Here is a 51,348-nt window from a genome sequence, read left to right on the forward strand (position 1 = left end):
GCAGATCCCGGTCCGTCCGACCGATTGCCGAAGTTTATGCTCCTTCAGGGTTCTGGCGAACCGGCTGGACGTGTAATTGCTTCCGCGATCCGAGTGGAAGACCGCATCGCCGGTGAGCTCGTGGTTGCGGGCGGCCATTTCGATGGCCTTCTCGATGAGCGGGGTCTTGTAGTTGTCGTCCATCGCCCAGCCCACCACGGCTTTCGTGTGGCAGTCGATGACGGTCGCCAGGTAGACCCATCCTTCCCACGTCGGAATGTAGGTGATATCGCCGACCAGCTTCCGGCCGGGGGCGTCCGCGGTGAAGTCGCGTTGGAGAAGGTCGGGAATGTGATGTTCCTGGCCGTCGTGCTCGGTGAGGCTGAACCTCCAGGGCTTGGGCTGGCAGGGCTCCAGGCCCAGCTCACGCATGAGGGACCGGACGAGCTCCGGCCCACACCGCACGCCCCAGGCGGTGAGGTCGGCGTGGACCCGCCGGTACCCGTAGGTCCCATCGGAATCGTCAAAGGACCTGGAGACGAGCAATTTGAGTTCCTCGCGGCGTCCGGCGGTCGCAGATACCGGCCGGTTCCTCCATTCATAGAACCCGGAGCGGGATACTTCCAGGAGCGCGCACATCCCGACGACGGAGAGCGCGGATTCAATGTTCGTGGTGTAGGCCGCGTGCTGTGCGTCGATGAACTCGAACTTGTCACTCACCGATGATCTTTGGCAAAGTACGCCGCGGCTTTTTTCAGGAACTCGTTCTCCAGCCGGAGTTCCCGGGCTTCGCGTTCCAGCTCACGGAGCCGGGCTCGCTCACTCACCGTCAGGGCCGGCTCCTCGCCGGCATGCTCACGCCGATAAACATTCACCCAGTTCCCAAGAGTCGCCTCGTGGATGCCGAGTTCCTTCGCCACCTGCGCGATCGGACGCGATGTCTCGATCACCAGCTTCACGGCCTCTTCCCGAAACTCGGGTGAGTAACTCTTCCTAGATCTCGCCAACACATTCCCTTTCAGACGACCCCAATCTTAGTGGGGTCACTGTCCGGAAGACTCGGGGCACCCCAGATCCTCTTGCGCGCACGCATCCACCGCAGGGGGCTCGGAACTGGTTGATGTCGATGGGTGCTTGATCAGCTGTGTGGTCAGGGGGGTTTGTGGTTTGGTGTGCGTTCGCGCAGGGCGTCGGTGATCAGCATGATGCTCAGGCTGGTCAGGGCGATCGCGATTGAGGGTGCGATGGCGAGTCGGGGAGAGGCGATGAGGTGCGGGGTCGCTTCGTTGATCATGCCGCCCCAGTCGATGTGCGGTGGGGGGAGGCCGATGCCGAGGAAGCTCAGCGAGGTGGCGGCGATGAGCGCTCTGGCGAAGTCGGCGGTGGCCACCGTGCAGGCCGGTCCGAGAGCGTGCGGTGCGATGTCATGCCGCAGCAGTTGCAGTGTCGAGGCGCCCATCGTCCGGCTGGCCAGCACGTAGCCGGTTATGGCGGTCTGGCGGACGACGGTGCGTACGACTGATGCGCAGCTCACCCATCCCAGTGGTACCAACGCGATGAACAGGGTCGTGTGTCCGGATGGGAGCTCCCCGGAGAGGACGAGCGCGAGGGTGAGACCCGGCAGCGCCAGTGCGATGATCGAGATCTGGCGCAGTACCCGGTCCGGCCAGCCGCCGGCCAAGCCCGCGATGGCGCCGGTGACGGTGCCGATCGCGGTGGTGACGGTTGTGACGGCGAGTGCGAACAGCAGGGACGTACGTCCTGCGGCAGCCGTGCGAGTGAGCAGGTCGCGGCCGAGCTGGTCGGTTCCGAGCCAATGGAGTGGACTCGGCGGCAGCATCGCGTTCATCGGGTCGGGTCGGTAGGGGTCATGGGGGGAGACCAGGGGCAGGGTGAAGCAGCCGAGCGCGACGACGGCGAGCGTGACCGCTCCGGCGGTCAACGCCGTCGGCGGGCGGGTCATCGGGTCTTGTCCCGTAGGCGCGGATCCATCAGGGTGACGCACGCATCGGCCAGGGCCAGGACGAGCACGGTCGCCGCTGCGGCGAAAAGCACATATCCCTGAACTATCGGGATGTCGCGCTGCCGGACCGCGGTGACCGCGAGCTGGCCCACGCCTGGCCAGTTGAACAGCGTCTCGACGACGACCGCGCCACCTGCCACCTCGGTGAGCGCCACTCCGGCGGCGCTGATCGCTGCGGGTGCCGCGGCGGGCAGAGCGTGAAAGAGGGTCGCCCGCCGGACGGTCAGGCCCTTGGCGAGAGCGAGCGCCATGAAAGGGCTGCCGTGCACGGCCGCGAGATCTGAACGCAGCAGGCGCATGAGCGGCGCCGCGGTGGCGATGCCGAGCGTGAGGCCGGGCAGGACCAGCCCTTCGGCCGTGGTGTCACCGCCGGTGGGAAAGATGCGCACCTCGACGGCCAATACGCTGATCAGCAGGATGCCGAGGACGTAGGGCGGGACGGCCGCGACGGCCAAGGTCAGGGCCCGGGTGATTCGGCCGAGGGCAGCGTGTGGTCGTGTCTGCGCGCGCACGGCCATCACCACCGCTAAGACGAGCGCGATGAGGAATCCCACGCCCGCCAGACGCAGCGTGGCCGGTGCTCGCGACAGAATCTGTGGTGCTACCGGAGTTCCGTCGGCATAGGACCGTCCGAAATCGCCCCGCAGCACGCCGCCGAGCCAATGGAGATACTGGACGGCCAGGGGCCGGTCGAGCCCGAGTTCGGCGCGCAGCGCGGTGACGCTTGCCTGAGTGGGCTGAATACCGCCCCGGCGGAGGAGTTCTTCCGCCGGGTCACCTGGCGCCAGTGACGTGAGAGCGAACGTCAGTACCGACACCGCGAGCAGCGCAAAAGCCGCCCCGGCCGCCCGCGAGCACGCGAAGGTCACCTTCTCAGCGCGCCGGTGCGATCTTGGCCAGGTCCACCAGGTAGCAGGCGTCCTGGGTGAGGCCGGTGACCGCGTTGCTCGTCACCACCGGGTTGTCCTGGTAGGCCACGGGAATCATCGGACGGTCGGTGGCCAGCATTCGTTGCACTCTCCAATACAGATCGCGGCGTTCGGCGGTGTCGGCGGTGGCGGCGGCCTGGTCGATGAGGCGGTCGAAGTCCTCGTTGTTGTAGCCGAGTTTGCGCTGGCGGTTCCAGTCGGCGTCCGAGCGCAGGAAACGGCGGAACAGGTAGTCGGGATCGCCGTTCGGGACGCTGTAGGCGCTGAGGAACATGTCGTAGTCCCCGGCCTCCATCGTCGTCTTGGTCGCCTCGATCACGTTCACCCGGGCCGGAAGGCCGACCTGGTCTAGGGCGGACCGCAGCACCTCGGCGACGTCGGTGTAGGGGAACTGCCCGGCTTCGGCCGAGGAGATCAAAATGGTGACCGGACGGCTGGGGCGGCCCGCCTGCGAGACGAGCCGACGGGCGCGTTCTGGGTCGTATGCGGTGCGTGCTGCCGGGTCGGCCAGGTCACCGAAGACCGGTGACAGAAACGACGAGCCGGGGCCGGCCGTGCCCGCCAGAAGGTTCTTCGCGATGGTCGTGCGGTCGATAGTGAGATCGACCGCTTCGCGGAGCCGGGGGTCGGCGAAGGGCGGTCGTGAGGAGTTGAAGGTCAGGTAGTGGGTGAGCACGGACGGTGTGCGCGTGACCCGGAAGCGTCTGCCGGCGGCGACGGCGCTGACCTGCCCGGTGAGCAGAGCCCCCTTGTCGATCAGTCCGTCCACCTCACCGGCCCGCAACGCCGCCACCCGCGCATTGGCGTCGGGGATCGTCTTGACCACCACCTTCTTCATGGCGGGCTTCCCGCCCCAGTAGTAGGGGTTCGCGGCGAGCTCGACACGTTGTCCTTTGGACGAGGAGACGAGCGTGTACGGGCCGGTGCCCACCGGCTTGCCCGCGAAGCCGCCATCGGCGTCGAACGCCGACGGCGCCTGGATCATGCTGTAGAAGTTGGCGAGCCTGGCCGGCAGGTCGGCCACCGGATCAGCAAGCTCGAACACCACCGCACCTGCGTCGGCGCGCACCTCCCTCAACCTTCCGTAGGCGGACTCCATACCGGCATCGAGGCTGAAGAACGGTGACTGCTTCGGTGCGAGCCGCTGGAATCGTTCGATGTTGGCGACCACCGCCTCGGCCGTCAAAGGGGTGCCGTCGCTGAACCGCACACCGCCACGCAGCTCGAAAGTCCACCTCCGTCCATCGGCCGACAGCCTCCAGCCGGTGGCGAGGGCAGGTGATGGTTTCAGTTCGGCGTCCAGTGTGACCAGTGGTTCCCACACCCGCAGCGCCTGATGGGTGAAGTAAGGGTCGTCAGGGCCGGCGAACAGGTCACGCGGCGCGGCCAGGGTCAACTGCCCGCTCTGGGCCAGCGCGGGAGTACTGGACCCGTCGGCACATGCCGGCATCAGGCCGATCAGACCTGCGACCAGCAGGATTCCGCACCGAGTCCACGATGAGGCTCCGGTTCGGCCAAGACCGGTGCGGCGATCGGCTGACGGCCGGATGCAGCGGAATTCCAGGACAGAGGACAGGGTCTGGTGCACGAGCCTCATCACCCAGCCCCCAGGCAGCGGACGGTCCCGGCGAGCCGGATAGCGGATGACGACACAGACTTTCCCTCCCAAACTGATGCACCTCGGGCACCCGCATCATGCTCGCGAGGGAAAATGATTGTCAATTTCATCTGATGGTGCCCGGGATGAGTTTGATGGCAGGCCCGCGAGGGTGCTTGACGGACGCGTGTGCCGGACGGATCGATACCGCTCCCCGCTCAATTCTGGGTGCGAGGGCGTGGTCGCACGGGCGACGTTGGGTGTCCAGGAAGGCCACGGCCGGGCGGAGGCCGTCGAGCCCGTCCGCATACGACGCGTGATGCGGGCCGGCCAGCCGAAATGATCGGCGAGTGATCGCCATCGGTCTCACCAGCCTCCCGCGTGGGCCTGACCGCGACGTCCGATCCTCGCTGTCCTAGCCCCTTCAGCACATGCTCGCTGACGAGGCTAGGACGCAGCAGGGGCACCACGCGGGGGTCGGGCCTCGCCCCGCTGCCAGGGCAGTGGTCTCGTTATTTGTCGATGCGGTGATCGCTTTCGTCTGTGCTACCAGCTGGATTTGGTGATGCCGGGCAGTTCTCCCCGGTGGGCGAGTTCACGGAACCGTACGCGTGATAGTCCGAACTTGCGTAGGTGGCCACGGGGCCGGCCATCGATGGAGTCGCGGTTGCGCAGGCGGGTCGGACTCGCGTCGCGCGGCTGGCGTCGAAGTTCGGTGGCCGCTGCCGAGCGGATTTCCGCGGATGCGCGGGGGTCCTCGATGATCCTCTTCAGTTCCGCCCGGCGTGTGAACGTCGCTCAGAACTCGCCGGGGGACCGGTTCCGGCGGCGCGTCCTCGGCCGTCGCCGGGGCGGTGCCGGTCAGCCCGGCCCCAGCGACCAGGGCCGCCACGCCCGCGATGCCCAGCAGCCGGCGCAACACCGACCTATGGCTTCCTCTCACAGTTCTCCTTCGTCCTGCCTTGTCAACGCCGCCATCAGGGACGGAAAGCGCCAGAGGGTCCGCAGCCCCCGATCACAGGAGATGTCCGGACAAAGCTACAGGAATCGATTATCATTATCATTATCATGATGTCCAGTTCGGGGCCGCGTGCGGTCGGCGCAAGAGTCGACCCGGCGAACTTGAAGGCGATAACCATTTTCGACATGTTCTGGGAACCTATAAGCACCAGCCAAGTAGCCCCCAGTGCGCAGACGTTCCGCCGCTCTAGCCGCCGCCACCGCCGCAGTCATCGTTCTGGTCGGTGTGTCGCCGGCCTCGGCGGGCACCCGCATCGTGCTCGAGAAGGGACATGTCGACGTCGTCGACGTCGAGTACGAGGACGGCGCCTTCGAACTGCACGTCCACGACGAAGAAGCCGATGCCGAACACGACCCGGCCGATGTCGTGTTCCGGGCACTGCCCGATCGTCTTGCTGGCCGGGCTCACCAACACCCCGGCACACGCCGCGGTGACGCTCACCAGCGGCCACGTCGACGTCCTCGACATCAACCACGCCGCCGGCAACCTCAACCTCAAGGTGCAGGACGAGACCACCCGGGCAACCCCGTGGCGCGCAATCCCGCGGACGTCATCTTCCAGGTCCCGCAGCCGCAAAGATCACCGTGCCCAGCGGTGCCCAATGGAGCTTCCTCTGCCCGGCCGGATCCACCGCCTGGGTGCTCCCGCAAAGCCAGGTCGCCGGATTGCTATGGGCCGGCTGGAACGCCACCGACGTCGGCACCGGAGTGTTCTCGGGCAGCCTCAGCCTGCAGCTCGTCAGCGTCACCGGCGGCCAGTTCAGCGTCTACCAGACCGCGCTCGGCGCGCCCACCGTCCTGTTCCATAGCCGGGCGAGCGGACCCGACACCCAGAACCTCGCACCGGGTGCCCACACCCACCGCAACTGGGCGTTCAACACCGCCACCACCTACAAGATCACCTTCAGAGTGTCCGGCACCCTGGCCGGCACCAGCACCGTCAAGAGCGCCCAGGACACCGTCACCTTCCAAGTCCTCAAATGAGGTTCATCACGTTGCGTCAGCACCGAACCTTCCGTTGCCTCGTACGGCGGCCACCCAGCATCACCGGCCGCCGTACGGGGCGGCGCGCGTTGGCGCCGCTCGTCAAAGGCTGGCTCCCCATACCCTGGGCCTGGACACCTCCGGTCGGGCGCTCATCAGAACGTCGCGAGCCTCCGATTCCTGGTGAGCCCTACCTCCGGTGCCCGGCGCGTCGCAAAGCCGAAAGGAACCTGGAATGGAGGGTGGCAGCACCGGGGCCACGTTAGTGCGCTCGCGCACGCCCTCGCGCCGTGCGTTGTCCCGTTGCGGGATCGTCAATCGGTCCGGGTGCGGAGGCTCCGCGCCAGGGTGGGGATCATCACCGCCGCAGGGACGAGGTGTAGCCCGAGGAGGGCGGTGGTGGTGGCGGTGTTTGCCCCGGAGAGGAGGGGCGGGACCAACGAGATCGCGGTCAGCGACACTGCCGTCCACACGAATCGCTCGGCGGGGCGAGCGCTCCAACGAAGAAGAGCGGCGGCAATGACGATGCCCACGACCGAGAAGAAGCCGGTCACCACGGCGAACCCGGACAACGGGATCGTCTCGCCACCATCGGGGACCTCGAAGCCGACGCCAACGGCCTGGGCAAGCGCAGCGGCGAGGGTGGTGGCCACCGTCGCTGCGAGCGTGGCAATGAAGCCGGTGACGGCGAGCCCGCGGAGTCGGTAGGTGTGGCTGGTCTGGCCCGATGCCGTGCCTGCGACGCCCCCGGTGTCATTCATGCTGTTCATGTCGTTCCTCCATCATTGGGCAACTGGCGTACGGGTGTGTTGACCGGCATGTGACGGTCCTGGCCCTGGGCGTGACGATGCGCACCCTCGCCGTGCGACGGCCGGGGTTCCGCAGGGCGCGGACGCCGTTGCCGCGGAGCCAGAACCCGGCGTCGCGTCCGAGGACCGGCCCGGCTCGCCGTCGCGCAGCTCCAGCTGCACCCGCCCGCGGGTGACGACGCCGAACGCGTCGCACCACTCCGCCGCGACAACCGTGACCCTCACGCCGCCGCGCAGCGCGAGCGTCCTCACCTCGACTGGTCCGTGCCCTCCGTAGGCAGGCGCTCCGGCAGCCCGAGCCGCGGGAACTGGTCGTCGTGGAAGATGACGATCTCGGCGATCGCCCCGCCGGTGACGCGCAGGACGTCGATCGTGAGCGGCAGATACGCACCCTCCTGCTCCCGCCAGAGGTAGAAGGCGACGGCGGGCTGCCGGTTCACCGAGGTGAGGACGGCGCGCAGGCGTCCCATGTCCTCGAAGCCGTCCTCGACCCAGTCCCGCACCACCGCGTCGCGGCCGACGAACAGGCCCGGCGTGGGCGGCATCGAGCAGCGGACGTCGTCGCGCAGCAGTGCGGCGAGCCCCTCGATGTCCGTGGCCACGCTGGCGTCGGTGAAGCGGCGCACCAGCTCGCGCGTCCCGGCGTCCTCCTCGCCGCCGGTCCAGTCCTGCCGCTCGGCGGGCAGGTGCTCCCGCATGCCGGCGCGGGCCCGCTGCAGCGCGCTGTTCACGGAGTTGACGGAGTCCCCGAGGAGCTCCGCGACGTCCTTCGCCGGCCAGCCGAGCACGTCCCGCAGGATCAGCACGGCCCGCGGGCGCGGCGCGAGGTGCTGGACTGCGACCAGGTACGCCAGCTCGATCGTCTCCCGCGCGACGGCGACGGTCTCCGGCTCGTCCGCGTCGCCCGCGGGCAGCTCGTCGAGCAGCCGGTCCGGGTAGGGCTGCAGCCACAGCACCTCGCCGCCGGTCGCAGGCTCGGGGCGGCACTTGGCGAGCAGGTCCAGGCAGGCGTTGGTGGCGATCCGGTACAGCCAGGCCCGGAACGTCGACCGCCCCTCGAAGGTCTCCCGCCGCCGCCAGGCACGGAGGAATGTCTCCTGCACGGTGTCCTCGGCGTCCTCGAACGACCCGAGCATCCGGTAGCAGTGCACGTGCAGCTCCCGCCGGTGCCGCTCCGCCAGCCCCGAGAACGCCGGCTCGTCGACCTCGCCCAGCCCGCCCTCGCCCAGCCCGCTCACGCCCAGCTCCTCCAGCCGCGTGTCCGCACTCATCACGTCATCCTTCCGCCTCGTCGTGTCCCGTCGTAGGTGTGACGGGTGCGGGCGCGACAACTCATCACAAGGGTCGGTCGGCATGGCTGATCCGGTGGCGGAGCACGACGCGCGGTACGGCGAGGAGGGCGCGGGTCCGCCGGAGTGGGTGCGGGGGGTCGCCCGGTTCACGACGACGCGGCGGGCATGGACGCACGAGCACGGCACGAGGTCCACTGAAAAGGATGGGCTTGATCTTGAAGCCGAGACCCGGCCTTCGACGCTGGACTCCCGCAGTCGTGGTCGCGCACAGCCTGAACCAGATCGGGTCTTACGAGATCACCGTCGCGGCCAAGCGCGGCCCCGCAGTGCTGGCCCACGAGATCGTCCGACGGTCGTTGCCGCGCTATAGCGACATGCTCCGCCGCCCCGCGGTGGCCCATCGAGGCGCTGCTCGCCGCGCCCGTACCGGCGGCCGGGCCGACGGTCGGCGAGGGGGAGCCGGTCACGGAGGAGTGGACCGCGACCAGGGGCGAGGGCTTCAGGGTCATTCCGCCCTGGGAGAGCGATCACCTCACGGGTTGTACGGGCCCGAATGGAATGAGGCGGGGGAGGCCGCCGAGGAGCACCTGACCTGCCTCGTACAGGAATTGGACCGCCATTGGGGTGCCCACCGGCGGCTGTCCATGCGGGTGGTGCTTTTCGGGACCAGGCGGGCGATCCCATGCCGCCGCTGTTCCAGGCGCTGTGCGATGCGGACTGCTACGGCGATCTGGCGGTGTGGGGGTCGGTCGGTGGCCGCCGGCCCGGACGCCGGACGCCTGTGAGTCGCAGTCTCCGTCGACCAGAGCGACGGCGACGCCCCGATGACCATAACGGCCGCCGTCAGCGACCGGCCGATCACGGAACTGGAGGAACAGCCGTGAGTGACGCGCTCGCCTCCCCACAGGCTCGTTACGGTGACGCGTCGATAGGGACGACGTCGATCAGCTTCTTGTTGACGAACTCCTGAATGCCGAGCCAGGACAGCTCCCGGCCGTAACCGGACTTCTTTACGCCGCCGAAAGGCAGTTCGGGCGCGGTCCAGGTGGGATGGTTGATGAAGATCATGCCGCTCTCGATGCGCTCGGCGATCGCCTTGCCGTGCTCGATGTCGGACGTGAACACCGACCCGCCGAGACCGTAGTCGGTGTCGTTGGCGATGGTGATGGCCTCCTCCTCGTCCTGGATGCGGAAGAACATCGCCACCGGGCCGAAGAGTTCTTGCCCGTACACCGGATTCTCCCTGGTCACGCCGGTGAGGATCGTCGGCTGGATGAATGCTCCAGTGGTCGGCACGGGGTCGCCCGCCGGGATCGCCTGGGCGCCGTGCTCGATCGCTTCCGCTATCTGGGCCTTGAGGGTGTCCGCGGCGTGCTGGGAAGACATCGGCGGGAGTGTGGTCTTCTCATCCATCGGGTCTCCGGCGGTCAGCCCGCTGAGGGCGGCCCTGAACTCTTCCAGGAACTTGTCGGCGATCTGCTCGTGGACGAGGAGCCGCTTGGAGGCCACGCAGCATTGCCCGCAGTTGTTCATCCGGCCCCACACCGCCCAGTGAACGGTCCTGCCGAGGTCGGCGTCGGGCAACACGATCAGTGGATCACTGCCGCCCAGCTCCAGGGTGGTCTTCTTGATCGCCTTGCCGGCGCGGGCCGCGACGACGCTTCCCGCCGCCTCGCTGCCGGTCAGTGCCACGCCCTTCACGCGTGCATCGTCGATCACTCTCCCGACCTGCTCCTTGGTGACGTAAAGGTTCGTGTAGACGCCGTCCGGGGCACCGGCCTCGCGGTAAAGGCGCTCGAAGGCCAGTGCTGACTGCGGCACGCTCGACGCGTGTTTGACCATGACGACGTTGCCCGCCATGACGTTGGGAGCCGCGAACCGGGCCAACTGGTAGTAAGGGAAGTTCCACGGCTGTACCCCGAACAGAACGCCCAGCGGGCTGTTGACGACGACCGCTTCGCCCTCTCGCGTGTCGAGGGGGACCGGCTCCAGGAAGCGCTCCGCGTTGTCCGCGTAGTAGTCGAAGATGTCGGCCGTCAGGTCGACCTCCTCGAGGCTTTCACCGATCAGCTTGCCCATCTCCATGGTCAGCAGGCGGGCGAACTCGTCCGGCCGCTCACGCAGGATCTGAGCCGCGCGCCTAGTGACGGCCGCACGCTCATCGAAGGTCTGTCGCCCCCACGTTTCGTACGTCGCCTGGGCACGCGACAGGGCGTCCTCTAGTTCTGCGTCGCTGATCTCAGGGAACGACGCGAGAACCTGGCCGTTATATGGATTCACTGACTGGTAAGACATCTGTCTCCCCCTTCGCGAGCCGAGCTCCTGCCCGCCGGCGTCGTGCGCCCCGGCCTCGGACGACCCAGAGATCCGCGCCGTCGCGGGTCGGCCAGGTCGAGGAGCCATTCGGTGGCCGGTGCTCGCGTGGACGGTTAAGGGGCGACGCCTGACAGGCATGGGTTCCGCCGCATCGACACCGAAGCCGGTGAGGCGGCGAAATCACGATGTCGCATGGACTGAGCGGCGCGAGGTGCCGTCGGGCCATGCCTGCTTCCGCTTATCCCACTATGCCACCCTCGGATCTGCCCGTCGTCACAGGTGGGGCGGGGTGCGTCGAGGGGAACGATCGCGCGGTGCCGATCCGGCGGCCATCGCGGTCCCGCCGCCCATGGCACCGGCCGTCATCTATCGGATGCCGGCAGAGGACCTCTCGTCATGGCGTGAACGACCGGGCGACGGCCGCCAACTCGTCCAGCGTCCGGCAGGTCTCCTCGAGTGGAAGCGTGGGCAGATCGAACAGCACCTGATCTGCGCCGACGTCCGCCAGCCGCGCGACGATCTCATGATCGCCGGGCACGGCGTAGACCGACACGGGGATACGCGCTCGCCCGGCCTCCACCGCGCGCCGCTCCAGCTCCGTGATTCTGCGTGCGATCTCATCGACCCCCAGGCCGTAGGTCGGCATCCAGCCGTCACCGTACTCCAGGACGCGATCAAGGGTCCTTGGCCCGTTGCCGCCCATGATGATCGGCGGATGCGGTCGTTGCACAGGCTTGGGCCAGCAGAAGATCGGATCGAAGTCCACGAAACTACCGTGGAATTCGGCCTGGTCCTTGGCCCAGATCTCTTTCATCGCGAGGACCCGTTCACGCAGCAGCGCCGTGCGGGTCTTCGGATCGGTGCCGTGGTCGCGCATCTCCTCGCGATTCCAACCGGCACCCACACCGACGACGATCCGTCCGCCGGAGACATGGTCCAGGCTGGCGATCTCCTTGGCCGTGGTGATGGGATCACGTTCGACCAGGAGGAGGACCCCGGTGCCGACCAGGAGCCGCTCGGTGACCACGGCCGCCGCCGTGAGGGTCACGAACGGATCGAACGTCCGGTAATACTTTCTCGGAAGTTCATCGACCTCGGGCCACTGCGATTCCCGCTTCACCGGGATGTGGGTGTGTTCGGCGACGAACACCGACTCGAAGCCGCGCTCCTCGAGCGCACATCCCAGGCGCGCCGGTGCGATGCCCTCGTCGGTGACGAACGTCGCCACGCCGAATCTCATTGGCCCCCCGATCCCCCAATTGATTCCTTCCAGGGCGCCCCCACCAGCAAACCGACCGGCCGAACGACATTGCCTGAGGGCAAGCCCTCGGCGAGCCTTTGCGCTCTCCAGGGACAGCGCCGAGATCAGCGGCTCCTCAGCCCATGGCCGCCTAGGCCCGGTGACCTCCGCGCGACGGCGGTCTCGCGTTCACCCAGGGAACAGGCGCGCCGCCACGACTAAGGGCACCGTGGGTTGCGCGCGTGCGCGGGGAAGTAGGTCGACTCGAAGTCGGCCATCTGCCAGCCTGCCGTGATCCCCCCGGCCTCGTAGGCACTCTGCAGGAAGGTCAGAAGGGTGCGGCGCGGGTCGGCGCTCGTGCGCACGTCCTCCCAGGCGAGGATCGCCCGGTGGGTGCCGTCGCAGAAGGGGATCCACCTGGCCTGCTGCGGGCACAGCGGCTGCAGCGTGAGATCAGGCGGTTCGGGCTGGGTGCAGGAGTAAAACGAGGCCTCGGGCTTCCTGTCGTCACCGGGCGACAAGCCGAAGCCGATCATCTCGTGCGTGAACGACTCGACGGTGACCGGGTCAGTTCTTGATCGCTGCGGCGCATGCCGACCGGAATAACGGGTGATCGCCAGGTCCATGCTGTGCCAGAACAGGCGCGCTGGGCTCGTCTTGCCGGAGAACCAGGCTTCGAACTCCTCGAACACCGCGTCCGTCCACGACAGCACCCGCCAGAACCTGCCGACCAGGGCCTCGTCGTACGAGGAGTGCCCGGTGTCCTCGGCGAAGGGGGTCGTCACGGGAACCTCCAGCGGCTTGCCCCCGATCGTGAGATGAACACCCGACCTGTCGAGCAGGCCCAACAGTGCCTCGTGGAAGTCCTTGACCGACAGCCCGTCGTGCAGCGCGAGGCTCTCCGTGCTACCGGCATCGGTACGGACCACGAGCCGGTGGTCGAGGAAGTCGAAGTCGATGGCGAAGCCCAACCCGCCGTAGCGCATCCGGCGCGTGGTCAAGCCCCGGATGGTGAGGAAGAGCGGGACATTCGACCAGTGGTCGTGCGGCGCCGTCGCGGCCAACCTGATCTGGCCCATGATCTGACAGTAGAGGTGCAGCGTGACCTTGGTCGGCCACCAGGCGGCCAATGGCAGCGGGGGAAGGACCTCCGCGACACCGGCCTGATCTCCGTGCACCTCCGGTCGTTACCCCGCTGACCAGCGGGTAAACAGCGGTACCTCCTGGTGAGCGACTCTCGTCGTCCCGACGACCGGGAATCATCCCCTGCCGTAACTCGCGTACGCGGTTGTGCGCCTCGGTGACGCCGTCGTGACGGTGACGACCTCGTGGCGTTCGCACGGTCATCCTCGGGGCATGCCGACGAGGAAGGGAGGGGTGATGCATTCGAACGCGTATTCAGCAGCCACGAGTTGCACGGGTGGTATGCGACAAACAGGGTGCACATCGCGGCAACACTGTTCATCGGCGACCGAAGCGCTAACTGCTCACTATGGCGAAGTCGTTGTGGCCGTTGGGTGGCCTAATGGCGATTTTGGAAAAGGAATCGGCGCCTGGTTGGGAGCCGACCCCTTTCGACCGCCGCAGGGATCGCCAGCAGTCACCGAGCCGCGTGCGAAGAACGCATAGTTGTTGGTACTTTGGAATATGGGCCGTGGGACCGTCTTGGACGCCTTGGCCTGGCTAGGATTACCTGCCTTGTAGGCTTCGACGACCTGGGTGGAGACCGGGCCGCGGTCGTTCACCGTGATGCCGTGCTGCTTGGCCCAGGTACGGATGTCTGCGGACCGCTCCCGGGAGTGAGCGGTCCGGCCAGTCGCCTTTCTTGGACGGCCGGCCTGGCGAGCGGCGGGTTTGCGGGCCTTCTCAACATACGGCGCGAGGCTTCTGCGCAACTCGTTCGCATTGTCTGCGCTGAGATCGATCTCGTAGGTGACGCCGTCGTGCGCAAATGACACCGTCTCATCGGCAAGGAGGACGGCTGCAACAAGATCGTTATCGTTATCCAACCCTGCTGAAGCCAGCCTGACCGGCCCTGATGAAGGGGTCTCGAGACCCGCCCACGGAACCGCCCGCCCGGGCCGGGGTGGCTTGTTGGTGGTCGCATCGGCGAGGAGGCATTCGTGTCAGATGCCCGAGAGGTAAAAGAGAGACTGTTCCGAGCGCTCAACGCCCATGACCTGAGCGGGGTGCTGGAGTGCTACAGTCCCGACGCCGTCCTCGTGTCGCCGGCCGGGATCGCCGAGGGCCGTGACCAGATCGCCTGGTACTACGAACACTTCCTGGTCGCCTTCGCGGACTATCGCATCACCGCCTGGCAGCACCTGCCGTGCGGCGACACCGTCCTCGACATCGCCGTCAACGAATGGACGATCTCCGGTACCCACACCGGGCCCTTCATTCTCCCGGACGGCCGTACGGCGGAGGCCACCGGCCGCAAGATCGCCGTCCGTGGCGCCGGCCTGTGCGCGATCGAGAACGGCGAGGTCGTCACCAACCGTGAGTACTACGACCAACTGGAGCTGTATACCCAGCTCGGCTTCGGCCTGACCTGACGGCGGCCTCTGATGGCGGCCTCTGACGGCGGCGCACCCTTGTGTTCGGCTGGCCTCTTCACGCGGCTCGTGCGGCGTGGATGGGGTTGTCGAAGGTGAGGTGCGGTTCGCCGTGCTTGGCGTCGATGTGGATGATCGCGCCGTCTTGGATGTCTCCGGACAGCAGGGCGCGTGCGACGCGGGTTTCGATCTCGCGGGCGATGTAGCGGCGTAGTGGGCGGGCGCCGTAGACGGGGTCGAATCCGGCCTGTGCGATGAGTTTGCGTGCGTCTTCGGTGGTGTTCAGGGTGATGCGGCGGTTGGTGAGTCGTGCTCGCAGGTCGTTGAACATGAGTTCGACGATTTGTTCGATCTCGGGTTGGGTGAGGGGCCGGAACATGACGGTCTCGTCGATGCGGTTGAGGAATTCGGGTCGGAAGTGGCTGCGTAGTTCGGCCATGACGCGGTCGCGTGCGGTCGGTTCGATCTGGCCGTCGTGCTGGAGTCCTTCGAGGAGGTATTGCGAGCCGGTGTTGGAGGTCATGATGATGACGGTGTTGCGGAAGTCGACGGTATGGCCCTGTGCGTCGGTGAGGCGTCCGTCGTCGAGGATTTGGAGCAGGGTGTTGAAGACGTCGGTGTGGGCTTTTTCGATCTCGTCGAAGAGCACGACGGAGTAGGGTTTGCGGCGTACCGCCTCGGTGAGCAGGCCGCCTTCTTCGTAGCCGATGTAGCCGGGCGGGGCGCCGACGAGGCGGCTGACGGTGTGTCGTTCCTGGTATTCGCTCATGTCGATGCGGACCATGTTGTCCTCGGTGTCGAACAGTGCCTCGGCCAGTGACTTGGCCAGTTCGGTCTTGCCGACTCCGGTGGGGCCGAGGAAGATGAACGATCCGATCGGGCGGCGTGGGTCTTTGATGCCGGCCCTGGCTCTGATGATCGCGTCGGTCACGAGTTGTACGGCCTCGTGCTGGCCGATCACGCGTTCGTGGAGCACTTCGTCCAGGCGCAGCAGTTTTTCCCGTTCGCCCTCTTTGAGGCGGTCGATTGGGATGCCGGTCCAGCGCGAGACGATGGTTGATATCTCCTCTTCGGTGACGACTTCGCGGAGCAGTCGGTGGCCGCCCTGTTTGGCGGCGAGCCGTTCCTCTTCGGCGGTCAGCCGGCGCTGCAGTTCGGGGAGTTTGCCGTGTCTGAGTTCGGCGGCGCGGTTGAGGTCGTATTCGCGTTCGGCGCGTTCGGCGTCCTGGCGCAGTTGCTCGATCTCCTTGCGCAGTGCCTGAACCTGGCTGAGCGCGTGCCGCTCGGCTTCCCACTGGGCGCGCATCGCGTCGGTCTCGGCGCGCAGGTCGGCGAGTTCGGCGCGCAGTTCCTCCAGCCGTCGTCTGCCGGCCTCGTCGCTTTCCTTGGCGAGCGCTGCTTCCTCGATTTCCAGGCGGCGCACCCGGCGGGTCAGCTCGTCGAGTTCGGCGGGCATGGAGTCGATCTCGGTGCGGAGCATCGCGCAGGCCTCGTCGACGAGGTCGATGGCCTTGTCGGGTAGGAAGCGGTCGGAGATGTAGCGGTGGCTCAGCACGACCGACGCCACGATGGCGCTGTCTTGGATCTTCACGCCGTGGAAGACCTCCAGTCGTTCCCGCAGGCCGCGCAGGATCGAGATGGCGTCCTGTTCGGACGGTTCGTCCACCAGTACCGGCTGGAAGCGCCGCTCGAGCGCGGCGTCCTTTTCGATGTGCTTGCGGTACTCCTGGACCGTCGTCGCGCCGATCAGGTGGAGCTCGCCGCGGGCCAGCATCGGCTTGAGCATGTTGGAGGCGTCCATCGCCCCCTCGGTGGCGCCCGCGCCGACCACGGTGTGCACCTCGTCGACGAACAACAGGATCCGGCCCTGGGAGGCGAGTACCTCGTTCAGGACCGCCTTGAGCCGTTCTTCGAACTCGCCGCGGTACTTCGCGCCCGCGATGAGCGAGCCCATGTCCAGGCTGAAGACCGTTTTGTCCTTCAGCCCTTCGGGCACGTCCCCGCGGGCGATGCGTTGCGCGAGTCCCTCGGCGATGGCGGTCTTGCCGACTCCGGGGTCACCGGTCAGCACCGGGTTGTTCTTGGTCTTGCGGGACAGGATCTGGATGACCCGGCGGATCTCGGTGTCGCGGCCGATGACGGGATCGAGCTTTCCGGCCTCGGCCTCGGCGACGAGGTCGCGCCCGTACTTGTCCAGGGCCTCGTAGGTGACCTCCGGCATCGCCGACGTCACCCGCTGGCTGCCGCGGATGGAGGTCAGCGCCTGCAGGAAGGCGTCGCTGGTCAGCCCGTGCTCTTGCAGCAGGCGGCCAGCGGGGGTCTGTGGACCCTCTTCCAGGAGCGCGACCAGCAGATGTTCGACCGAGACGTAGTCGTCCCTGAGCCGTTTGGCCTCGCTGCCCGCGGCCTCCAGCAGCCGCGACAGCCGCTGGGTCACCCGGATCTGCCCGGGCTCCACACCGGGTCCGCTCACCCGCGGCCGTTTGGACAGCTCCGCCTCGAGCTCCTCGCGCAGCCGGTCCACATCGGTTCCGGCGGCGGCCAGCAGACGCGGCACCAGACCGGCCTCCTGGTCCAGCAACGCCAGCAGCAGATGCTCTCCGTCGACCTCGGTGTGCCCGAAGCGAAGCGCTTTGGTCTGCGCGTCGTGCAGAGCCTCCTGCGATTTCTGTGTCAACCGGTTCAGGTCCACGATGAGCCTCCAGTGCGTCCAGAGCGGCGCCGCAGTGCCGCCTCGAGGTCGGCGATGCGGTCGAGCAGGTCGCATACCAGCCCGACGGCGGCGTAGTTGAGGCAAAACCCGGCGCGCAGCCGTTCGATCCGGGCCACCTCGGCCAGTTGCTCCGGGGCGAACCACAGGTGACCGGCGGCGTCCCGGTACGGCTCCAGCAGGCCGAGCGCCACCAGGCGCCGCACCAGATCGGGATGCAGCCCTGCCCGGCCGGCGAACGATTCCAGGTCCAGGCGCGGCGGCCCGACGAGCGAGTATCTACCGATCTTCGTCCGCACGAGCGCTCTCATGATCGCTTCCTCGGGTCGAAGTCCGAGGTGGCGGCGAGCTCCTCGAACAGGCGCCGCTCCTTTGGACTGAGCTTCGAAGGCACCATGATCTTGACCTCGGCGTACAGGTCACCCGGGGCACCACGCGGGTTCGGCAGACCACGCCCGCGCAACCGCAACCGCCGCCCACTGGACGTGCCCGGCGGAACCTTCACCTTCGCCTCACCGCCAGGGGTATCGAGCGGAACGGTCGCGCCGAGCGCCGCCTCCCAAGGCGTCACCGCAAGATCGACATGGACGTTCCGCCCCTCCACCCGGTATCTCGGGTGAGGGACGATCCGCGCGATGAGATACAGGTCACCGGACGGAGCGCCGTCGCTGCCATGACCACCCTGACCAGCGAGCCGGATCCGCTGACCATCGGTCACACCCGCCGGAATGTCGACCTCGAGCGTCCGGCGTCCGCCCAGACCCTCGATGGTGATCGTGCGCTCCCCGCCGCGGTAGGCCTCCTCGACGCTCAACTCGATCCCGACCTCCTGATCGGCACCCGGCACCGGACCCCACCCACGGCCCCCACGGCCGCCGAAGATGCCGCCGAACAGCTCCTCGAGATCGACCTCCTCACCCATACCCGCGCCGAACCCGGCGCCTCCGCCGCGCCACCCGCCGCCCCGGCCCGCACCGGCGCCCGCCCGGGCCCGCCGCCGGCCCGCACCCGCCCGAGCCCGCGCCCAGGTCTCGGGATCCACATCCGGCGGCACCTGCCGGAAATCCGGGCCGAACGCGTCATACCGCCGGCGGGTCTCGGGATCGGACAGAACCGAGTAGGCCTCCGAGACGTCCTTGAAACGGTCCTCGGCCGAAGGATCCTTGTTGACATCCGGATGGTACTCACGGGCGAGCTTGCGATAGGCCCGCTGGATCTCCTCCTGGCTGGCGTTCCTCGGCACGCCAAGGGTCCCGTAGAAGTCACCGCTCCCAGGCATCAGTCTGTCGTGAAGTCGGCGTCGATGACGTCTTCGTCGGTGCCGGCCTGGCCGGGCCCTTGCGGGCCGGCGCCTTGGGGGCCGGCTCCCGGTGGAGGCTGTCCGGGGGTGGGGCCCCGCTGGCCCTGTCTGGCGGCCGTGAGCGCGCTGTGCACCTGCTGGAGTTCGCTGGTGAGGGTGCGGATGCGGTCGAGCGGCGCCTCTTCCTTGACGGCCTGCCGGGCGTCGGCGATGAGCATGTCAGCACGGGCCTTCTCGTGGACCGGCGCTTGGTCTCCGAGCTCGGACAGGGCGCGTTCCACCTGGTAGGCGATGGTGTCGAGCTCGTTGCGGGCATCGATGACCTGGCGGTGGCGGGTGTCCTCGGTGCGGTGCTGCTCGGCGTCGTCGACCATGCGCTGGATCTCGCTCTGGTCGAGGTTGCTGCTCTCGCTGATGGTGATGTGCTGTTCACGACCGGTCTGCTGGTCCTTGGCCGTGACGTTGAGGATGCCGTTGGCGTCGATGTCGTAGGTGACCTCGATCTGCGGCGTGCCCCGAGGAGCGGGCGGGATCTCATCGAGGCGGAACCGCGCGAGAGTGCGGTTGTCGGCCGCGCGCTCGCGTTCGCCCTGCAACACCACGACGTCGACGGCCGGCTGATCGTCCTCGGCGGTGGAGAAGGTCTCGGTGCGGCGGGCGGGGATGGTGGTATTGCGTTCGATGACCTTGGTGGTGACGCCGCCGAGGGTCTCGATGCCCAGCGACAGCGGGGTGACATCGAGAAGGAGGACGTCCTTGATCTCGCCCTTGAGGACCGCGGACTGGATGGCAGCGCCCAAAGCGACGACCTCGTCGGGGTTGACGCTCATGTTGGGGTCCTTACCGCCGGTGAGGCGCCGGACGAGGCCCTGCACCGCGGGCATGCGAGTGGAGCCGCCGACGAGGATGACCTCGTCGATGTCGTCGGCGGTGACCTTGGCATCGGCCATGGCCTGCTGCACCGGGCCCATCGTCCGCTCCAGCAGGTCGGCGGTGAGCTGTTCGAAGGTGGACCGGCGCAAAGTGGTGTTGAGGTGCTTGGGACCGCTGGCGTCGGCGGTGATGAACGGCAGGCTGATCTGCGTCTGGGTGACGCTGGAGAGCTCTACCTTGGCCTTCTCGGCGGCTTCGAACAGCCGCTGCAGCGCCTGCGGGTCCTGGCGCAGATCGATACCGGTATCGCCCTTGAACTCCTCGGCGAGCTGGTCGACGATGCGCCGGTCGAAGTCGTTGCCGCCGAGGTGGGTGTCGCCATTGGTGGCCCGCACCTCGACGATGCCCTCGCCCACGGTGAGGATCGACACGTCGAAGGTACCGCCGCCGAGGTCGTAGACGAGCACGGTCTCGTTCTCCCGCTTGTCCATTCCGTAGGCCAGCGCGGCGGCGGTCGGCTCGTTGATGATGCGCAGCACCTCGAGTCCCGCGATGCGCCCGGCGTCCTTGGTGGCGTGACGCTGGGCGTCGTTGAAGTAGGCCGGAACGGTGATGACCGCCTCGGTCACCTTCTCCCCCAGCTGCCGGGCGGCATCGTCGGCGAGCTTGCGCAGGATCTGCGCAGCGATCTCCTCGGGCGCGAAGAGCTTGCCGTCGATGTCGAACCTCACCGCACCCTCAGGGCCGGGCACCACGTCATAGGTCACCGTCTTCACCTCGGATTCGACCTCTTCGTAGCGGCGCCCGATGAAGCGCTTGACCGCTGAGATCGTCCGCTTGGGATTCAAGATGGCCTGCCGCTTGGCCAGCTGCCCGACGAGACGTTCCCCAGCGTCGGTGAACGCCACCACCGACGGCGTCGTCCGCTGCCCCTCCGCGTTCGCAATCACCTCGGGCTGACCGTTCTCGACCGTCGCGATCACCGAGTTCGTCGTGCCCAGATCGATCCCCACTGCCTTCGCCATCACACATCCCCCGAACGCGAGTCGAATCTCATCTCACCTCCATGCTCAGGAGCAGAGGGTGAGAGCGAATCACCCCTATCGGGCGATACGCCGCCCAGCATCGCCCGGTCCGCCAAGGGACCGCGATGGTACGGCCGACCGGTGGCCCACCTCAGCCACGACCCCGGACCCGACCCGGCAGGGTGGACACCAGGTCGGCGGGATGCCAATGTGGAAATACAGATGAGCTTGTCTAAGCCGACCGAATATCGACCCGGTCGGCGATGCCCTACCCGGAACGGCGATCACCCCGCCGCGATCGCGGGCGATCGGGCCCAGACGATCCGAAACGATCTGAACGCCGATACAACCGGCCCCAGGGCCCTTGAAAACGACAACGTCATCGACGCTTCACCACGGACCGATGCAGCATGAGCGATCAGAATGCCAGGACGCCCGACCCCGTGACCACCTCCCCACAGCGCGACCAGCATGCTCCCCCCACGACCACACCCCAGGGCGATGCCGAGCCCACCTCAGACCGGACACCCGCAAAGGACGAGGACACAGGGGTCGGGCAGGAGCCCGACCTGCAGGCGCGGATCACCGAGCTCGAGGACCTGCGCCTGCGGGCGCTCGCCGACCTCGACAACTACCGCAAACGCGTCGACCGCACCATGGAACGTGTAGTCGCCGAAGAACGCGCCCAAGGCGCCTCCGAATGGCTTCCGATACTCGACAACCTCGACCGCGCCCTCTCCCACACCGACCCCGATACCGAAGACCCCCTCGCCCAGGGCATCCGGGCAATCCGCGATCAAGCCATCGGCATTCTCGCCCGGCTGGGCTTCCCACGCCAGGAACAGGTGGGGATCCCCTTCGACCCGATCCATCACGAAGCAGTGAGCACCGTCAACGACCCCGACCACCCCGAAGGAACAGTGATCCAAATCATCCGCCCCGGCTACGGCGACGACCACCGCCAACTCCGCCCCGCATCCGTCGTGGTGGCGACCAGGGACGACTGACCTCTCCGGGCCGACCGGCTCGGGTGACAGGCGCGCGGCCGAAGCCGCGGAATCGACGGGCAGTTGCAATGACGACGGCAGAGCAGGCACCGCTCCGTGAGACGCCCGACTCCTACGGGGCCTATCCGCGGCTGACCGAGGAGCAGATCGAGCTGCTCGCGCGGTTCGGGGCACGGCATCCCAAGCGGGCGGGCGAGACCCTCTACCGAGAAGGCGATCAGGCCTGCGACTTCCACGTCATCCTCAGCGGCAAGGTCATGATGGTCGAGGGTTACGGCCTGGAGGACCGTGTCATCAGCGTGCACGGTGCGGGACGTTTTCTCGGCGAACTCAACCTGCTCACCGACCAGGCGGTGCTCTTGACGGCCGTCATGGGCGAGCCCGGCGAGGTCCTCACCGTTCCGGTGGCGCACCTGCGTGACCTCGCCATGCAGGACCCGAACCTCGGAGACCAGATCATGCGGGCCTGCCTCATCCGCCGCTCGATCCTGATCGGGCTCGGGACCGGTTTCCGCATCGTTGGTTCCCGCTACTCGCCCGACACCCGGCGCCTTCGCGAGTTCGCGGCCCGCAACAGGCTGCCGCACCGGTGGATCGACCTCGAGCAGGACAAGGGGGCCGAGGCGGTGCTGCGCAGGCTGGGCATCACGCCGGAGGAGACGCCGGTCGTCATCCTGGGCGCAGAGCACGTACTGCGTAATCCCACCAACGCCGAGCTGGCGCGAGCGCTCGGGCTACCGGCGCCGTGCGCCGGCAACGACGTGTGCGACCTCATCGTGGTGGGCGCCGGACCGGCGGGCCTTGCCGCGTCCGTCTACGGGGCCTCGGAGGGGATGGCGACGGTCGCACTCGACGCGGTGGCGACCGGTGGCCAGGCGGGGACCACCTCCCGGATCGAGAACTACCTCGGCTTCCCCGCCGGGATCTCCGGCTCCGAGCTGGCCGACCGTGCGGTCATCCAGGCTGAGAAGTTCGGCGCGCGCATCAGCGTGCCGGCGGACGCCACGGCGTTGGAGGAGCACGAGGGCTACCACGCCGTCCGGCTGAGCGACGGTACAACGATCACGGGCCGTACGGTGGTGATCGCGACCGGCGTCTGCTACCGCCGGCTTCCGCTGCCCCGCCTGGAGGAGTTCGAAGGCGTCAGCGTCTACTACGCGGCGACCGTCGCTGAGGCGCAGTCTTGCCGCAATGATCCCGTCGCCGTCGTGGGCGGCGGAAACTCCGCTGGGCAGGCGACGCTCTTCCTCGCCCAGCACTCCGCGCCGGTGCGGCTGCTGATCCGCGGCGGGGACCTGGCCAAGGACATGTCGCGCTACCTCGTCGACCGGATCGAGCACTGCCCACAGGTCGAGGTACTGCTGCACACCGAGGTCCGGGAGCTGATCGGAGAGAAGGGCAGCCTCGAGGCGCTGAAGGTGGAGAACAACCAGTCCGGAGAACGCTCGATGTTCCAAGCACGAGCACTCTTTGTGTTCATCGGCGCCACACCGCACACGGACTGGCTGGCCGGGCAGCTCTCCCTCGACGACCACGGCTTCGTGCTCACCGGACCCGCCGCCGATCCTACGGGAGAGGAGAACCCGTCGCGGATCGGTCGCGCACCGCTCCCGCTCGAGACCAGCAGACCGGGCGTGTTCGCGGTCGGCGACGTGCGCAGCGGATCGATCAAGCGGATGGCGTCGGCCGTCGGCGAGGGGTCCATGGCGATCCGCCTCGTCCATGAATACCTGCAAGGAGCCAAGGAGCCCGTGCTCTCCTAGCCGCTCACGGTCAGGACCGGCCACGGGCCGGCTCAGGCCGCAGGGGAGCGACGGCCGGTCCAGCGGGCGACCGCCAGCGCCGCGACCAGCAGGAAGATCGCGGCGGCGTCGACGGTCAGCTCCAGTAATTCCCGCTGGCTCTGCAGATGCGTCTCCGGAACGGCCAGGCGCACGACGATCGACAGGATGTGCCGCACGAGCGCGATGATGCCGATGACGATGAAGAACTCGATCTGGATGCCGCCACCGCGCAGGTGGTGCAGCACGGTCACGAAGATCTCCATGATGATCAGAAAGAGGAGCAGCGCCTCGAGTCCGTCGATGAGCCGTTCCAGCCACGGCTCCCGGCTGGTGAAGGTCGTTACGATCGACACGACCAGGACCATGGCCCCGATGACCAGCAACACCAGCGAGACGATGTAGAGCAGCGCGTGCTCGACGGTCACCAGCAGGCGCAGCATCATCGAGTCCGGCGGTACCTCGGTGTGCACGTCCACCCCGGCATCGGTCGGCCCAGAGGGCGATGCCGCCTCACCTTCCGGTTCGCCCGCCATGAGTGCTGCTCCTTCGCCGGCCGGGACCTGGCCCGGCCCGGCTCCCGGCGGTGCCCGGCGGCGCCTCGGCGTGTGCCCGTTCCTCAGCTCGGGTCTACCCGGCCGCAGTGGCGGCCAAGACTCCCACCCTCGGCCGGATCACGGAAACACTCTGGTCAGGGGCCTGCGCCCACCCGACCGCCGAAAGGCACGTCCAGGCCATCACCTCGGTCCCCGGGCTGCCGCACGACGCGCGGCAACCCGGCGAGGGAACGACCCCCGCCCAGCCCCAAAGGTAAGATGACCTGCATGGACGTAATGGCGGTGCCCCGGTTCGAACGCTTCTTCCGAACCGTCGCCGGCCTCGATGTGGACAAAAACGACCTCAAGCGTTACAGCGACTTCGTCCAAGACAAGCTCTACGATCTGCTGCTCCTCGGCCAGGCTCGTGCGAAGGCCCGGCGAAGCGACGTCATCGAGCCCATGGACCTTCCCATCACCAAGGGACTGCAGGAGCGAGTGCACGAGTTCCGCCGTCTCGACCAGGAGATCGAGCTGGCGCCGATCCTGGCGCATCTGGCGACCCGGCCGCTGCTCGACCCTGGGCTCAGTGAGGAGACCGAGGCCCAGCTCCCCGCGATCGCGGGTGGCCTCTCGGTCGCGCTGGCCCGCGCATTCAAGATCATCGACCCGAAGCTTCCCAACCCGCGGACCGAGCACTGGGAGCGCGCCCGGCAGATCTTCGATCTGCTCTTGTAAACCTTGTCCGTGCCGATTGGCCGGCCGCCTTATACGAACTACGAACCAAGCGTATTCGTGCGACTGGCGAGGAGTGGCCGTGGAATACAAGGAGTTCATCACGATCGTCGCGCACGAGGCCGTGCTCGACGACATCGAGCAGGCCGAGCGCGCGGCGCAGGCCACGCTTGAGACCCTGGCCAGGCGGCTCTCCCCGGGTCAGGCACGAGATCTGCTCGCAGAGCTCCCCGCGGAGCTGAAGCCATGGATCCACCCGCGGGGCGAGCGCCAGATCTTCGACGCCGACGAGTTCCTGCGGCGCGTGAGCGGACGACTCGGAGTCGACATGGCCACAGCGGAGCGTCTCTCCCGTGCCGTCTTCTACGCTCTCGGGCGGGCGGTGAGCACGAAAGAGATCGCCGACCTGGCGGCCGACCTGCCCGGCGACTTCGAACCGCTGATCGCGGAGGCACAAGGACGGTTCGCCGAGATCCTGCCGGCGGAGGAATTCGTGAACAGAGTCGCGACTCGCGCGGGCCTGGACACGCGCGGCGCCCAGCGCGCCACGGAGGCCACGCTGGAGACCCTCGCCGAACGTGTGGCCGGGGGCGACGTCGACGATCTGATCGGTCAGCTTCCCGTACAACTGCACGGTGCGCTCAAGCGGGGCAGATCCGAGTCTCCGGACGCCCGGCGCATGTCGCTGGACAGGTTCCTCGCCCGGATCGCGCAGCGCGAGGGAGTGTCGCCCGACAAGGCTCGAGCGCACGCCCGAGCCGTGTTGGCGACATTGCGCGAGGCGGTCGCCGACAAGGAGTTCTTCGACCTCGACGCGCAACTGCCCGCTGAGTTCCGGACCCTGATCGCCTGAGGGGGCTAGACGGCGAAGGGGTAGGTCTCGGGCGCCTCGCCGCGCTCCTCCCACCGGGCGGTCCGCTCGAGCGGCTCGAGGGCTCGTGTCTCGTCGATGAAGATGACGGCGTCGAACTCCTCGGCCGTGCGGGCGTGGAAGTAGTGGCTCTGCCGTTCGGTCTCGGGCCGGTAGATGACGCCGATGGCGCGCTCGAGCCGCGCCGCGCGCAACACCTCGGCCGCCGGCGGGACCACTTCGAACCACAGGAGGAACTCTTTGCTGCCCACCTGATGGAACAACGCCTCCACGCTGTTCGGCAGGGCCGGCCGGACCACCTTGCGATCCGCGGGAGCGTCCCAGTCGTCGGCCGCGGTGACCGTGCCGGTGTAGGTGGTCAAGCCGATGAGGCGGCAGTCCCCGGGGTGCCGTTCGCGGACGAGCTGCCCCACGTTGAATTGTCCCGTCGCGCCGAATTCGGTCGCCCGCGCGTCGCCGAGGTGGGAGTTGTGCGCCCACACCACGATCTTCGCCGGCTCGCCCCGCGTTCTCCCCAGATGCTCGGCGAGCGCCTCCAAGGTGTCGACCATGTGGGAATCCCGCAAGTTCCACGAGGTCACCTTCCCGCCGAACATCGTCCGGTAGTACCGCTCCGCGAACCGCACCGTGACGGCGTTCCGCTCCGCATGGAACACCTCGTCCTCGGCGAGGATGCCGTCCCGTTTCGCATACTCCGGCGCGTGCCGCTGCAGGTCGACCAGCTGGGCGACCACCTCGCGCTCACACGACTCCCCGGCTCCGAAAGCGGCCGCGAACCCGTAGGACTGGCCGTCGTCGTCGGCGCCGACATGGTCGAAGCAGGCGTATCGCTCCCGGGCACGTGCCGCGGCCTCGGGGTCGACGCGCTCCAGGTAGGAGATCACCTCCTCGGCGGATCGCCTGAGGCTGTACAGGTCCAGCCCGTAGAAACCGGCCTTCCGCCGCTCGTCGCCGACGCGGTCGTTGCGTTCGCGGAGCCATCCGGCGAAGTCGAGCACGACCGTGTTGCGCCACATCCAGGTCGGGAAGCGCTCGAAGCCGCGCAGCGCCTCCTCGGCGGTCACGTCGTCGCTCCGGCCGCGAACGTAGCGGTTGACGCGGTAGGCATCCGGCCAATCCGCCTCGACGGCCACGGCGCAGAAACCCCGCTGCTCGATCAGCCGCCGGGTCATCTGCGCCCGGGCAGCGTAGAACTCGTGAGTGCCGTGCGATGCCTCCCCGATCAGCACGATCCGCGCGTCTCCGACGATGCCGAAGAGGGTCTCGTCCGGGGGAACGCCCTCGTCCACGAACGCGGCCGACATGCGGATGACCGCCACCTCCGACGGTAGGCCGGCCTGGGCGCTCTGGCCGGTCGGAGCTCTCGCCGCGGCGCGGAGCAGATCGCGGACCTCCTCATCGGTGGTCTGCGTGAAGTCCCAGTACGACGCGCCGACGGCGAAGAACGGCGACGGAGTCATGGCGCACACCACCTCGTCGACCTCGAGCTCCAGCTCTGCGCAGGCCGAACTCGGTGCGGCGGGCACCGCCACCACGATGCGAGCCGGTTCGAGCCGCCGTAACGCCAGGATGGCGGCTCGCATGCTGGATCCGGTGGCGAGACCGTCGTCGACCAAGATGACCGTCTTGCCGGACAGATCCGGCATGGGGCGACCCTCGCGGTAGACCTGTTCCCGCCGCGTCAGCTCACGGCTCTCCCGCTCTGCCACCTCGCGGATGATCTCCGCGGAGATGCCCAGCCCGGCGACGACGTCCTCGTTGAGCACGATCACTCCGCCACTGGCGATCGCGCCCATGGCGAGCTCCTCCCGCCCTGGGACTCCGAGCTTGCGTACCAGGAACACGTCCAGCGGCGCGTCGATGGCCGAGGCCACCTCGTAGGCGACCGGTACCCCGCCGCGCGGCAACCCGAGCACCACTACGTCATCACGGTCGCGGTAGTGCTCCAGTAGTCCGGCCAAGGCCCGTCCCGCGTTCCGGCGATCATGGAAGACACGCTCTGACATGCCGTTCACCGCCCGCCATCACATCAACTGATCGAGCATGCCGTGCAGGTGAGCCGCCGCGACCTCGATGTCGGAATACTTCCGCTGCGCGGCCCGCACCTCGGCGGCGATGACGCCGCACCGGTGCACATTCTCCAAGTCACCGTAGGGGAACTTGTATCTGGACTTGCTGTCCTCTGCATGCTCGTCGTCCACGCCCAAATGCCATCTGCCGTACTCGCCGAATCCGAACTTCTCGATGAACTCGTTCTCCTGTTCGGTGGACGGCTGATGCTCACTCCAGTCGTCCATGACGTCGAGGACCACACGACCGTCGCCGATCAATTTCTTCGCGAAGTCAAAGGATCGCTCGCTCAGTTTCACCGCCATAGCGCTTTTCCTCCAAATTCTGCGTACTGTCACCGACGCGCACACCGGCGGTGGGCACTGCGACAGCCGACTCGCGATCGATCGATCGATCGCTCGTCAATGGGCTCCTGACCTACGGCAGCAGGGCCGCCAGGTCCTTTGGCATTGCAGCCTTTATATCGTCCCATTCCCCATCGGTGATATAGAGTCTGAGCGCATGCGCCACCGTGTGCACCAGGCCTTCGATCCCGCCTTGCACCTCAAACGGCGGCATCTCTTGCCGTATCTGGTCCAGAAAGTCGTCCCTGTGCATCTTCTTCGGTACTCGGCTCGGATTCCATCCGTCGTAGTACACTCCACGGACCAGCATGGGCAGCTGTGCGGCGAAATGGGCCGCCTCGTCGACCGTCAGCCGATCACGCAGAGCGTGTAATACCGAGCGCAAGGCGTTGTACGACTGGTTGCGGCGCTCTTTCGGCCAGCCATAGGCCTCCTCTATATGTTTCAGGATTCGGTTCGTCTTGTCCACCGTCGTATCAAAGGACCGGTATCCAGTCTTGGTCATCGCGATGCCCCCGTTTCTGACTTCGTGCCGCGAAGGTGGATCGAGCGGCGGCCTGGCGACAAAGGGTCCGCCGACTCACGGTCTCAGAGGTCACTCGGAACGAGGGCTCCCTGCCGGGCTGGGTCTGTTCTGCGCAGGTAGGAGGTCGGCGAGTATCCGGCGAGCGTGTTCGGCGAACTCCGCGTCGACCAGGATCTCGTAGCGGTCGGCGATGATCAGGGGCACCGAGGCGAAGTTCCGCTGCCGCATGGCGTAGGCGACGGCAGTCCATATGGCACCTATCAGGATGCCCAGCAGGACCCCCGACGTGAGGGGCGAAAGCGTCCACGGCGTCACGACCCAGAAGACCAGGCCGATCAACAAGCCGATCCAGGCTCCGGTGGCCGCCCCGGCCAGCAGTGACCTCCACAGAGTCCAGCGGCCGAGTAGCCGCTCCTGCAGTCGCAAACCGGTACCGACGATGGTGAGGTGCTCGACCGGGAACTTGTGCCGCGCCAGGATGTCGACCGCGTGCTGGGCCGCCTCGTACGCTCGGAAGCCGGCCAGCACTACTTGGTGCTTACCCGTGATGCCTTGGCTACGCATATGACTACCCCCATCAGTCCAACGGGCGATGTGGATCTGTGCGTGCGCGCGGCCGACATGAACACGGTACGTACACGCATCCGCGATCAAACGACTCGCCGGTTAGTTGTCTCCGTGCAGATGGCGTTGCAAAACAGCAGGCCGACCAACTCGGCCTCGCCCACGATCAATCGCCTCGCAATATCGATGACGGTAAACACAAGGCACTTACGCCTACGGTTAAAAGGGAATCTACGACCCGCCTGGAACGGCGAATACCGGTCCGGCGTGGATCATGTCCGCAGACCAACGGCGGACTGGAATGTCACTGGTAGGCCGCACAGGCCAAGGAGCCTGCGGGTGCGATCGACTTCCCGTCGCCTTTCCAGTTTTCCCACCCAGCCTACCCCTTTCCAGGTCGGAACATCACCCCAGGTCGGCCGCATCGCCATCACGGTCAGCGCGCCGGGCCGAGTGGTGCCGAGGCCTTGGAGGCCGGCATCGCGCTGAGCCGATGCCGGGCCGCCGACCCGCTCTTCCTGGGAGCGCGTGTGGTGGCATCACCGCCGGGTATCTGTCACCTCGTAGGGGGAAACAGGTGCTGGTGACCTGGCCGCGCAGGCCCATTGCTCGGTCACAGCTGACGCTCCCGGCGACGACGGACACCCCTCGAGGCTCCGTCGGGGAGGAAAATGGGGGATGTTATGACATTGCCAATAAGGCGCGCCAGAGGTGGTCGAGTGCACGGAGTCGAGCCGACCGCGATACTACGGCGGGAGCCCTTCGCGGACATGCAGGAGTTGCTCAACCGGATCGGGGGGTTGGTCCAGCCGGCGGCCGAGACCGTGATGGAACGCCCGTGGATGCCGATCGCGGAGACCGACGAGACCGACGACGCCTACGTCGTCAGGCTAGAGCTACCCGGTATCGCACCCGATGAGATCGAGATCGGGATCCGCGACCGCGACCTGTGCGTCAACGGTGAGGTCCGTGAGGAAGAAGAAGGCTCAAACGCGCTGAGAGTCCGGATGGGGCGGTTCCACTACCACACCTCGCTGCCCTCCGATGTGGACGCGGACAACGTCGAGGCGTCAATGGACGAGGGAATCCTGACACTGCGCATCCCCAAGGCCCAGGAGAGCCGGGGCCGTCGCATCGAGATCAAGGGCGGCCGATCCGAAGGCGGGCGATCCGAACGCGGCGGCCGGTCTCGGGGCTCGCGGAACCAAGGGACTCCCTCTTCCTGAGCCGGGGCCGATCCGGAAGGACTCTCTGCCAGGAGACCTCGCGTATGGCGGTGATCGCTTTCAGCGGACGGTGATACCAGGCCGCCAGGCGGCTGTGCACCCGATGCGGCGTCGACTATGCCCTCATGGAGAGCCGACCGCGATACGACGACGTCTGTGACATCTGCGACGGGGTGAGCCAGCGGCGGGACATATGCCAGGAGGGCGTGCACAACGCGAAAGATCGTCGCGACGTCGGCTATGCGGCCAGAGTGATGGGCCGTCCTCCGCCGTGGAAGCACTGCCCGTGGTCATCGATGGCCAGGTAGGCGTGATCGTTGAGGCTGGGAAGCCGGTCCAGAGCGGGCGGTCCCATCGCGACGGCCGCCGTCGCGTAGGCGGCGGCATTGCCCAGCTCGGGCCCCCCAAGGTCACCGTGGAGACACCCGACGCGTAGCGGCGGGTTGCGGGTGCGGTCACCGTGAACGGAGTTGTTGGCCGTGGCCACGGCCAGCTCGGTGGTGGTCCCGATCCAGGCGATCTCACCTGGCCGGCACGGATCCTGGACCGCCACCCGCCATGCCTCATCCTGGGTCGGTCGCCCGGAGACCTTGATGTCTCCGCCAATCCTGAGGCGGTGGTTGCCGGCGCCGGCCCTGGCGAGGTGCACCGAGGCCTGCTGGAGCGCCCAGCCCCTGACATACCGGGAGGGGTCGAATCGCCCGGTCACCCGGACGTCGAAGTAGCCGTCGGTACGGGCGTGGAGCCGCGCGCAAGCCGTGCGGACTTCACGGACCGACGGTCCCAGATCCGAGGGCCGGATGAGTCCGTTGTCCAGCAGGTGCACCTCGCTGTGGTGACAAGAAGGATCGAACAGCTCCTCGATATGGTTCAGCCAGTCGAAGACTTGAGCGGTGAGCTGGTCGAGGGTCTCGCTCGGCAGGGGGGTCACGAATGTCCAGACAGACCGGCCGGCCCATCAACAGCCCGAAGCGGCACGGCGTGGATCCGTCCATCATCGGCGTCCCTCCCGGTTCAGGCCCGGCCTGAGCGAGTGGCGGGTTGATACCTGTCGTGATGACACGAGGCAACTGACCCGCCGGCCTGACTCGCGCAATGACGCGAACGCAGGCTGTTCCGCGCGCTCTCGCTCTCCCCTCGCCGCCCCCGGAGAAGGCAGGGAGCATGTGCGACCGGTCGTGATCGCCCCTCGGACACGAAGAAAGCTGGTCGGGTATTCCCCCAGCCTCGGCGAGCCGCAGCGGCCCCCGCCGCGAAACGGGTGTCCGCGCCGAGTTCTCCATGAGAGCGCCGATGTGGCGGCGGACCGTTCTGACGCTCACGTTCGTCTCGGTCGCGATGCGCTTGTCCGTCCAGCCCTGGGCAAGGTGGCGCAGCACCCGCAGCTGGGCGGCGGTCAGGTGCGTACCGCAGCGCCAGGTCGACCAGCGCCGCCCGCTGCCAGTCGGCGCGCCCGCCCTCCGCCGCCAGGCGGACGCGCATCTTCTGGCGGGCCAGCAGTTGATGCTCTCGGAGACGGCTGCTCCAGCACACCGGCGGGTGGGACCGGGAGATCTCCGGCGATCCGGGCTCAACACCTGGCACAGCGGCGGCCTTGCCGGAACCCACACCTACCTTTGCAGGAGGTATGACGGGGTCACCTACGCCGCCTTCTTCAACCACCGCCAAGAAAGGGACAACGAGCCCGACTTCGGCGACATCGACCCCCTCCTTTACGGCGTGGCCAATGGGATCACCAGGTGGCCGTCGGTGGACTCAGCTCCCTTTACTTCTGGATGTTCTGTACCGGCAGCCGACAGTCCCAGCGGCCTGTTGATCTTGGACACGGAACCAGGGGCCCGGATAATCGCTCACCCCCTTGGCAGCGCGACCCGTATGCTCAGGCCGCCATCCGGGCGAGCCGCGAGGGTGAGCTTGCCGTCGTGAGCATCGATGATGGCACGAACGATCGACAGGCCCAGGCCGGCGCTGTTTCCAGCGCGTTGCCGGTTGGCACGCCGGAAAGGTTCGAGCAGTCCCTGCAGTTCCTCGCTTGCGATTACGGGGCCGCTGTTGCAGATTTCGAAAACGGCTTCGTGGTGTTCGGCGTGAGTGCTCACCGATATCCACCCACCCGGGTGATTGTATTTGGCGGCGTTGTCGATGAGGTTATCGACCAGCTGGCCGAGCAGCGCGGGGTCGCCATGCGCCGTTGTCGCATTCAGCTCTGCACTGACGGTCAGTTCCTGCGTCTCGGCTTCCTCGGCATCGTCGGCGAGCCGGCGGCGTGCGATGTGATCGAGCCGCACGGGTCGGCGGTCTTCACGCGCGATCGTGGCACGGGTGAGGAGGAGAAGCCGCTCGGTCAGCCGCTCGCATGATGTGACGGTGCGGCGCAGCCGCACTACGAGCTCCCGTTGCTCTGATCCCGACGGCGCAGGTCCAATGAGCGCGAGATCGAGTTCGGCGCGCATCACGGCCAGCGGCGTACGCAACTCGTGCGCTGCGTTGGCGGCGAACAACTGCTGGTCCTGGAACGCCATCTGCAGGCGAGCCAGCATCGCGTCAAAGGTATCGCCGAGTTCCTTGAGCTCGTCCCTGGGCCCGGTGAGCGCGAGCCGCTCGTCGAGGCGTTCACGGGTGATGTGTCGCGCCGTCCCGGTGATCACTCGCAGTGGCCGCAGTACTCGTCCAGCGATCAGCCAGGCCAGCAGGCTCGCAACCGCCACGAGACCAGCGAGAATCGCGCCGTACTGCACCCACAGCCGTCCCAGCGTGTGGTGCGTTATCTGACGACGGATCCCGATTCCCACACCTGGTTCGGTCAGGGTCGGTGCCTGGGCACGAGGAGATGCCCCATGCACCGGCACCGGGCTGGGCGCGCCGCTGGATGTGGCCCCCGGAACCCCGGCCGGGGCGCTGTGGAGGTTGGCCCGCACGAGTTCGTAGCTCACCCCCAGCAACACGACGCCGGTGACCACGATCAACCCTGCCAGCAGCAGGGCCAGACGATGTCGTACCGTCATCCGAAGCGGGAGCCTCATCGGCGAATCCGATACCCGCTGCCGATAACGGTCTCGATCGGGTCAGGCTCACCCAGCTTGCGGCGCAGCTTCTTGATCGTGGTGCGGACAGCGGTTGTGAACGGGTCAGCGTGTTCGTCCCACACCCGTTCCAGCAGTTCCTCGGCGCTGACGACGCGCCCCTCAGCGGCCAGCAGAAGCTCGAGTACGGCGAATTCCTTGCGGGCCAACTCCAGCAGCCGGCCATCGCGGTCGGCAATGCGCCTTGTGGTGTAAAGCGTGATCCCGGCCGACTCGAGTATCGGCGCACTCGCATGCGCTGGACGTCTCGAGAGCGCTCGCAGGCGTGCGATCAGCTCACCGAAATCAAACGGTTTCGCCAGGTAGTCGTCGGCCCCCATATCCAGACCGGCCGCCACCTGACGTGGTCCAGCCGCCGCCGTCAACATCAGCACCCGAGCGCCGGAGCCCTCCTGCCGCAGCCGGCGGCAGAGTTCGTCGCCGGACAGCAACGGCAGGTCCCGATCGAGCACCACGACGTCGTACGTTGACGCGGCCATTTTGAACCACCCGTCGAGACCGTCGGTGGCGACGTCGACCGCCATTCCCGCGCGTCGCAACCCTCGCACGACGACATCCGCGAGCTGTTCGTGGTCCTCGATGACAAGTACGCGCATTACATCTCACAGGATAAGGATGGTGGGCGTCGCCGATGAAACGCCCACCATCACGCCTCATCGACGAGCTCTATTCGGTCCCAGTCCGTGCGGGCGTCCCGTGCCCCGGCGCGCAGCGGGGAGGAGTTCTGTCCCCCTTGACCTTGGCAGGAGTAAGAGGTGTGGCATGGGCGCCGGTGCCGCTGCCCTTGCCGGGGAGACCGGGGCGAGCGCAGGTCGGTTCCTTTGCCGGGGACGACCCTGCCCCCGCCGAACCGGCCAACGCCAGCGCGATGGTCGTTGCGGCTGCGGTCAGCATCGCCGCAGCCAAGATCCTGATCCGCATTGGGACCCTTGTCATTCGGAGAATCATGTCAACCTCTCATGTTCGGGCTGTCCTTACAGCGCGAGTATCACGAGCACCACGTGGCCTCCCTGTGTCCTCTCCTGCATCGATCAACGCAGGGAATTCCGCCGTTACCAAAAGTCCGACGCGATCACGAGTACGAGATCTACCCGGACCGCGCCATTACCTGTGGGTGTGGAAACCCGGTCCAGGACCTTGACCTGCGGCTCCGTGGCCAGGGCACGGCCGGGTGGCGGGGGCCGGATGCATTTTCGGCAAGCGCAGGGGGACGGCGGCCTGGGCCCGGTTCTGGAGCGTCGACGGCCGGGCCGCCAGGACCGCGCGGGCCGCCTCGGCCATGCCGTCGGCGACGTGTACCGGGTCAAGATCGGCTGCTGGCCCGTCTTGCGGGAATACCTCGGCCGGCCGGTCTCTCAAGGTCGTATGAGATGGCCGGTCCAAGTCCTACCGCGCCCTCTGCTCGCCGCCCGATACGGACCCGCACAGAGAGGCACCGACCGTCCCGACAGCGAAGAAGCGGGCCAGGTCTGACCTGTCCCGCTTCTTCATGAAGAATCACGACGTGTCCGAGGGGGGACTTGAACCAATCTCCCACCGTCGTCATCCCGCTTGGGAACCCGGCTCGGACGTTGCCTCGCTGGTCGGCGGGCCGGAGGGGTGAGCGATCATGGCGAACGCGCACTTCTCTTGGGGAGATCGGGCGATCCGGTGGACGACGACGGTCAGCGTGGTGGTGCTGGCCGGGATCGCGGCGGTGTTGTCGTACAAACACATGTTCACCTTGGTCTGCGAGTACGGGGAGACCTCGTGGACGGCGGCGCTGTTGCCCGTCTCGGTGGACAGGATGATCGTGGCATCGTCGATGACGTTGCTGGCTGACTCGCGCAGTGGCCGGCGGAGTGGCTTCCTCCCGTGGATCCTCCTGGTGGTAGGGAGCGCGGCGAGTCTGGCGGCGAATGTGGCGGTGGCTGAGCCGTCTGCGGTCGGCCGGGTCATCGCGGCTTGGCCGAGCTGTGCTCTGATCGGGTCGTATGAGCTGTTTGATGCGCCAGGTCAGGCACGCCGCCAAGCCGAAGGCGCCGGTCGCCTCGGACGTAGCGCATAGGAGCCCGGTGATCGCCAACACGGCTCCATACGAGCCCTCATATGAGGCGGGGGAGAAGACGGTTCCTTCATATGTGCCTCCTACAGATTTGGCCATGGACGATGCTGTTTCAGACGACGCGCGTACGACTCTGACCGATCGGCGGACGCCTTCATACGAGGTTCAGACCGACAGCAGTGAGCACCTCATACGAGGCACAGACGCGGTCCACACGGGCGGCGTCGAAGCCGATCACTGGGATCATTCACCGCACAGCTGTCCACCGTCCGGGCTGCAACGCCAGGCCTGGGCGCAGACGGACTCGGCGGCCTCCAAGGTACAGCCGTCGGCGTGCACAGCCAGCCGCCGCAGCACGGTCCGCTCGTCCTCGGGCAGCGGCTCCCAGCTCCAGTCGATCATCGCCTGGAGCGTCTGCTGCCGCGCCGGGCGGCCTCGCCCACTCCCGGCCGGCAGGGTGAACCGGTCGTCCAGACGCTCGACCAGCCGCGCCGGGTCCAGCACTCGCAGCCGGGGCGCCACCAGTTCCAGCGCCAGCGGGATGCCGTCCAGCCGCCGAACGATGACGCAGACGGCCAAGGCGTTGCCGGTGTCGAGGGCGAAACCCGGGACCGCCGCCGCGGCCCGTCCACGAACAAGCGGACGGCGCTGGAACGGGTCGCCGCCGCCGGGTCGTCGTCCTGGTCTGGGCCGGGCAGGCCAAGGGGCAGGACGGGACGCACCACCTCGCCGGGAATGTCGAGCGACTCCTGGCTGGTCACCAGCAGGCGCACGCCGGGGACGGCGGCCAGCAGCCGCCCGGCCAGCTCGGCGAGCGAGCCGACCAGATGCTCACCGTTGTCCAGCAGCACCAGCAAGCGCTTGCCGACGATTGCCTCGCACAGCCAGTCCACCAGGTCGACCGGCTCGGGATCCACCGCTGCGGTGTCGCAGAGGCCCAGGGTCGCGATGATCCGTTCGAAGCGCGGCGGTCGCGGCTCCGCCGTTAATGACCTGCGTGTCTTTCTGGGCTTTCGACCTCGGATGAGGCACGTTGCGCGGTTATCCGGCCGCGCCACCGCAGACCATGCCGGTCTTATTCCCCCGGCCCTTCGTCCGCCGACTTGGCTTGAGCGCATCGGCGCCACCGCGATCGGGACGATCCGCCGGTCGCCTCAAGGGTCTGACCGTGGACAGTAGGCTCGCCCGCGTGGCACTACCCAGGTGGCTTGAGGGCAAGTCGGACGAGGAAGTGATTTCCGCTCTCCGGGCGGAGGTCGATAATGACCACGACAGGTTGGCCGACAGAGAGAAGCTGGCGTTTTTCTACGAACTGGTCGATGAGTCCGAAGAGGACTTGGCCGGGGAGTGGGACGCGTACTGCCGCCACGTCTCACTTGTGGACGAGCGGGTGAGTCAGCTCCGGTCGGTCGCTTTGGCCTGGTTCGACCGGGAGGTTGTCCCGTTGCCTCCGGCCGATGCCGCCGCAGTGGTGTACGGCGATGACGACTTCTGGTTTCCGGGCTTTGTGGCCGATAGACGCCACGGCGATCGTAACCCCACCGACGATCCCTGGTCCGAGTTGACGCCCGAGGAGCAAATCTTGAAGGCCATCTTCGGGACGAGGCCGGCCAGTCGGAGCGAGCTGGCCGGCGAGCGGCGGTGTGCCGCTCGTGGGGCGGCCGAAGGGCGGGATTACGCCGTCTGGCGGTCGACTTATCAGCCGCCGGATCCGACGGTCCGGTTGGCTGCCGAGTCCCGGGTGGCCCGGGACCGTGCCGCGATTGAGCGGCGGTTCGCCGACGACTGGGGCATCGAGCTGCCTGACTCGATCTTCCGGTATTGGCTGTTCCTGCTGTCACTCGGGCCGGTCAAACAGCGTGCGCTCCACGACACGGGACTACGACCGTACGGGATCATGGACCTGTTCGACGACGCTGTGTGCCCGCCGCGTGAGGGTCTCGACGTTCGGGTGCACGGCCGTTACTACCGGGATCCGCCCGAGTTCTTGACCTTCATGCACGGCGGCACCGATGGGCTGCACTTCGGACTTTGGTACGACGACGGCCGTACCTGCGCCGGTGTCGCGTCCTACTACAACAACGACGGTGGTGGCGTCGGCCTGCCGTCCGGCACTCCGCTGGAGGCGGTACGCGAACAGATCGAATGGTGTCAGGCTCACCTCGACAGTGAGGCCGGCGAGGATGAGCCGATCGCTGCGAACCTGGCGGAGGAGCGGTTCGGGCTGCGGGCGCTGCGGGAGTTTTGATGACCTTCGAGACCGGTGACCGGCCCGAGGAGGGCAGGGCCTACCACGAGACGTACCGGGGCGGGGACGAGGTACTCGAGGACGGCGACCCGAGCCTTTTCGAGACCCTGGACGGTGGTGGGGCGCTGGCCGACGGTGAGTCGGTTGTTCCGCGCGGCCGACAACGTCCCTATGACCGCTACGACTGGTGGCACCAACCTGCACAAACAGCTGACCGGGGATCCTGGTGTGGTCGCCTCGTGGGTAACCGAGGCCCTGCAGCGCTGCGCTGCCGGGGATCCGGCCAGCGCCCTCACTCTCGGGCGTGACCTGCACTGGGCCAGTGAGGGAGACGCCGAACGAGAGCGTCAGGCGCACGAGCTACTCGTTGCGGCTTATCGGGCTCTCGGCAGGCACAACCTCGCTGGGATCACCGACGCGCACCACCGGCACCGCGACCTCCCTCAGGTGGACGTGCTCCGAACCTGAACGATCTTGATTGGGATGCTGGGACTATTTAGCCGAGGAATAGTGGTAAGCGCTGAGTAACAGATCAGTGACGGTATCGGCGGCATGGCGGTGGAGACGACGGCCCCACCCGCCCCGGCGGTTTGTACGCGAGTCCGTGGCAGACCGGGGTTTGTTCCGTATGGGGATCCTCCACCGGAACACCAGCCGGCCGGACCGCCGTCCCAGATCAGGGTGTTCCGTTTAGTTGTTCCGCGAACTGTTCCGATGAAGGGGGGCTATGCGGAACCCTTTAGGGCGTGAACGGAACCCGCGTCGGCTACGCCGGGCGGAGGCGGCGCCATCGTCACCGACGACCCCGAGATCGCAGCGCGCGCCGTTATCTCATCGGCCAGGCCCGCGACCACCCCACCGAGTATCAGCACGGCCAGGTCGGCTACGACTACCGGCTGTCCAACCTCGCCGCGGCGATCGGCTGCGCCCAACTCGAACGCCTCGGAGTATTCCTCGCTGCCAAGAAGCGGATCACCGCGGTCTACCGTGCGGGGCTCGGCGGGGTCGACGGGCTCGCGTCCTCCCGTGGACGCTGTCGAACCGGTGGCTGGTCACCATCACCATCGACGAGGACACCTTCGGGATGAGTAGCAGGGCGCTCCGCGCGCACCTCGCCGCCGCCGGTATCTAAACCGGGCCACCGTGGACGCCGCTACACCGCACCGGCGCCCACATGGGTACCGAACCGTTCCCGTGCCCGGTCGCCGGCCGGATCGCAGCCACGGCCCTCCACCTACCGTGTCCCCGGCCCTGACCACAGACCAACAGCACTGCGCTGGAATACTGAACTCCAGGGAAGAAAGAGGAACGGCCACTCACCTGACCGGTACGAGCAAGCCATCGACGACGCCGGAGACGCCCGCAACCAGCTCATCAACGCCCTCATCGAAGGCGAGCCGGCACTCGCCCAAGTCGGCGCGCTATCAGCCGGCTCTTAGTTCGCGTCCTGGCACGACAACAGCGATCACTTGGATCGCGGTTTCCTTGTCCGTCTGGCAGATGGCCAGACCGAGCGCACGTTCGCCGCGATTCCAGAAGGGCATCTTGATGACACCCTGCATCAACAACAGCTCCGTAAAGGGCGATGACTCACCTCTCGCGAGCCGGTGCGTGATATCCACCTGACGAGGCTTACCCCAGGCGGTGGTGGCCGCGGCCACGTAGCCGCGGTACAGCGGCTCCAGTTCCTCCCAGGCCACCTTGAACGCTGATCCGTCGTCGTCATCCCAGAACTCTCCGGACTCTGCAAGGACGACCGAGTGGCCACCAGCGTTGCTGGTGACGGTCAGGTCTCGGTGCTCCCAGTTGGTCCAGGATTTGGGAAACGCCCGAGACTCGACTTCGGCATAGAGCTCCGACAGATCTATCTTTGGCATGCCCGAAGGGTACGCAACCTCAGATCAGGAGTAGGCAGGTCTGGTCCGTTCCGATCCTGGGGAAGACTCACCCGCAACAACTCCTCATCGCACCCGCATCGAACGTCGTGCGCATCGACGCCTGGCTCACCGAAACGACCATACCCTCACCATCTCACGGCTGCCGGCGCTCCGCCCCCTCGCAAAGATATCGAGATCCTCGGCCCGCGCCATCAGATCGCGGTGCGGGAGTGCCAATCGGCAAGGAGAAGGTGCGGTTCACTCCGAGCGACTGCGCACCGGTCGGGGCTTAGCAAAGTCCTAACAAGTCGCGTTATCAAGGGCGTCCCACGGGCACCCATGGTCGTAGAGACCGGATTGACGGGGGAGGCCGCCGAGGCTGCATAGCTTCGACGTCGCCTTCCGCTGACCGTGGAGCATACGCGCATCCGGCGGCTATACACCAATGATGTGCGGTGGTCGGGTCCGGCACTGGCACCGCCGAATGATCCGTTCAGATCCTCCTCGACCACACCGGCCTGGGCTCTCTGCCCCGTGGTGACCAAGACGGAGAAGCCTTGGTGGCGGACCAGGGGGTGGTCGGTCGTCGAGGGCCAGCCTGACTGGATATCGATCGAGGGACCGAACAAAGGGACCCGGCTGTCCTTCCAGACGGAAGCGGAATACCGCCGTCCGGCATGGCCCACACAGGACGACGAGCAGCAGATGATGCTCCACCTCGACTTCCAAGTGAACGATCTCGCGGCCGCGTGTGCCCACGCCATCGCGGCCGGCGCCACGCTGGCAGAGTTCCAGCCCCAAGAGGATGTGCGGGTCTTCACCGATCCGGACATCCGTTCTGCCTCTTCACGAGATAGCGCGACGCTCACGTGTCACCGACAAGAACGCGTGACAGTTACGTGGATAACTCGGATTGAGCTCTCCACTCTTATCGCGGCTTAAGGCCAGACCCGGTATCGAGCGGCATATCCTCCTCGGCCGGCACACGGAAGATCACCGCGCGCTCACACCTCCTATTCTTTGGTCGACTTCGAAGGATCTGCGCCGTGGCCGTCCCCAACTCACGACACCACGCTCGTCACCAGTAGAAACTCATAAATCGCAAGCGACAGCGCGCATCTCGACGGTGACCGCGAGATGCCGGATCAGGCCCGCTCGAAGGTGAGGTCGAAGTCCTTACGCCAGGTCTTGCCCTCGTCCTCGGAGGCCTCCCAACGTCCGTGGATGCGACCCTTCTCGACGTCGGCGATGAAGTGGTGGAAGTCCGGGTCCTCGCGGGTCATGGTCCAGTGCCCGCCGTCGAAGGTCATGGCGAACTGCCGGCATACACCGCTGTCGTCTTGGTACAGCGCGACGTAGACGTCGTTCGGGTCACTGCGTCCGATGACGAAGCTCATCTCGGAGTGATGCGCGCCTTCGCCAAGCTCCGATCGCACGACCAGGAACGACTCCCCGAGCCGCTCGACGGTGGTGAGACAGAGCAGAAAGTGAGACAGAGTCCGGATTATTGTGGGCGGGCCGGTGATCGCTTCGAGTTGAAGAACTCATCGAAGGCTGGCGGCCGCTACGCCCACCACAGTCAACGAGTGCGGCACCACCTTTACACTCGGCCCCTGAGGCGTCGAAAGAGAGGATCGCACTCATGGACATCGACGAGGCCAACCGCATGTGGCGGACAGTGCTGGCCGACGGCGACCCACGCGGCGTCGAACAGTTGCTGCGGAGCGACACCCGGCTGAGGCTGTTGGGGCACGAATGGTCGGGAACCCTCAAGGCCGCGGAGACGGCAGAACTGCGGGGGCTTCTGCTGCTGGGCGGCGCCGGCGACGTCCCGTTCGCCGTGGACTCTCCGTGGGGCATACCGGCCGGCGCGGGCCTTGCCGACGCCCTAGAACACGTGTGGGCGCCGGTCGCCAGGTACTGCCCGGGCTTCCTCGCGGCGCTGCGCGCGGAGGTACTCGGGCTGGCGTTGGTCGCGATGGAGGGCAGGTACCTGCTCGGGTATCTGCACCTCGCCGACCGTAATGGGGAGTTGCCGCGCGACCTGAAGGACCTGGCGCCGTACACGGGGTCGGACTCCCTGGCCGTGCTGTGGGGGACGGCCCCGACCAGCCTCGGCCCGACCGACGTCGTTCCCCTGCTGGATGAGCCGCTCCCCCCGGGCGTTCGTGACCTCGCCGCGGTCCATGCCTCCCTCACGTCGTTCGACTTCGATCTGCGCCTGGACCGCTTCACCACGACGCTCGGCGTCTCGACCCTCGCGGACTACGAAGGAGAAGACCCCAGCGACTACGGCCAGGACGAGGACTTCGTCCGCGCGGTGAACGGCGAGTTCGACCGCTGGATACGGTTCTGCACGTGTGACTCCGCCGCTGAGGCCTACTTCCTGGACATGGCCGACCGCGATGCCCACGACGTCCCCTGGGTCGCGCTGTCGAGCATCAACGGCACCTCCGAGCGGCCAGGCGACCCCTTTTGGGACTGGCTCGATAAGGCAGTACCATCCCTGCTCTTCTGCGTATGAGCACCGTGGATATCTCAGCAAGCTCTCCGTTGTTTCAGAGGTGACCGCCCACAAATCCCGATGAGCGGTAACAGGGTGTCCCGCACCGGGTTTGATGGAGACATCGAAATCTGGGAGGAACACCGGCGATGCCCGCACCGGAGAAGTACCTCGACGAGCTGCGTGAGCGTGCGACCCGGTTGGCGGTCGAGGCCCGCCGGGATCCGGCCGGCGCGGTGGGAGCGATCCGGCGGATCGCTGACCAGCTCGGGATCCATCCCGAGGCGTTGCGTATGTGGGTGAAGCGGGCCGAGACCGATGCCGGTGACCGGCCGGGCATCACCAGCAGCGATGCCGAGCGCATCGCCGCCCTCGAACGGGAGAATCGTGAGCTGCGGCGGCGAACCAGATCCTGAAGTCCGCGGCGTCTTTCTTCGCGGCGGAGCTGGACCGTCCGTCGCGATGAAGGTCGAGTTCGTCGACTCTCAGCGGGAGGAACACGGTGTCCAGCCGGTCCTGCGGGCGCTCGCGCAGACGCCGGCCGAGATCGCACCGTCGACCTACTACGCCGCCAAGACCCGCCCCGCCTCGGCCCGGTCGATCCGCGACAGCGAGTTGACCGAGACGATCGAACAGGTCCACGCGGACAACTACGGCGTCTACGGCGCCCGCAAGGTGTGGCACGAGCTGCACCGCCGTGGCGTGCCGGTGGCTCGGTGCACCGTCGAGCGGCTCATGCGCCAGTGCGGGCTGCGCGGGCTGCTGCGCGACACCTCACCCCGCACGACCCGGCCCGCGGCCGAAACCGTACGCCCCGGTGACCTGGTCAAACGCGACTTCACCGCGGTACGCCCGAACCAGCTGTGGGTCGCGGACCTGACCTACGTGCGCACGAGCGCGGGCTGGGTGTACGCCGCGTTCGTGCTGGAGGTGTACTCCCGGCTGATCGTCGGCTGGCAGGTCGCCACCAGCCTCTACACCGACCTGGCCCTCGACCCGCTGAAGATGGCAGTGTGGCGCCGCGAGAGTCAGGGCGCTGACCTGGGCGGACTGGTCCACCACTCCGACAGGGGAATCCAAGATCGGGCGATTCGCCACAGCCAGCGGCTCGCCGAGGCCGGCGCCGTCGCCTCGGTCGGGTCCAAGGGCGACTTCTAAGACAACGCGATGGCCGAGGCGTTCAACTCCCTGTACAAGGCCGAACTCGTCCGCAACAAGGGCCCCTGGCGCGGGCTCGAAGACCTGGAGATGGCCACCGTGGAGTACATCGATTGGTACAACAACCGGCGGCAGCACGACGAGCTCGGGCACATCCCGCCCGCCGAACACCAGGCACTACACGCGATGACCCACCCGGTCAGCGCACCCCTGGAAACCAGCTAACCAACTCTCCACCAAACCCGGGGCTTGACAGTCCGTCGTGGAGTTTGCCCGGCTGCTGGTTGCGCACAGGCAGGTGCTGGGCGCCAGGAAGGGGACCCGGGCGTTGGGCCCGTTCAAGCAGGCCGTGCTGGTCATCCGCCGGTTCCTGGACGCTACCCGGCTGCTGCAGTTGTGAGCCGATAACCACATCAGCAAGTCCACGGCCTACGCCTACCTGCAGGAACATCTCCTACAACTCATCCGGCACCATGCGCTCGACCATCACCACGAGCGGCAGACTACCGATCACACCACATGAGATGAGCTCTTAGCGGCGGTGCCACAATCCGATTCCGAACCCACCAATAGCCAGGGTCTTGCCGTCGGGGCTGAACGTCGCAGACCTTACTGAGCCGTCAAATCTGGTATATCCGGGTTTAGGGCCGGAAATCATGGCGACCCTTCGCCGGCCGGTCACGTCCCACAACCGAACATATCCGGTGTCTGCGCTGGCCAAGGTCTTGCCGTCAGGGCTGAACGTCACCCGATCGAAGGTGCTTTCAGGGATAGGGAGGGTAGCGGTGTGTCGATGGCCGGCGACGTCCCACAACCGGACTGCCCCGGCGCCAGGACCGGAGTCCGCGTCTCCGCCGATCGCGAGGGTTTTGCCGTCGGGGCTGAACGCCACCGAATCGAACTCGCCAAGACGAGTGCGGAGGATAAGGACGCTCCGGCGGCTGGCCACGTTCCACAACCGCACCTCCCCGCCTTCTGTGCTGACAAAGCCGGCGGTGGCCAGGATCTTGCCGTCGGGGCTGAATGCCACGGAGTTAACCCTGCTGAGACGAGTGAGGGAAGACGACGGAATGGTGAATGCGCCGGTGTTTCGGCGGCTGGACACGTCCCACAACCAGATCTTTCCGTAGGCCCTGCTTCCGTCGGCGCAACACGTGTGTTGTTCACCTCCGGCTGCGACGGTCTTGCCGTCGGGGCTGAACGCCACCGATTCGAAGTCCGTCCAGGATCCGCGGCGGTCGGGGAGGGCGAGAGTGCTGATACTCCGGTGTCTGGACAGGTCCCACAACCGGACCTCCCCGCTGGATCGGACTGCACCCTTGGAGTTGTCTGCGTATCCGCCGCTGGCCAAGATCTTCCCATCGGGGCTGAACGCCACCGAATGGACCACCAACGAAGTCCTGCTCCGTTTGGGCATGATCAATTTTACGGTGTTCCGCTGGCTGGCCACGTCCCACAACCAGACGTTCCCGCCTTCTCCGCCGCTGGCCAGCGTCTTTCCGTCGGGGCTGAAAGCCATTGAATGGACTTGAGTGAAGCCAGGGAGGCCGGCGGTGATGTCGCGGGGCGAGTCGATGGTGATGTCGCGGGGCGAGTCGGTCTGCTCGGGAACCTGACCCGTGCAGCCCGCCGAAATGCTCATCGCAACTGTGGCATATCCAGAAATCAAGACCCTCCACCATGGCCGCCGACGCATGGGCCTTTGGGCTGAATCCGTTATCTCGCGCATGACACCGATTATGGAGCATAGAGGCTGCGGTCGTGTTCGAGGTGGAGCAAGACGAGTGCGGCTTTGGCGATGGCGCCGATGCGCCAGGAATCGAGGCTGACGCGGCGCATGGCTTTGAAGCTGGACTTGAGCAGGGAGTTTGCTGAGGTTCTCATATCCCAGGTCGGTCAGGGTGGGCATACCGCAGCGCTCGGCCGCTTCCAGCTGCGGAATCAGTTCTTCGGCGGCCTTGGCACAGGTGGTGTCGTGCTCACGACCGGGCCGTGCGTCTTATACCCACAACGGCCAGTCGTCGGGCATGGACACGACCTGGACGTTGCCGCCATGGTGTTTGTGCTTGCCCGACCACCACAGGTCCGCCTGGCGTGCTCACCCGGTCGGTGCGGATCACCGCGCCGTCCAGGTTCAGATGCGTGAGGGCGGCCTGTTCGGCATGCTCGAGGTTGGTCGGAGCCGCCGGTGGCGGCGGGCCCTGGGGATGGGGGCAGGCGGACGCCCGGCGGGTGACGGCGGGCGCCCAGGCGGGCAGCACGCGGGCATGCGATTTCTTCTCGGTTGACACCGTGATGCTGCGTCGCTTCTTGTCTTCTTCGTGGTCGAGGCCGGACGCGGTTCGTCCACGTCCTTGGGGTGACCGCCCGGATGGAGCGTGGGTTGCTCAGCAGGCTTGAAACCTGTTGGTCGATCTGGGGGAGCGGGCTGGCGGGTTTTGGTTCCTGGTCCGCGACCCGGACGCCAAGTCCACGCGGGTCTTCGATGACGTCATGGCTGGTGGCGACATAAGAGTGATCAAGATCCCGCCCTGGGTCGCCTCACGCGAACGCGTTTGCAGAGCGGTGGGTACGCACAGTGCGTTTGAGTGCACGGACCGGATGCTGATCTTCGGGGAGCGGCATCTGCGGACGATGCGGACCGAGTACGCCGCCCACTACAACCGGCACAGGCCGCACCGATCCCCGGACCTTCGAGCTCCCGCCGATGGCGCAGACGTGATCCGCCTGCCGACCGGCCGATCGAACGCCGCCAGGTCTTCGGAGGCTTGATCAACGAGTAGGTGCAAGATCGCGGAGTACGGAGGGGCCATGCGCCACAGCGGGGGCGAGGGAGAAGCCGGGACAGTGCCGCGAATCAGATCCGGTCGGCCGGCTGGTACCGGAGGCGCAGGACCTGGCGGCGCAATATGCGTTCTCACGACGGAGCACGAGTAACTCGACGTCCTTGGACAACCCACTGCGCCAGATGATCAGCACGAGACCCAGCAACTTCCGGACGATTAGATACACCAGGAAGAACACCATCTCGTGATGCTCTCAACCCAAGCAGCACCTCAGCAGCGAAACCGCAGCCACGACCCGTAACCGAATATTCGAGCGTGGGGTCGTTGCACTCAGGATCAGGCGCAATTCCATAGTTTGGGCAGCGCCAGCCTCGCCGGTCCTTTGGATGGGCAATATTCCACTGACGCATTGCCGATTATCCCCGTCGCGCTCACCTCCGGCCGGGGCCCTAAATCTAGGTCCTGGGGCCCTTCTGTAGGCCTGTCTTAAGTCACTAGTTTCTTCCTGCAGCACAGCGATGGCTTCATCAGGCTCGTGGCGAGACAGTTATCGGGAGTGACCAGGATATAGAAGATCTACGCCTAGTAGGTGCGGGGATTCCCGGGGAAGATCGTGTTCATCTTGGCGTCTGCTTCGACGTCACTGCTCGTAACGGAGGTAGCTAAAATGGCGGCTACAGCGCCTGACGGAGCTGGGCGTGGCCGACCCGGAGAACCGGAGATTCGCCGTTTCCTGATCGAAGCGTGGCGAGCCCGGTGCCCTATGCCACCAACGGACGTCGACCCGGACCGGACACTGGACAAGTTTGGGTTGACCTCGCGCGGCGCGACGCGGTCGCCGGTGCGCTCGAACGGCTCGTTGGGGCGTCTCTATCGCACACCCTCCTTTATGAATATCCGACTATCGCTCGGCTCGCAGAGGTCCTCGCTCGGCGCGAATTCATCGCTCCCGATTCACCATCTGCCAGTTTACCGCGTGGCATCGGAGTGTCGGCCTATCGGATCCCGGTGACGCTGTGCCGATTCGAGGCAACTTGGCGGTGAATCGGGGAGAGGCGGCGGTGAATCGGCCGGTTCCCTGCCACCTGATCTCACAGTTCTCGAATGGCATGCATCTCACGGACGGTTGCCACGGCCTCCTCGCTCAGCATGCCATTAACGAAGTTTCTCTTTCTTACGTTCGCGTACCCCCGCGGTGCGGGCGGTGGCTCGGATTAGTCAGGCGCGTGGCGGCTTTGCATGCGGCCTCCTTGTTCTGTCGGTTTGGATCGTCGGTGGCGCCGCTTTCAGCATTCCGCGCCTCGTCATGCGCCGTCCATACAGCCTTCCGCACATCCTCCGCGTCTCCCTGTCGCTGCGTCGGTGGCTCCCTTACTGGGATCACCTCAGTGACGATGTGACGGCGAACTGTTTGGTAGAAGACTTATCGACCGGTAGCGGTGCTGTCCCAAGTGGACGGGGAGACCCAATTTTAGATGGGCCTTGAAACCCTTTCAAACCGAATTATCGATTGCTAATTTTAACAGTGGGGGGTGGAGGCCTTGACCTATGGGCACACGCGTAAGCGCCGGCGGCGGTCACGATCGACCGCGACCGATCGTGGTGAGGGGGCCGTGTCTTATCTGGCGCTCTGTACATTGTTCGCGGTCCTTGTTGGCGCCTTTTTCGCGTCCGGCGTGCCCACCCGTCTCTCCACAGGCCCTGATGCGGCCCTATGCCTGATTTTCCACCAGAATTGTCAACCCGAAGGCTCTTTTTCAGGCCTCGGAAACACTAGCGCAGACCGGTACAAAACCGCGCAATCCACAAATCCCGGCAAAGGGGGCGACGGTAACTGCTGGACGTGGGCTGACCGATTCTGCCAGGTCGTCGACGGCGTGCGCCTTGGCGTCTGGGACACCTTCAAAGACATCTGGGATGGAGTGAGACTCGGGGGCTGCCTGGCGCATAATCTTTGTAAGCATTCCGATTTCAAAAGTAGCTGGGTAAGTATTTACAAACTATTCACGACCAACCCCGTTGATACCGGTTCTTCGATGCTCGATGAAGCTACCAAACCGATCCGCGACGACTGGAATAACGAGCGCAAGCTTCGAGCCGTAACCCGGGCGGCACCTTCTGTGGCCAGCGTAATATTTGGCGGAAAGGGGATCACTAAGATCGGAAAAGTCGGCAAGGCAGGGAAAGCCGGTAAGCGCGTCGATGAGGTAAAGCCTCGACGTGACACTCCGACAGAAAAGCCCATTCTACTTGAACTGGCCGGAAGGCAAGCACTCGAGCAGCTCAGCAAGCAGTATGGCGATACGGTCCTTTATCACGGGTCGCCTACGCGTTTGACTGAGCTGGAACCGCGCCAGATGAACTGGTTGGACAAGGATCTCAATAAGTATCCGGACGGAAAGCCTGCGGTTTGCGCGGGCACGTGCTACGACGTCCCCATTTTTATGGCGCTATTCAAGAAACGAGCAAGGTTCAGATATAAGGAGAATGCCAACGGGGAGACTGAGTTCATTGTAGATAAAGCCAGCCTGACCGAGGGCCTGGAAGATCTTGAGGGATATGTTTATATCGTCAGAAAGGTCGATTTTGAATCGTTCGGCGGTGAAGCGCCCGAAGGGTGGCCCGGGCCTGCACTTCCTCGCCCCGAGGAATATAGAGCATACGATAAAGTCACTCCTCTTGCAATGGTCAAAGTGACGATAGAAGACTTTCCTGCTACCATTGTCTTTGAATAAATCTTGTCCACTCCTGCGGATAGCTGGACGCCACCAAGGTTCTCGGGTCAGAAAGCGCGACTCCATACGCGCGAGGTGATCGGCGGCGAACCTGCACCCGACTTAGGGCGTGTCCCGTGGATCTTGATCTCTGATTTCTAGTAGACCACAGCGATGAATGAGGAGCGCCTAAAGCGTCATGATCTGACCGATGTGGAATGGGAGCTGCCGGCGCCGTTGCTCCCCCGCGCAGGGCGGGCGATGGAGAGATCATCGCACGGTGATCAACACAGTCTTTTCCGGACCAGGACCGGGCGGCCACAACGAGCGGCCGGTGGTTTGGATGCGCAACCGCTTGAGTAGCACATCCAGGCCGACCGGCTCGTCCGTCTGGCATGTTCCACGGCGTCGACGAACGGGTCCCCGTCGAGGGCCGCCGACCGTGTAACCGCTCAATCGTCCATAGTCGTTGAGTCACGATCGCTCTCGTCCACGAAAAGGTAGTAAGTCATCTGTCGGGGTTCCAAGAGTGTCCGCATGAACGTTTCGGATTCATCACGGCCGACGCTCCGGCACTCCCGATCGAGCGGTACGCCCTGGTCATAGAAATCCTGAGCAAGAGAGCCTATTTGTGGATCTATGACATGGAGAGAAACGCCTGCCTCAGGATTCCAGATGAATTCTGCCACCGGTCTTCCGGAGCCGGAGAGAGCCGAATAAAGAACCACTCGTGTTGGTACCTCTTCGTTCATTGCAGAGGTTTCCTCACAGTCTCAAAATTAACATCGAGGATAGCGCCCCGCCATGCCTCGCCGGTGATCTCTCCTCGGCTTCGCAGCTCATTCAGTCGATCCAGTGCTCCGTCCACCGCGCCTGGGCTAAGGCCGGATCCACGCAGCATGCGGCGCAGTTCGGCGATGTCGATCGCCTTGATGTCTGCAATCACTTCGGGGCTGAGCTGACGTTCGTGGGGCGGGCGCTCCATATATTCCGCCAAAAAGTTAGAGCGGATGTAGCCCTGTGAATCCTCCGGGAACGAAAGCCCATGATCAACGGCTTTGATGCGCCCATCCAATACCGTGAGATAATTGCCCCTATGTCGATCGGTGTTTCCGATGATGTAGTCAAATGCCGCCATCCGATCTTGGTCCAGGCGGGTATAAGAATGCGGAAGGAAGCTGCCGTCCGTCTTATCGACAAAATCTTGCAAAGAGCCTATCCCTTTCGGTCCACTCCACAAAGTCGTGGTCGGTACCAGGTCCCAGCCGAGAAGCTCGCTCAACCGATACGCCGCGACTTCGCGATAAGCAAGCCCGCCCTTAGGGATGCTCTTGCGGTCAGCCGATGTCTCGCTGACCTGTGGCTTATAAACAGCATCGCTATCATCCTTGAAATGGATTTTATACACGTCGTTTTCGCGACGTTTGCCATCCTTGTAGAGAAGCGGTTCATCCCACGCTACCTCCCGCTCTCGAAGTTCCACTTCTTTCTCGGTCGGAGGATAATTCGCGTCAAGATCGCGGCGATCCGGGTCGTGCTGACTCCGGTCGTACTCGTCGCCCGCCTTCCGTGTCGCGTCCGCATCGCCCCTGTCGGTGTCGGCGTGGTCGGTACGGCGCAGGCTTTTGAGTAGTTTGGTTCCTCTGCCGAACCAGCCGACGCCGCCGACCATGCCGAGGACGGCGGGCACGGCTCGGCCGGCGGCGGTGCCGTGGTGGTCGTTGTTCCAGTCCTCGCGGATGTCCTTGGTGGAGTCGTCCCACATCGACTTGAGGGTGTCGATGGGGTTGGTGGTGAACAGGCTGCCGATGCCGCTCCAGCCGTCCTTGAACGCCCCATGGCTGCAGATGTGGACCAGGCAGCCGATGAACGTCACCCCGTCCCAGGTGCCGGTCACGATGTCCCAGGTGCCGCGGTAGATGCCCTGGCCGAAGTCGCAGAACTCCTGCCCCCAACCACAGCTCCAGTAGGTGTCGGCCGGCTCGTCCGGGGACGCTGCGCCATCGGGCGGCGGACCCGACGGCACGTACGCCGTTTCGGCGTCGCGCCGGTCGTCGACGCCGGCACCCGGCTCAACGAGCGATCCATCAACCGGTTCGGCGCCAGGCCCGACATCGGCGCCGGGTCGGGGGTCGGCGCACTCGGCGTCGCCGACCCGGCACACCGCGTCCTGGATGTGGTCGGTCACCCCGCCCGGCACCCGGGACATCACCAGCGCGGTCACGACCGTCACCACGAGCAGCACGACCGCCAGGTACGACAGCGTCCCCTCACCCCGGTCGGACGAGGACGCGGCGCGGACCTTCGTTCCCCCGCCTGCGATTGGCACGGCACACCTCCGCCGAGACCATATTCACCAGCGCACAAAATGCCCCAGAGCCCCCGGACCCAAGAGCAGGCCCATTCCCCGACCTTTCGAGGTTGGCGACATGCCGATTCTCGGCTGGGCCCTGTCGGTCTGCGGGTGTGAGCGACATCATGCGCGCCGGGACCATTCCCGCGTGCGGCTTGGTGGTACATCGCCGCCGCACGATCAGCGGCCTCGTATTGATCGCCATATGCGCCGGACTGGTGGCGCCCGCTCCTGCGATGTCGATATGAAGCGGTGACCGTCACAATCAGC

The 51,348-nt window shown here is 66.3% G+C and carries 44 protein-coding genes, 6 pseudogenes and 1 other annotated feature; of the genes and pseudogenes, 16 read left to right on the plus strand and 34 right to left on the minus strand.

Annotated elements, in window-relative coordinates; genetic code table 11:
* From HKK72_RS13555 to HKK72_RS39840, 7 genes and pseudogenes are all read right to left on the minus strand, one after another.
* Positions 1-699, minus strand: a 699-nt coding sequence (locus HKK72_RS13555; protein WP_187234695.1) for an IS3 family transposase, incomplete at its 3' end; no start/stop codon positions are given.
* Positions 696-989 carry a transposase gene (locus HKK72_RS13560; protein ID WP_187234696.1) on the minus strand — a complete coding sequence of 98 codons (294 nt, stop codon included), beginning with the start codon at positions 987-989 and terminating at the stop codon, positions 696-698. The genes HKK72_RS13555 and HKK72_RS13560, both read right to left, overlap by 4 nt.
* 140 nt (positions 990-1,129) lie before the next feature.
* Positions 1,130-1,942 carry an ABC transporter permease gene (locus HKK72_RS13565; protein ID WP_187234697.1) on the minus strand — a complete coding sequence of 271 codons (813 nt, stop codon included), beginning with the start codon at positions 1,940-1,942 and terminating at the stop codon, positions 1,130-1,132.
* Positions 1,939-2,871, minus strand: a complete 933-nt coding sequence (locus tag HKK72_RS13570; RefSeq protein ID WP_187234698.1) for an ABC transporter permease — start codon at positions 2,869-2,871, stop codon at positions 1,939-1,941. Before HKK72_RS13570 ends, HKK72_RS13565 begins: the two co-directional genes overlap by 4 nt.
* A gap of 4 nt (positions 2,872-2,875) precedes the next feature.
* Positions 2,876-4,381, minus strand: a complete 1,506-nt coding sequence (locus HKK72_RS13575; protein WP_187234699.1) for an ABC transporter substrate-binding protein — start codon at positions 4,379-4,381, stop codon at positions 2,876-2,878.
* 693 nt (positions 4,382-5,074) lie between these two features.
* A pseudogene (rpsN, locus tag HKK72_RS13580) lies at positions 5,075-5,314 on the minus strand (30S ribosomal protein S14); the annotation flags it as partial.
* A 421-nt stretch (positions 5,315-5,735) separates the two neighbouring features.
* Positions 5,736-6,017: a hypothetical protein gene (locus HKK72_RS39840; RefSeq protein ID WP_222720665.1), complete on the minus strand. Its 282-nt coding sequence runs from the start codon at positions 6,015-6,017 to the stop codon at positions 5,736-5,738.
* 107 nt (positions 6,018-6,124) lie between these two features.
* Here HKK72_RS39840 and HKK72_RS13590 point away from each other — a divergent pair.
* A pseudogene (locus HKK72_RS13590) lies at positions 6,125-6,532 on the plus strand (choice-of-anchor M domain-containing protein); the annotation flags it as partial.
* 314 nt (positions 6,533-6,846) lie between these two features.
* Here HKK72_RS13590 and HKK72_RS13595 read toward each other — a convergent pair.
* The 6 genes from HKK72_RS13595 to HKK72_RS42135 form a co-directional block, all read right to left on the minus strand.
* A complete protein-coding gene (locus HKK72_RS13595) occupies positions 6,847-7,293 on the minus strand; it encodes a DUF6069 family protein (protein ID WP_222720666.1) in 447 nt (148 codons plus the stop codon).
* Between the two features lie 296 nt (positions 7,294-7,589).
* Positions 7,590-8,612 carry an RNA polymerase subunit sigma-70 gene (locus tag HKK72_RS13600; protein WP_187234702.1) on the minus strand — a complete coding sequence of 341 codons (1,023 nt, stop codon included), beginning with the start codon at positions 8,610-8,612 and terminating at the stop codon, positions 7,590-7,592.
* A 933-nt stretch (positions 8,613-9,545) separates the two neighbouring features.
* Positions 9,546-10,928, minus strand: a complete 1,383-nt coding sequence (locus HKK72_RS13605; protein WP_187234703.1) for an NAD-dependent succinate-semialdehyde dehydrogenase — start codon at positions 10,926-10,928, stop codon at positions 9,546-9,548.
* Positions 10,929-11,343: 415 nt separating this feature from the next.
* A complete protein-coding gene (locus tag HKK72_RS13610; protein WP_315987228.1) occupies positions 11,344-12,177 on the minus strand; it encodes an LLM class F420-dependent oxidoreductase in 834 nt (277 codons plus the stop codon).
* A gap of 230 nt (positions 12,178-12,407) precedes the next feature.
* Entirely contained in the window at positions 12,408-13,367 is a 960-nt protein-coding gene (locus HKK72_RS13615) for a DUF5996 family protein (RefSeq protein ID WP_187234705.1), read from the minus strand.
* A 312-nt stretch (positions 13,368-13,679) separates the two neighbouring features.
* Entirely contained in the window at positions 13,680-14,198 is a 519-nt protein-coding gene (locus HKK72_RS42135; protein ID WP_187234706.1) for a histone-like nucleoid-structuring protein Lsr2, read from the minus strand.
* 114 nt (positions 14,199-14,312) lie between these two features.
* Between HKK72_RS42135 and HKK72_RS13625 the strand changes: the two genes are divergently transcribed.
* Positions 14,313-14,744, plus strand: a complete 432-nt coding sequence (locus HKK72_RS13625) for an ester cyclase (protein ID WP_187234707.1) — start codon at positions 14,313-14,315, stop codon at positions 14,742-14,744.
* Between the two features lie 58 nt (positions 14,745-14,802).
* Here HKK72_RS13625 and clpB read toward each other — a convergent pair whose 3' ends face one another.
* From clpB to dnaK, 4 genes are read right to left on the minus strand one after another with little or no spacing between them, the layout of a single operon-like run.
* Entirely contained in the window at positions 14,803-17,436 is a 2,634-nt protein-coding gene (clpB, locus tag HKK72_RS13630) for an ATP-dependent chaperone ClpB (RefSeq protein ID WP_187234708.1), read from the minus strand.
* Positions 17,427-17,765 carry a chaperone modulator CbpM gene (locus HKK72_RS13635; protein ID WP_187234709.1) on the minus strand — a complete coding sequence of 113 codons (339 nt, stop codon included), beginning with the start codon at positions 17,763-17,765 and terminating at the stop codon, positions 17,427-17,429. Before HKK72_RS13635 ends, clpB begins: the two co-directional genes overlap by 10 nt.
* The gene (locus HKK72_RS13640; protein ID WP_187234710.1) at positions 17,762-18,733 is read right to left on the minus strand and encodes a DnaJ C-terminal domain-containing protein; all 972 of its coding nucleotides are present in this window, start codon (positions 18,731-18,733) and stop codon (positions 17,762-17,764) included. The genes HKK72_RS13635 and HKK72_RS13640 overlap by 4 nt, the downstream gene beginning before the upstream one ends.
* Positions 18,733-20,652, minus strand: a complete 1,920-nt coding sequence (dnaK, locus tag HKK72_RS13645; protein WP_187234711.1) for a molecular chaperone DnaK — start codon at positions 20,650-20,652, stop codon at positions 18,733-18,735. The genes HKK72_RS13640 and dnaK overlap by 1 nt, the downstream gene beginning before the upstream one ends.
* Before the next feature lie 410 nt (positions 20,653-21,062).
* On the opposite strand from dnaK, the gene HKK72_RS13650 reads away from it, so the two are divergent.
* Positions 21,063-21,659, plus strand: coding sequence for a nucleotide exchange factor GrpE (locus HKK72_RS13650; protein WP_187234712.1), 597 nt, complete (start codon positions 21,063-21,065; stop codon positions 21,657-21,659).
* A gap of 68 nt (positions 21,660-21,727) precedes the next feature.
* Entirely contained in the window at positions 21,728-23,422 is a 1,695-nt protein-coding gene (locus HKK72_RS13655; protein WP_187234713.1) for an FAD-dependent oxidoreductase, read from the plus strand.
* A gap of 32 nt (positions 23,423-23,454) precedes the next feature.
* Here the strand turns inward: HKK72_RS13655 and HKK72_RS13660 are convergent, their stop codons facing one another.
* Positions 23,455-23,976, minus strand: a complete 522-nt coding sequence (locus HKK72_RS13660; protein ID WP_187234714.1) for a phosphate-starvation-inducible PsiE family protein — start codon at positions 23,974-23,976, stop codon at positions 23,455-23,457.
* Positions 23,977-24,264: 288 nt separating this feature from the next.
* Between HKK72_RS13660 and HKK72_RS13665 the strand changes: the two genes are divergently transcribed.
* Both HKK72_RS13665 and HKK72_RS13670 read left to right on the plus strand, forming a co-directional pair.
* Positions 24,265-24,714, plus strand: a complete 450-nt coding sequence (locus HKK72_RS13665; RefSeq protein WP_187234715.1) for a DUF1931 family protein — start codon at positions 24,265-24,267, stop codon at positions 24,712-24,714.
* A 79-nt stretch (positions 24,715-24,793) separates the two neighbouring features.
* Positions 24,794-25,564, plus strand: a complete 771-nt coding sequence (locus HKK72_RS13670) for a DUF2267 domain-containing protein (RefSeq protein WP_187234716.1) — start codon at positions 24,794-24,796, stop codon at positions 25,562-25,564.
* Between the two features lie 5 nt (positions 25,565-25,569).
* Here the strand turns inward: HKK72_RS13670 and HKK72_RS13675 are convergent, their stop codons facing one another.
* From HKK72_RS13675 to HKK72_RS13690, 4 genes are all read right to left on the minus strand, one after another.
* Positions 25,570-27,588 carry an erythromycin esterase family protein gene (locus HKK72_RS13675; protein WP_187234717.1) on the minus strand — a complete coding sequence of 673 codons (2,019 nt, stop codon included), beginning with the start codon at positions 27,586-27,588 and terminating at the stop codon, positions 25,570-25,572.
* A gap of 18 nt (positions 27,589-27,606) precedes the next feature.
* Positions 27,607-27,957 carry a hypothetical protein gene (locus HKK72_RS13680; protein WP_187234718.1) on the minus strand — a complete coding sequence of 117 codons (351 nt, stop codon included), beginning with the start codon at positions 27,955-27,957 and terminating at the stop codon, positions 27,607-27,609.
* A gap of 112 nt (positions 27,958-28,069) precedes the next feature.
* Positions 28,070-28,465, minus strand: coding sequence for a DUF2267 domain-containing protein (locus HKK72_RS13685; RefSeq protein WP_222720668.1), 396 nt, complete (start codon positions 28,463-28,465; stop codon positions 28,070-28,072).
* 126 nt (positions 28,466-28,591) lie between these two features.
* The gene (locus tag HKK72_RS13690; protein WP_187234720.1) at positions 28,592-29,086 is read right to left on the minus strand and encodes a general stress protein; all 495 of its coding nucleotides are present in this window, start codon (positions 29,084-29,086) and stop codon (positions 28,592-28,594) included.
* A gap of 719 nt (positions 29,087-29,805) precedes the next feature.
* On the opposite strand from HKK72_RS13690, the gene HKK72_RS13695 reads away from it, so the two are divergent.
* Positions 29,806-30,312 (plus strand): Hsp20/alpha crystallin family protein, encoded by a 507-nt coding sequence (locus HKK72_RS13695; protein WP_187234721.1) that lies wholly within the window; start codon positions 29,806-29,808, stop codon positions 30,310-30,312.
* A gap of 238 nt (positions 30,313-30,550) precedes the next feature.
* Here the strand turns inward: HKK72_RS13695 and HKK72_RS13700 are convergent, their stop codons facing one another.
* The 4 genes and pseudogenes from HKK72_RS13700 to HKK72_RS13715 all read right to left on the minus strand — a co-directional run bounded on the left by HKK72_RS13700 (position 30,551) and on the right by HKK72_RS13715 (position 33,991).
* Entirely contained in the window at positions 30,551-31,243 is a 693-nt protein-coding gene (locus HKK72_RS13700; protein WP_315987229.1) for an FAD:protein FMN transferase, read from the minus strand.
* A 358-nt stretch (positions 31,244-31,601) separates the two neighbouring features.
* A pseudogene (locus tag HKK72_RS42725) lies at positions 31,602-31,922 on the minus strand (helix-turn-helix domain-containing protein); the annotation flags it as partial.
* Positions 31,923-32,162: 240 nt separating this feature from the next.
* Positions 32,163-33,317 carry a sensor histidine kinase gene (locus HKK72_RS13710; RefSeq protein WP_187234724.1) on the minus strand — a complete coding sequence of 385 codons (1,155 nt, stop codon included), beginning with the start codon at positions 33,315-33,317 and terminating at the stop codon, positions 32,163-32,165.
* A 14-nt stretch (positions 33,318-33,331) separates the two neighbouring features.
* On the minus strand, positions 33,332-33,991 hold the full coding sequence (locus HKK72_RS13715) for a response regulator transcription factor (RefSeq protein ID WP_187234725.1): 660 nt from the start codon (positions 33,989-33,991) through the stop codon (positions 33,332-33,334).
* Positions 33,992-35,109: 1,118 nt separating this feature from the next.
* Here HKK72_RS13715 and HKK72_RS13720 point away from each other — a divergent pair.
* Positions 35,110-35,442 (plus strand): DUF2637 domain-containing protein, encoded by a 333-nt coding sequence (locus HKK72_RS13720; RefSeq protein WP_315987231.1) that lies wholly within the window; start codon positions 35,110-35,112, stop codon positions 35,440-35,442.
* 240 nt (positions 35,443-35,682) lie between these two features.
* On the opposite strand, the gene HKK72_RS13725 is transcribed toward HKK72_RS13720, so the two are convergent.
* Together HKK72_RS13725 and HKK72_RS13730 are read right to left on the minus strand one after the other, a co-directional pair.
* A complete protein-coding gene (locus HKK72_RS13725) occupies positions 35,683-35,841 on the minus strand; it encodes a hypothetical protein (RefSeq protein WP_187234727.1) in 159 nt (52 codons plus the stop codon).
* Entirely contained in the window at positions 35,838-36,356 is a 519-nt protein-coding gene (locus HKK72_RS13730; RefSeq protein WP_187234728.1) for a hypothetical protein, read from the minus strand. Before HKK72_RS13730 ends, HKK72_RS13725 begins: the two co-directional genes overlap by 4 nt.
* Before the next feature lie 272 nt (positions 36,357-36,628).
* Here HKK72_RS13730 and HKK72_RS13735 point away from each other — a divergent pair, with 272 nt between their 5' ends.
* The 3 genes from HKK72_RS13735 (at position 36,629) to HKK72_RS13745 (ending at position 38,775) form a co-directional block, all read left to right on the plus strand.
* The gene (locus HKK72_RS13735; protein ID WP_187234729.1) at positions 36,629-37,687 is read left to right on the plus strand and encodes a DUF2228 domain-containing protein; all 1,059 of its coding nucleotides are present in this window, start codon (positions 36,629-36,631) and stop codon (positions 37,685-37,687) included.
* A 171-nt stretch (positions 37,688-37,858) separates the two neighbouring features.
* Positions 37,859-38,155 carry a hypothetical protein gene (locus HKK72_RS13740; protein ID WP_187234730.1) on the plus strand — a complete coding sequence of 99 codons (297 nt, stop codon included), beginning with the start codon at positions 37,859-37,861 and terminating at the stop codon, positions 38,153-38,155.
* A 278-nt stretch (positions 38,156-38,433) separates the two neighbouring features.
* Entirely contained in the window at positions 38,434-38,775 is a 342-nt protein-coding gene (locus HKK72_RS13745; RefSeq protein WP_187234731.1) for a DegT/DnrJ/EryC1/StrS family aminotransferase, read from the plus strand.
* A 336-nt stretch (positions 38,776-39,111) separates the two neighbouring features.
* On the opposite strand, the gene HKK72_RS13750 is transcribed toward HKK72_RS13745, so the two are convergent.
* Positions 39,112-39,564 carry a hypothetical protein gene (locus HKK72_RS13750; protein WP_187234732.1) on the minus strand — a complete coding sequence of 151 codons (453 nt, stop codon included), beginning with the start codon at positions 39,562-39,564 and terminating at the stop codon, positions 39,112-39,114.
* Positions 39,565-40,101: 537 nt separating this feature from the next.
* On the opposite strand from HKK72_RS13750, the gene HKK72_RS13755 reads away from it, so the two are divergent.
* Positions 40,102-40,506, plus strand: coding sequence for a VOC family protein (locus HKK72_RS13755; RefSeq protein WP_222720669.1), 405 nt, complete (start codon positions 40,102-40,104; stop codon positions 40,504-40,506).
* Between the two features lie 203 nt (positions 40,507-40,709).
* On the opposite strand, the gene HKK72_RS13760 is transcribed toward HKK72_RS13755, so the two are convergent.
* Positions 40,710-40,961, minus strand: coding sequence for a hypothetical protein (locus tag HKK72_RS13760; RefSeq protein ID WP_187234733.1), 252 nt, complete (start codon positions 40,959-40,961; stop codon positions 40,710-40,712).
* 245 nt (positions 40,962-41,206) lie between these two features.
* Between HKK72_RS13760 and HKK72_RS13765 the strand changes: the two genes are divergently transcribed.
* The 3 genes and pseudogenes from HKK72_RS13765 to HKK72_RS13775 all read left to right on the plus strand — a co-directional run.
* Positions 41,207-42,088: a hypothetical protein gene (locus tag HKK72_RS13765; RefSeq protein WP_222720670.1), complete on the plus strand. Its 882-nt coding sequence runs from the start codon at positions 41,207-41,209 to the stop codon at positions 42,086-42,088.
* A gap of 128 nt (positions 42,089-42,216) precedes the next feature.
* Positions 42,217-43,450 (plus strand): annotated as a pseudogene (locus HKK72_RS13770) (IS3 family transposase).
* Positions 42,491-42,622 (plus strand) — a sequence feature (AL1L pseudoknot). It overlaps the preceding pseudogene by 132 nt.
* Before the next feature lie 37 nt (positions 43,451-43,487).
* Positions 43,488-43,688, plus strand: a pseudogene (locus tag HKK72_RS13775) (IS5/IS1182 family transposase); the annotation flags it as partial.
* A gap of 69 nt (positions 43,689-43,757) precedes the next feature.
* Here HKK72_RS13775 and HKK72_RS13780 read toward each other — a convergent pair.
* The gene (locus tag HKK72_RS13780) at positions 43,758-44,867 is read right to left on the minus strand and encodes a WD40 repeat domain-containing protein (RefSeq protein ID WP_187234734.1); all 1,110 of its coding nucleotides are present in this window, start codon (positions 44,865-44,867) and stop codon (positions 43,758-43,760) included.
* 95 nt (positions 44,868-44,962) lie between these two features.
* Positions 44,963-45,414: pseudogene (locus tag HKK72_RS40925) on the minus strand (transposase family protein); the annotation flags it as partial.
* Positions 45,415-47,624: 2,210 nt separating this feature from the next.
* On the opposite strand from HKK72_RS40925, the gene HKK72_RS13785 reads away from it, so the two are divergent.
* Positions 47,625-48,746, plus strand: a complete 1,122-nt coding sequence (locus HKK72_RS13785) for a TMEM165/GDT1 family protein (protein WP_187234735.1) — start codon at positions 47,625-47,627, stop codon at positions 48,744-48,746.
* 431 nt (positions 48,747-49,177) lie between these two features.
* On the opposite strand, the gene HKK72_RS13790 is transcribed toward HKK72_RS13785, so the two are convergent.
* On the minus strand, positions 49,178-49,477 hold the full coding sequence (locus HKK72_RS13790; RefSeq protein ID WP_187234736.1) for a hypothetical protein: 300 nt from the start codon (positions 49,475-49,477) through the stop codon (positions 49,178-49,180).
* Positions 49,474-50,970: a hypothetical protein gene (locus tag HKK72_RS13795; protein ID WP_187234737.1), complete on the minus strand. Its 1,497-nt coding sequence runs from the start codon at positions 50,968-50,970 to the stop codon at positions 49,474-49,476. Before HKK72_RS13795 ends, HKK72_RS13790 begins: the two co-directional genes overlap by 4 nt.
* Between the last annotated feature and the right edge of the window lie 378 nt (positions 50,971-51,348).

Origin of the sequence: Actinomadura sp. HBU206391 (assembly GCF_014323665.1) — a bacterium.
Taxonomy (GTDB): Bacteria; Actinomycetota; Actinomycetes; order Streptosporangiales; family Streptosporangiaceae; genus Actinomadura_C.

Coding starts and splice junctions, on each gene's coding strand:
- HKK72_RS13650 (WP_187234712.1), top strand. CDS start 21,063: ATGAGCGATCAGAATGCCAGGACGCCCGACCCCGTGACCACCTCCCCA.
- HKK72_RS13575 (WP_187234699.1), bottom strand. CDS start 4,381: ATGCCGGCATGTGCCGACGGGTCCAGTACTCCCGCGCTGGCCCAGAGC.
- HKK72_RS13675 (WP_187234717.1), bottom strand. CDS start 27,588: ATGTCAGAGCGTGTCTTCCATGATCGCCGGAACGCGGGACGGGCCTTG.
- HKK72_RS39840 (WP_222720665.1), bottom strand. CDS start 6,017: ATGTCGAGGACGTCGACGTGGCCGCTGGTGAGCGTCACCGCGGCGTGT.
- HKK72_RS13655 (WP_187234713.1), top strand. CDS start 21,728: ATGACGACGGCAGAGCAGGCACCGCTCCGTGAGACGCCCGACTCCTAC.
- HKK72_RS13595 (WP_222720666.1), bottom strand. CDS start 7,293: ATGAATGACACCGGGGGCGTCGCAGGCACGGCATCGGGCCAGACCAGC.
- HKK72_RS13750 (WP_187234732.1), bottom strand. CDS start 39,564: ATGCCAAAGATAGATCTGTCGGAGCTCTATGCCGAAGTCGAGTCTCGG.
- HKK72_RS13720 (WP_315987231.1), top strand. CDS start 35,110: ATGTTCACCTTGGTCTGCGAGTACGGGGAGACCTCGTGGACGGCGGCG.
- HKK72_RS13600 (WP_187234702.1), bottom strand. CDS start 8,612: ATGAGTGCGGACACGCGGCTGGAGGAGCTGGGCGTGAGCGGGCTGGGC.
- HKK72_RS13635 (WP_187234709.1), bottom strand. CDS start 17,765: ATGAGAGCGCTCGTGCGGACGAAGATCGGTAGATACTCGCTCGTCGGG.
- HKK72_RS13790 (WP_187234736.1), bottom strand. CDS start 49,477: ATGAACGAAGAGGTACCAACACGAGTGGTTCTTTATTCGGCTCTCTCC.
- HKK72_RS13740 (WP_187234730.1), top strand. CDS start 37,859: ATGACCGCTACGACTGGTGGCACCAACCTGCACAAACAGCTGACCGGG.
- HKK72_RS13665 (WP_187234715.1), top strand. CDS start 24,265: ATGGACGTAATGGCGGTGCCCCGGTTCGAACGCTTCTTCCGAACCGTC.
- HKK72_RS13760 (WP_187234733.1), bottom strand. CDS start 40,961: ATGAGCTTCGTCATCGGACGCAGTGACCCGAACGACGTCTACGTCGCG.
- dnaK (WP_187234711.1), bottom strand. CDS start 20,652: ATGGCGAAGGCAGTGGGGATCGATCTGGGCACGACGAACTCGGTGATC.
- HKK72_RS13605 (WP_187234703.1), bottom strand. CDS start 10,928: ATGTCTTACCAGTCAGTGAATCCATATAACGGCCAGGTTCTCGCGTCG.
- HKK72_RS13710 (WP_187234724.1), bottom strand. CDS start 33,317: ATGACGGTACGACATCGTCTGGCCCTGCTGCTGGCAGGGTTGATCGTG.
- HKK72_RS13690 (WP_187234720.1), bottom strand. CDS start 29,086: ATGCGTAGCCAAGGCATCACGGGTAAGCACCAAGTAGTGCTGGCCGGC.
- HKK72_RS13725 (WP_187234727.1), bottom strand. CDS start 35,841: ATGATCGACTGGAGCTGGGAGCCGCTGCCCGAGGACGAGCGGACCGTG.
- HKK72_RS13565 (WP_187234697.1), bottom strand. CDS start 1,942: ATGACCCGCCCGCCGACGGCGTTGACCGCCGGAGCGGTCACGCTCGCC.
- HKK72_RS13715 (WP_187234725.1), bottom strand. CDS start 33,991: ATGCGCGTACTTGTCATCGAGGACCACGAACAGCTCGCGGATGTCGTC.
- HKK72_RS13680 (WP_187234718.1), bottom strand. CDS start 27,957: ATGGCGGTGAAACTGAGCGAGCGATCCTTTGACTTCGCGAAGAAATTG.
- HKK72_RS13640 (WP_187234710.1), bottom strand. CDS start 18,733: ATGCCTGGGAGCGGTGACTTCTACGGGACCCTTGGCGTGCCGAGGAAC.
- HKK72_RS13780 (WP_187234734.1), bottom strand. CDS start 44,867: ATGAGCATTTCGGCGGGCTGCACGGGTCAGGTTCCCGAGCAGACCGAC.
- HKK72_RS13660 (WP_187234714.1), bottom strand. CDS start 23,976: ATGGCGGGCGAACCGGAAGGTGAGGCGGCATCGCCCTCTGGGCCGACC.
- HKK72_RS13765 (WP_222720670.1), top strand. CDS start 41,207: ATGGACATCGACGAGGCCAACCGCATGTGGCGGACAGTGCTGGCCGAC.